Genomic DNA, 57149 nt, shown 5'->3' with positions numbered 1-57149 from the left:
AGGACCTGCCCGGGCACGACGGCGTCGCGCACGCGGGCCAGCAGCTCGGCGCCGCCGCGCACGCCGGTGAGGTCGAGGCCGGTCAGGTGCAGGCCGGTGGCGGTGGCGTGGACGTGGGCGTCGACGAAGGCGGGGGCGACGAAGGCGCCCTGGAGGTCGACGATCTCGGCGTTCTCGTGGAGCGCTCGGGCCGGGGCGTCCTGGCCGACCCAGACCACGGTGCCGCCGGTGACCGCCATGGCCGTGGCGTCCGGGCCGGCGGGGGTGTAGACGCGCCCGCCGAGCAGGAGCGTCGTGTGTTCGTCCGTCACACCCCTGAGTTTGCCCCCGTCCGCCGGGACTGCTGCACCTGGGGGAAGCCACCCCGGCATGCAGGAAGATTTACGTCGTGAGAGCGTTGTGGCAGGATAATTTAACGCGTTCTCGACGACTAGGAGTACAAGTGACTGCGATCCAGGAACCTGTGACGCCTGCCGCCGCCTTCGACCAGCCCTACGAGTACGCCCGCGCCGAGCTGGTGGAACCCGACTGGCGCCGCTTCCCGGGCTGGCACGACGTGACCGACGCCGAGTGGCGCGACGCGCAGTGGCAGCGGGTGCACTGCGTCCGCAACGTCAAGCAGCTGCGCGCCCTGATGGGCGACCTGCTGGAGGAGCGCTTCTACGACGACCTGCTCGCCGACCAGCGCGAGCTGGCGACGATGTCGATGCTGCTGCCCCCGCAGATGCTCAACACGATGGCGCCCACGGCGGGCACCGACCCGGCGAAGGTCACCGAGGCGTTCTACGCCGACCCGATCCGCCGCTACATGCTCCCGGTTCGCAGTGATCGTGACGTCACCTGGCCGAGCCACCCCCACTCGGAGCGCGACTCCCTGCACGAGGCGGAGATGTGGGTGGTGGAGGGCCTGACCCACCGCTACCCGACCAAGGTGCTCGCCGAGATGATCTCGACGTGCCCCCAGTACTGCGGCCACTGCACCCGCATGGACCTGGTCGGCAACTCCACGGAGACGGTCGAGAAGCACAAGCTGACCCTCAAGCCGGTCGACCGCCAGGACGCGATGATCGCGTACCTGAAGAAGACCCCGGGCGTCCGCGACGTCGTGGTGTCGGGCGGCGACGTGGCGAACGTGCCGTGGCCGCAGCTGGAGTCGTTCCTGATGCGCCTGATGGACATCGACACGGTCCGCGACATCCGCCTGGCGACGAAGGCACTGGCGGCGCTGCCGCAGCACTGGCTCCAGCCGAAGGTCGTCGAAGGCCTCGAGCGCGTGGCCGTGACGGCGCAACGCCGCGGGGTCAACCTGGCGATCCACACGCACATCAACCACGCCCAGTCGGTGACGCCGCTGGTGGCGGAGGCGGCCCAGACGGCGTTGAACGTGGGTGTCCGCGACGTGCGCAACCAGGGCGTGCTGATGCGCGGGGTGAACGCGACCCCGGCGGCGCTGCTGGATCTGTGTTTCGCGCTGCAGGGCGAGGCGAACATCCTGCCGTACTACTTCTACATGTGCGACATGATCCCGAACGCCGAACATTGGCGAGTGGCGGTGTGGGAGGCGCAGGAACTGCAGCACGCGATCATGGGGTATTTGCCGGGGTATGCGACGCCGCGGATTGTTTGTGACGTGCCTTATGTCGGGAAGCGGTGGGTGCACCAGCTGGCTGACTATGACCGAGAGCTGGGGATTTCGTACTGGACGAAGAACTATCGGACCGGGATCGAACTGGAGGACCCGGAGGCGTTGCAGCGCCGGTACCCGTACTACGACCCGATCTCGACGTTGCCCGAAGCCGGCCAGAACTGGTGGAACACGCAGCCCCGCCCGTGACCCGGTGGGCACTCAGCGGAACGCCATCGCCGTGCGTTCGCAGGGGTGCGGAAGCAGGGCGAACGACCCGCTGGGTGCCCGGGATGCGGTCCAGCACGCCGGGGACCAGCGTGGTCGGCTGATCAGCGGGTTGCCTGAGGCGCCGGTGGCGGCGTTGCCAGCGGCTGCAGTTGCGCATTGACGATCGGGCCGGGTTGTCCTTGGCTGTCGACCAGCTTGAGGACGAAGTCGGGTACCGAAAGCAGGAGTTGGGCCACGAACGTCAACGCCAGGACAGGAATTACGATCGGTGTGACGACCAGTCCGATCACCAGCACCGCGGCATCCTTCCCCCAGCCGAGCGTCAGGGCCAGCAATGCGGCGAACGTCGCTGCGTACGTCCAAGGCCACGCAGCCAGGTCAGCCGGGTAGACGGCCGTGAACCACGCGTGCGGCAGGACGTGGCAGAGAGCGTACGCGGCCACGACCCCGGCGATGAGGTGCAACGTCATCAAGGCCGCGCGGAACCGGCGGTACCGCCAGTACCGGCCGAAGCAGACGCCTGCCCAGAACACCCTGCTGCGGAACCACGGAACTCTCTTCTGCAGGTCTGTGACGCTTCCGTCGCCCTTGTCACGCATGGCGAGGAGGAACAAGCGGTCGGCGTCACGTCGCTCGGAATAGGTTTCCGCGATTTCGCAAAGGTGATCGTGCAGGAGGGCGGCGCGCAACTGCCTTCCGTAGCTGGGCAGCAAACCCCAGAGAAGCGGGGGAACCGAAGCGAGGTCCGTCGTGTCGTCGTTGTCGGGGTGGTGGCCCGGCACGAGGTACACGTTTCCGCCGGGTGAGACATAGCGGAAAGGTGTCAGCAACTCGAAGGTCGACTTGGTCCACACCCGAAGATCCATCTTCGGTGCCGGCTGATCGAGTTCTGCATCTTCGAAGACCATCTCGGCCTCCTTTGTCGTGGTTACCCTCATAGTCGCCATGGGCGTGACCTGCGTTAACACGGCGGGCAAGTGTCTCGAACGGCTCACGGCACGTCACATATCGATGAATTCGGTAACACGCGACGACGACGCGCCGACCCGGGCTCGTAGTGCGGTGTTCACCAGGATTCCCCACGGAATCGACACTGTGCGGGCAATCGAGGATTCGCGATGACCGAGCTGAACGCCGCCGAAGAAGCCAAGACTCTCCAGAACCGGTTCGAGAGCGCGTTGAAACGTCACCCGGACGGCGTGGTCGCACTGGTCGGCCCCCAAGGGATCGGGAAAACCGCGCTGCTCGGCAAATGTCTCCCGGAGCGTCCCGTTTCGTTGTTGATCCAGCCTCCGGTGCGCTACGAGCGCGACGAATTCCTGCGTCAGCTCTCCGATCAGTTCTCCGACGCGGTGCCGGCGGGTGTGTACGTTCCGCAGCTCCGTCGGCCGAGCGCGTCCGGAGTTCAGCGGCAGGTGAAGGCCGTCGCCACCGCCGGACACCCGATCCGGGTGATGTTCGACCGGCTCGACCGCATCGCGCCGAGCGAACACCTGGAGAAGTTCCTGATCGATGTGCTGGTGATTTCCGAAGTACCCGGCTGTCAGTGCGTCCTGGCCGCGTCCGACGATGTCGACGTCGAAATCCTCCGGTCCCGCGCCGACGAGGTCGTGGAGGTCAGCGGGCTGGACCTCAGGGACTCGATCCAGTTCCTCCGGGCCAAGGGACCGGAACTCGACGAGCGGCTGATGATCTTCCTCTACTGCCTGTCCGATGGTCTTCCCCGCAATCTCCGGCGGCTGAAGCGGGCGGCCACCGACCCCATCCACCTGGGGCGCTCGGTGGATTCGTTGATCGACGAGTTCGTCCGGGTGGAACAGATGGTTTCGGATTCGGACGGGCAGCTGATCCAGGTCTATTGCCGGACCTTGCGGGAAGTCTTCGCCGACGTGGCGGACGAGTCGCTGTTCCGGCGGGCGACCGCCGAGCCGAATTGGCCGGGGTCGTTCGACAAACTGGTGAGTTCACACCGCGAATCCGACGAAAACGGGCTTGCCGGGTTCCGTGACGCGTGGGGGCTTTCCCCGGTCACGGCGCAGCCCGAACCACCACCCGACGCGGTCGACGACACCGAGCGGGACCGTAGCCCGCTGGCGAAAGAGCTGGAAACGGTCCTGCTTCCGCAGCTGATCAAGTTCGAGCTGGAATCGTCCGAGGCGGTGCGCGCGATCACGGTGGCCGGCCTCGACCGGGGTGTTCTCGCATCGGAGATCCAGAATTCTCCCGTCGTGCAGGAAGTCGTGCGCGAGGCGTCGGCCCGGCTCCAAGCCGGCCTCGCGAAACCGGACGGCGGCTCCCGGACCCGGAGGGTGATGGCGACCGCTGTGGCCGCGGCGCTCGGGGCCGTCGTAGTGAACCTGGCGAGTTCGTGGATCATCACGGTCGTCGGTTTGATCGCCGCCTCCATCGTCGGCGCGGTCGAATTGGTGTTCGGTCGTTCAGCTGACGCGAGGCGCGCCTCGTCCCTCGAGCCGGTGCTCCGGGCCCAGTGGGAACGAACCGTTCGGAGCGCGGTCCGCCGGGCCGCCCGCGATGTGTTCAACCGCGCGCTCGAGCCCTTCAAATGGGCCGGCCTCACCATCACCGACGACCGGGGCCTGCGCTCGGCGGTCAACGACGATTTCGTCGTGGACACCTTGTCGGTCCAGCGGTTCGACGAAGCCGGGCACCGCATTCGTACGGGCGCCGTCGGGCTCGCCGGTCCTCGTGGTTCGGGCAAGAGCACGGTGATCAGCCGGCAGCTGCACGACCGGCCCGGTCAGGTCGCGGTGACGGTATCGGCTCCGGTCCGGTACGAACCCCGGGACTTCATCCTGCACCTGCACAGCACCTTGTGCCGCGAGGTGATCCGGAAGTTCACGCGCCGCAGCGGGGACGCGGCGCGCAAGCCCGCGGTGGAACTGCTCGTCGAGGAGGAAGAGCAGCGGCGCAAGCGCAAGCTGGCGGTGCGGCTGGCCTGCTGGGCGGGGTTCGCGCTCGTGACGGCGATCATCTGGCTGGTCGCCCACGTCGGGTGGGCCGGGCCACCGACCATGGCGAAGCGGCTGGCTGTCCTGGCGAACCGAGGGGACATCCCGGCCTGGACGATCGTGGTGCTCGCGTCCGGTGGCACCGTCGGCCTCATCGCGATGGTGCTGGTCCACGCCTGGTTGAAAGCCAAGCCGCCGGGTTCGACGTTCCGCGGCGAACTCGGGGCCCTGCTGGTGCGGACACCGCGGCGCACTCCCCGCGACCTGCTCGTCGCACGCGCCCGGCGGGACCTCGGGCGGATCCGGTTCCTGCAGACCCACACCAGCGGGTGGTCGGGAAAGCTGACTCTGCCGGTGAAAACGGAGCTGGCCAGAAACCGCAGCACCCAGCTCGCGGAGCGTCCGCTGACCTACCCGGAACTGGTCGGCCAGCTCACCGGGTTCATCGGGCAGCTGACCGCGGCACTGGACCCGAAGCTGGAGGCGGACTCGCCGTCGGTCGTGATCGGGATCGACGAGCTCGACAAGATGGAACCGGCCGAAGACGCCCACCGGTTCGTCAACGAGATCAAGGGCGTGTTCGGTGTCGCGGGTTGCCAGTTCCTCGTTTCGGTTTCCGAGGAGGCGTTGACGACGTTCGAACGGCGGGGCCTCGCCTTTCGCGACGCGTTCGACAGCGCGTTCGACGAGATCGTGCGGGTCGGCTACCTGAACCTCGCCGACGCGACGGCGGTCCTGGAGAAGCGGGTGACGGGCATGACCGAGCCGTTCCGTTGCCTGTGCCATTGCCTGTCGGGCGGACTGCCGCGGGAACTGATCAGGGTGGCCCGGAACATGGCCGGCCTGGCCGGACCGGACGTGATGCCCACGCTGGCCGAGGTGACCGAACGGCTGGTGGCGGAAGAGCTGCGGCGCAAGGCGGCGTCCTTGCAGGAAGCGGCGGCCCGGATCGGGGCCGGTGCGGATGTCGCCGAGTTCGTCCGCATGGTGCAGGTCTGCATCGCCAATCCCGCACCGGCGATGCTGCTGCGGAACGCGCCGGCCGTCGGCGGGGACGACACCCCGCTGGCCAGGCTGCGGCTGGAGCTGCGGATCTATCTCCGCTACGCGGCGACGATCCTGCAGGTGTTCGACAACGAACTCGACCGCACCGCGGTGAGCGTGGCCAGTTCCCTCGCCGACGAGCCGGGGGCCTTCGACTCGCTCGCGGCGGTACACCACCAGCTGGCAGCCCACCCCATGGTCGCCGCTCTGACCCTCGAGAGGTTTCGGCAGGCTTGGACGCTCGACCCCGGCAAACCGCCGCCCGACCCGGCGTTCCCGATGTCCGAACGCCTGCTCGCCGACCGCGTGCCCGACGTTCCGGAGCGGTTGAGCCGGTTGTGCCACTGCGTATCCGGAGGAGCGCCGCACAAGCTGCTCAAACTCGCGGACAAGGCCATGGTGCTCGGCGCCGCCGGGCACGCCGACGTGGTCCGGCGCATGGTGCACGACGAGCTGCGGGACAACCTGGCCAACGCCAGGGTCGTCGCCGCTTCGCTCGGGTCAGGACGCGACGTGAAGCAATTGCTCCGGGCGATTGCGGTGGTGCCCGGGGCGGGTCCCGTCGACCTGCTCGTCGCGGCGGAGGCGGCGCTGTCGGCCGAAGGGCGGCTCAGCGCGCTGTGGGACGAGTGCCGGGCGCACCTGATGTTCTCGGCGGCCCTGCTGGAGGTCTTCGAGACCGACCGCGAAGTGGACGACGGACGCCTCCGCGCGCTGGCCGCCGTGCCGACCCTGATCACCACCGACGCGGCGAGGGCCATCGACACCGTGCACCGCGTGCGGCGGGACCGGCCGCCGGCGGGGTGAACACCGTTTTCGTCGCTTTCCGACCGGATCGCGGCGCAGTTCATGAAAGTATTTCGGCGACCCCGGATTTCTGCGCCACTCGGCCGCTCCCGTTACTCGCGCCCCCGGATCGGGACCATTCCGTGACCTTACTCGGGGGTTTGAGGTGAAACGCCGGAACCGGATGCGGCGACTAGTACAACGGGTAATCAACTTGCTACGCGAAACAGCGCAGCCCGTTGGTCCACCCGCACGAGCCGGCTCCTCGCTCCGCGCGCGGGGGCCCGGTCCGTTCCGCCGTACGGGGGTGGAGATGCGCCGGACGTTCGTCGTCGCCGACTTCGTTGGTCCTGCCGGGTACGAAGACCGGCTGAAACGGGTGCTCGCCGATCTGCACGACGGCCTCGGACCGACGCTCGCCGTTGCCGTGCTCGGGTTGCGGGCCGCCCGGGACCTCATCGCCCGGGACCGCGTTGCCGCCGGGGAGCTGCTCGCGCGGCTCGAAGACGAGCTCTACCGGGCCATCACCGATCTGCGGCGCATCGTCGCCGACGCGCGGCCGCCGGCGCTCGACGAAGCCGGGCTCGTCCTGGCCGTGCGCCGGTACGCCGAAGCGCTCACCGATCGGGTGCCCGCCGAACACGGGCCGCTGCGCGTCGATGTCGAAGTGCACGCCGAACTGCCTGCGCTGCCGGCGGAAGTCGAAGTCACCGCTTACCGGATCATCCGCGAGGCCCTCGTGAACGTCGCCCGGCACTCCGGCGCCCGCCAGTGCACCGTCCACCTCTGGCCCCGCGACGGGGACCTGCACGTGGAGATCGTCGACGACGGCGTCGGCACCGACGGTGATGCACTGCCCGCGGTCGGCGGGAGCGGCCTGCGGTCGATGCGGGAACGCGCCGGCGACCTCGGCGGCGGCTGCCGGGTCGAGCCGGTTCCCTCGGGCGGTACGCGGATCGCCGCCTGGCTCCCGCTCGCCAAGGCGTGAGGCGGTGTTCGCCACCCTGCGCGTCCTCGTCGTCGACGACCACCCCGTCTTCCGGGCCGCGCTGAACGCCCTGCTCGACGGCACCGACGGCGTGGAGGTCGCCGGGGAAGCCGCCGACGGCCGCACCGCCGTCGCGCTGGCGCACGAGCTGGAACCCGACGTCGTCCTGATGGACCTCAACCTCCCCGACCTCGACGGCGTCGAGGCCACCCGGCGGATCGTGACCGCCGCCCCGCACACCGGCGTGCTCATGCTGACCATGTTCGAAAACGAGGCCGCCGTGTTCGCCGCCATGCGCGCGGGCGCCCGCGGCTACCTGCTCAAGGGCGCGCGCAACGAGCAGATCATCCGCGCCGTCCGGGTGATCGGCGACGGCGAAGCCATCTTCAGCCCGGCGATCGCCACCCGGGTGCTGTCGTTGCTGGGCACCGCGACCCCGCGCGACGAATCGTTCCCCCGGCTCACCGCGCGCGAAAAGGAGATCATGGTGCTCATCGCCCGCGGCAGGGGCAACGCCTCCATCGCCGAGGAGCTGGTGCTGAGCCAGAAAACCGTGCGCAACCACGTCTCCCACATCTTCCGCAAGCTCCGGGTCACCGACCGCGCCCAGGCCATCGCCAAGGCCAAGGAAGCCGGCATTGCCCGATCGGAGTAAGGAAAGCGGGACATATCGGGACTCCTCCTCCCTGTTCGGCGAGCCCCCGCACCCACGATCCTGATGTGGAGCGAACGTCGTTCGAGGGAGGGCCTCACCGATGATCACCGACCAGGTTCCGGTGCTGCTGCACGCCACCGACACCATCACCCGCGCGGGCGTCACGGCCGCGCTGCGTTCACGTCCCGAGATCCGCTTCGCCGACGAGGACACCGGCGAGCGGGCCGTGGTGCTGGTCATCGTGGAACGCCTGAACGAGGAGGCCCGGCAGCTGCTGCGCAGCCTCCAGTGCGCCAACCACGCCGGCGTCGTCCTGGTCGCCGGGGAGGTGGAGGACTCCGAGCTGCTCGACGTCGTCGGCAACGGCGTCTCGGCGATCATCCGCCGCGCCGACGCCACCCCCGACACCCTCGTCCGGCTCGTCAAGACCGCCGCCGTCGGCGAGGGCGCGCTGCCGCCCGACCTGCTCGGCCGCCTGCTGTCCCGGGTGTCCCGGCTGCAGCGGGACGTACTGCACCCGAACGGGTGGGACCTGGCCGGGATGTCCCAGCGGGAGACCCGGGTGCTGCGGCTGGTCGCCGACGGCTTCGAGACCAAGGAGATCGCCGACCAGCTGAGCTACTCCGAGCGGACGGTCAAGTCGATCCTGCACGACATCACCAACCGCTTCCAGCTGCGCAACCGCGCCCACGCGGTGGCGTTCGCCATGCGCGAAGGGCTGATCTGACAAGGGTTCTACTCGACCCGGCCGGAGAAGGACACCGACGGCGTGCAGCGGCCGCGGTCACCCGGGTTCTGGCAGCTGACCGCCAGCACGATCTTCTCCCCCGGCTGGAACCGCCAGGCCTGCAGCCAGTGGTGGTCGAGGTCGCGGAAGTTGGACAGGCCGACCTCCAGCAGGACGCTCTTGGTGCCGCCGGAATCCCGCAGCAGCCGCAGGGTTCCGGTGTCACCGCGGGGGTTCTGCAGGATCAGGTCGGTGATCACCAGCGTCTTGTCCGGGTCGGGCATGGTGTAGGGGAACTCGGCGAACCGGTTGACGTTCGAGTCGATGTTCGCGTCCGCGGCCACCCGGAAGTCCGTCGGCGTCCCGGTCGCGGCGTTCGGCCGGCTCGGGTTGGTCCCGTCGTTGGCGGTGCCGCCGCCGGTGGTCTCGCCCGGCGGGGTCAGGCCGACGGCCTTCATCGCCTGCTCGGAGTTCTGCTTGGCCTGGTCGGCGTTCTTCTTCGCCTGGTCGGCCCCGGCGCCGGCGTCCTGCGCGGCCTTCACGATCTCCTGGTTCTGCTCCTGCGCGGCCTCGCGCGCGGCGGACTTCACCGCGGGCCGCAGCACGGTGAACCACAGCGTCACCAGGGCCAGCAGGAGCACCAGCAGCGCGGCGAGCGCGGGCAGCAGCCACTTGGGCAGCAGCTGCCGCTGCACCATGGTGCCTTCGGTCTTGAGCGGCTCGCCGCCGTCGGCGGTGACGAACACCTGGAAGCGGTGCCGCACGGGTTGCCCGCGCAGGAACCGTTTCCGGGGCTTGGCGCGCATCCGGACGAACGCGGCCGTGCCCGGCGCCAGGTCGGCCCGCTCGCGTTCGAGCCGGAACTCCAGCTCGTCTTCGGGGTCGAGCGGGCTCAGCTCCACCGCCACCGGCCGGTTGCCGCGGTTGTCGACGGCGACCTCGAAGTCGGCCTTGGAGCTGCCTTCCACCTTGGCCGGGACGACCTCGGCGGTCACCTCGGTGAAGGCGCCGAGCTGGACGGTGCCCTCCTCGACGACCGAGCCGGCGGGGTCTTCGCTCGAGAAGACCCGGACGCCGAACGGGATCGTCCCGGCGGGGACGTCGGAGGACCGGGGTGGGGCGAAGCGCACGGTGACCGTGCCCGTCTCCCCCGGCAGCAGGTTGACCGTCGCCGGTTCCGCGGTGGCCCAGCCACTCGCGTCGCCCACGACGTCGACCGAGAACTGGTCGACGACCTGCCCGGCGTTGCGGATGGTCACCGAGCAGGTGGTCTCCCCGCCCGGTTCCGCGACCAGGCCGGCTTCCGACAGCGTCGCCGTTGCTCCCATGCACCGAGTTTCCGCGCCCGGCCCCGGGCGCGGCACCGGCGGACGGGTGTGCGGCCGTGCGCCGGTGGTTGCCCGTACGGGCAGCGGCTCAGCCGCGGGTGATGAACGGCGGTTGTTCCGTGCGCAGGACGACCAGGATCGGGTTCGACTGCACCGTCTGGAACTTCGGCCCGATCACCGAAGCCACCGACAGCGTGCGCGGGCCGATCAGGTCGTGGTGGAAGAGCAGGAACTGCGCCTGGAACTTCCCGTCCGCGCCGACCGTCACCAGGCCCGGGGTCGCCGAGATGCCGGCCGACCACGCCAGCCGGACCGTCGCGCCCGGTGGGAAGTCCGTGCCCGTCACCCGCGGCACGAAGCCCAGCGGGCCGATCCCCGGGTCCACCGTCACCACCGGCTGCCGGATCACCACGCGCGCGTTCGCCGCGTTGTCGGCGGCGGTGGTGTCCGGCCCGGTGGTGGCGATCGTCGCCGACACCGGGGCGTCGACGGCTGCCCGGGCCGCCAGCGCGATGCGGACCTCGACCGTCTGCCCGGGCGCGAGCGTCCCGAGCGCGCAGCTGGTGCCACCCGGCGCGCAGCCCGGTGACACCGAGGTCGCGGGCAGCCCGGGCGGGAGCTGGGGGTCCAGGCGGACGGCCGGCATCGGCGCGCCGGAACCGTTGTGCACCAGGAAGGTCAGCACGACGTCGTCGCCGCCGACGAACAGCGGCACCGCCGACACCGCCATCCCCAGCGACAGCGACCCCGGCGTGACCGGCGGCGCTGGCTTCTCGGCGACGGTGACGACGGCCGTGGCGGAGTTGTCCCGCGCGTCGGCGTCGCCGCCTGCCGTGGTGACCGTGCCGGTCGCCGCCTGCGTCCCGGAGACCACGCCGGCGGCGCTGAACCGCATCCGGACCTGGGCTCCCGGCGCGAGCGCACCGAACGCGCAGACCAGGTCCGGGGTGCACGTCCCCGCCGAGGTCAAGGGTGCCTGTGGGCGCAACCCGGCGGTCAGCCGGACGAACAGCCCCACGCCGGGCGCGGTCGCGGCCCCGTGGTTGGTGACCACGAACTCGAACGTCGTGAGCCCGCCGAACGCGATCGCGGCCGGGACGGCGGTCGCGGTCACCCCGACGTCGGCGATCCGCTGGAACACCGGCTGCCACGCACCGCCGGGGCCGGCGATCAGGAGCGTGGACGCGCCGCCGGCCGACGGCACGATCCGGATGCTCGACGGGGTTTCACTGGGCGCGCTGTCGAAGGCGACGAGCGTGCCGTCGGGCGACCACGCGGGGTTGTCGACGAAGTCGGCGTCCTGCACCAGGACCCGCGCGGGTCCGCCGTCGGCGGCCGCGGCGCAGATCAGCCGGTCGTCGTTCTGGAACACGATCGCGGCGCCGTCCGGCGAGACGTCGGCCGAGGCCTGCCGTCCGATCCCGCACGGCTGCCCGAACGAGGGTGACAGGTCCCGCTGGGTCCCCGCGACGACGGTGTCCGGTCCCGGGGTGAGCGAGACCTGCCAGAGTTCCTGCCGCCGTTCCCCGCCCGGGTCGACCGCCATCACGGCGGTCTCGGTGGCCGTGCCGTTCGTCCCGGTCGCGGTGCAGGTCACGGTGGTGGCCCCGACCGGGAACAGGCTGCCGGACGACGGGCTGCAGAACGGGGTGATCGGCGTTTCCCGGTCGGCGTCGACGGCGGTGGCGGGGTACTCGATCACCGTCGGCGCGCTGCCGGTGACGGTCCTGTCGTGCACGGTGATCAGCGGCAGCCGGGGATCCTTGACCCGCACGGTGACGTCTTCGGTGTAGCCGGGCCGCACGGTGGGTTCACCGTCGACGCGGAACTCCACGCGGCAGTGCAGGAGAGCCCCGAGCGGGGCGGTCGGGGACACCGTCGCGGTTTCGACGAAGTGCGCATCCGTCCCGCCGGGCACCTGCTGCGTCCCCTCGGGACTGAAGGTCATCGTCAGCCCCGGGTCGCAGAACGGCACCGGCTGCACCTTGACCTTCAGGTCCGTGATGCCCCGGATGATCGCCTGGCTGACCTGGCCGACGTCACTGCTCTCGGTCAGCACGCCGTCGGTGGCCTTCGTGATCGCGCTCGCCTGGCCGCGGCCGTCGAGGGTCCCGTCCGTCTCCACGTCGAAGCTTTCGCCCGATCCGCCGCCGCTGGTGACAGCGGGTACCGCGACCACCCGGACGTTCGCGGCCTTCAGCGCGTCGACGACGGCCGCGGTGGTCGGGAACGTGCCCCGCTCGTCGTCCGTGGGTGACTCGTGGCTGGCGGCGTCGCCGACGAGCACGACGATCCGGTTGCTCGTGTCGCGGAAGGTGACCGCGCCCGTGGCGAGCTTCTGCAGGGCGACGTACCAGTCTTCGGCGGTGTCGTCCCCGCCGGTCGCGGTGATCCGGCCGAAGGCGTCGGCGATCAGCTGGCGTTCGGCGGCGGTCCCGACCGGCGTGAGCGGCTGCTGCACGTGGAACGAGCGCGGCGGGTTCGGCGGCGGGCCTTCGCTCGGGTGATCGTCCACGAGGTCGCCGTACGCGGCGACCGCGAAGTGCGCCGACGGCTGCACCTTCAGCACCTCGTCTATGACGTTGCCGAGGTTCGCCTTGACGTCGCCGATCACCCCGCCCATCGATCCGGTCTGGTCCACCAGCAGCACGATGTCCGGGTTCGGCGGGACCTTGTCCGTCTCCACCGTCTTGGGAACCGAGGCCGAACTGCCCTGGCCGACCGGGATGTCCACCACCGCCGGGTCCACTCTGGACGGTCCGGGCGGTGCGGTCCGCGTCGCCGCGCGGGTCAGGGTGATCTTCGTGCCGTCGGCCGACCACACCGGCTGCGAGTCGTCACCGCGCAGGTACGGCGGCAGCGGGATGTCACCGAGGATCCGGCCGTCGGCGACGCGCGCGATCCGGACGAAGTCCCGGCCGCCGCCGTCGTCGCCGAGTGAGGTGTCGGTGAAGGCGATCATCGTGGCGTCCGGCGACCACGCCGGGTGCCGTTCGCGCTTGAGGGCGTCCAGCCCGCCGGTCACCGGCCGGGGCGCGCTGCCGTCGGAGTTCGCGACCACGATCCGGGACGCCGAGGACTCGCCGGAGGCGCGCTCGGTGTAGGCGAGCAGCGTGCCGTCGGTGGAGAACGCCGGGTCGACCTCGTCGGCGTCCGGGCGCTGGGTGAGGTCCCGGCGGTCGCCGCCGGTCGCGTCCGCGCTCCAGATGTCGGTGCTGCCGCCCGCGCGCAGCTCGGTGAACACCGGCTGGCCGTTCGCCCGGAACGTCGGTTCCGACTCACCGGTGCCGGACAACGCCGAGATGACCGAGACGCGGCCGCCGGCGATCTGCTTGACGTCGCCGAGCGGGTCCGGCGCGTGGGTTGTGAACGCCAGGCGGGCCCCGTCGGGCGACCACGCCGGTTCCGTCGAGTCCCCGGGGTCGGGCACCGCGCGGGTGACCGCGCCGCCGGTGTCGGCCATCAGCACGACGTCGCCGGCGGGGTGGAAACGCGTGGTGGTGAACGCGATCCGCGCCGGTCCCCACGCGGGCTGGGTGTCCGCGGCCGGGTCGGCGGTCAGGCGGGCCGGGGTGCCGGCCGCGGCCGGGACGGTGTAGACGTCCCCGGCCGGGTCGTCGCGGGTGCTGCTGAACGCGAGCCGGGTGCCGTCGGGCGACCAGCTCGGCGAGTCGTCGGCGGCCGGCCCGGACGTCACCTGGCGCAGGCCGCGGCCGTCCACGCCGATCACGAACAGGTCCCGGTTGCCGGTGCGGTCCGAGGCGAACGCGACCGTGCGGCCGTCGGGGGACAGCGCGGGGTGCGTGTCGACGGTCTCGTCGTTGGTCAGCCGGACCGGCAGCCGCGCGCCGTCGGCGAGGTAGTACAGCTCGCCGTCCCGCTCGGCACCGCCGGCGGTGCCGGCGCGGTGGCTCACCCACACGATGCCGCCGGTGCCGGCGGACGCGTCGGCGTCGACGCTCCCGGTCCCGTCCGGCAGCGCCGCCTGCGCGCCTTCCCCGGTGGCCTGGAACAGGCCCGTGGTGGCCTCGCTGACGTAGCCGACGCGGTAGGGCGCCGCCGGTGGGGGCGCCTGGGCCGCGGTCGGCGAAAGCGCTCCGCTGATCGCCCAGCCGCCGAGCACCGCGACGACCGCGATCCCCGCCACCGCTCGGTTCGCGCGCATGGTCGGTCCCTCCCCAAGGTGGCTCAGCCGGCTTCGAACAGCTCGATCTCGGAGATCGCGACGTCCTTGCCGTCGAGCGAGCGGTACAGCCCGGCCACGTGCAGCTCGACGCTGGTGGCGCCGTCGCTGTTCTCGATCGGGACTTCCTGGGCGTCCGGCGTGTCGGCCAGCGCCATGTCGTAGGTCTTGCCGGTGGAGAACACCAGGTGCAGCTTCGACGGCCGGTGCTGAGCCGGGAAGTTCGCCGCGTCACCGGAGTACACGATCGCCTTCCGCAGGTCCGCCGGGTGGTCGAAGGTGAACACCAGCGTCTGTTCCCGGTCGGCCGGCGCTGCCCAGAACGTGTTCTTGGCATTGTCGGTGGCCAGCGGCGCCGCGTGCCCGGCGACCTCCGCGGTCGCGGTCACCTTGACGGGGTGGACCGGGTTCAGCTTGGCCTCGAAGATGCCGGTCACCTGGCTCCACAACCCCACCGCCGCGGTGTTGATCGCGCCGCGGAACGGCTGGTACAGCGCGTAGATCAGCGCCGAGAAGATCAGCGCCACCGCGACGGCCCGGCGGATCACCTTGCCCACGGTCCGGCGCGCGGCCCCGGCGCGGCCGGTCCGGCGGCGGACGCCGTCCTTGCCCGGCCGCTCGCCCGCCTTGTGCTGCTTCGCTTTGCGGCCGAACAGCCGCCGCCACCACGACGTCTCGACGACCTCGGACTCGGCCAGCGACGCGCCGCAGCGGCTGCAGAAGTTGCGGGTGGGCGCGTTGCCCTTGCCGCACCGGCCGCAGATCAGGTCGCCGGGGTTGAGGACCTGCTCCTCCACGGTCTGCTGCACCGGCTGGCGGACCGGGGCGACCGGCTCGGCGGGCTGCACGACCTGCTGCTGCACCACCGGTTGCGCCCGCACCGCGACCGGGCCGTCGTCGTCCCACTTCAGGTAGCGGCCGCACTCACCGCAGAACTCGACGTCGGCGGGACCCTGGTGCCCGCACTCCGCGTAGATGACCATCCGCTACCCCTCCACCACTTCCACCGCGACCCGCACGTGGGCGGGCACCGCCTCCACGACCGCCGCCGTCAGCCGCCGCGTGTCCACCCGGGCCGGGTCGGGCACCCGCACCAGCACCTGCACCCAGGCCGGTCCCGGGTCCGGCAGCGGCGCACCGGGCTGCGGGGAGGCGACGACGCCGCCGCTGTCGGTCACCTCGACCTCGCCGCCGGTCAGCAGCCTGACGTGCTCGGCCAGGCCACGCCGGGTGCCACGCCACCGGTGCAGCTCGACCGACCGCGTCACCAGCTGCCTCAGCTGCGCCGGGCTCCAGCTCTCGTCGACGCGCAGCGCGACCCAGTGCGCCAGCCAGCCGACGAAGTCCTCGGGCGCGACGCCGGGGTCGAGGTAGCCGGCGAAGTTGTCCAATGTGGACAGGACCGGGGCGAGGACCTCGTCCAGCGCGCCGGTGAAGCCCCGCACGAACCGGTCTTCGGCGTACACCGCGGGCAGCTGCTCGCCGATCGGGTGCGCGCTCGGCAGCCCCGGGATCCCCGTCCTCATGCGCCGGCCTCCCGGACCCGGACCTGGTGCCCGAAGGAGAACGCGAGCGCCTGGGGCGGCAGGTCGAGCCGGTCGACCTGGTCGCCGCGTTCGCGCGTGATCGGGTTCGCGGCGAACAGGCGCACGTCCTCGACCAGCTCGACGCCGGGAAGCCGTTGCAGCACCGCGAAGACCTCGCCCGACTGCACCGGACGCCCGAACGGCCAGCCGTCGCCGTCCGGGCCGCCGCTGAGCGGGTTGAAGTAGTCGTAGAGGGCCTGCGTGGCCCGGGCGCCGAGCGTGCCCGCGGTCGTCCGGCGCCTCGCCCGCAGCCGCGCGACGACCGTGACGCCCTGGTAGAACGGCGGCTCCACGGACACCAGCGCGCCCACGCAGCGCCGTTCGTCGAGGTGGCGTTCGATCCGGGCGCGCATGCCGGCGTCCAGCATCAAGGTGGCGAAGGCGAGCTCGCCGGTGTCCGGCACCGCCGGCACGACCAGGACGCGGATCGCGCCGGTCTCGCGGCCGTCGGGGCCGTGTGCGGGGATGCACCGCACCCGCGCGGCTTCCGGCGCCGCTTCACGCGCGAGCTGCTCGTAGTCTTCGGCCGTCACCGCGCGGTCGCGGGTGCGCAGCAGCAGCGGACCGCGGACCTGCGCGTCCTGCACCGACTCGCCGTCCACGCCGCCGATCGCCGGACGGCGGTTGACCACGCTGCTGACGAACGGGATCGGGTCCCGCTGCACCTCCAGGACCTCGCGGGCGACGTTGCCGCGCCGCCCGCCGCCGGAGCGGTATTCGGGCACGCGGATCGCCGCGGACTTGGCCGGGAAGGCGCCATAGTAGCGGAGGCCGCCCTCGGGCTGGCGCACCGCGGGACCGAACACGACCTCGCCGCCGACCCGGTCGAGCACGACGTGCCGGTCGTCCGGCCCGGAACCGGCGAACGAGCGGACCTCGGTCCACTGCTGCCAGCCGTCCGGGCCCGAGACCTCCACGACCAGCTCGCCGTCGCCGGCGACCACCGGTGGCCGGCCCAGGGGGAACCGCTGGCCCGGCGTGCCGTCGGAGGTGCCGACGATCTCGTTGCGGATGACCTCGGCGTGCACCGCGCCCGCCGTGCCGCCGATGGTCGAGGCCTCGACCGCGTGCAGCCGCGGCGAGCGCTGGTAGAACGGCTGGTTCTCCTTGGCCTCGACCAGCCGGCACCGCAGCCAGCCCGCGCGCCGGCGGGCCAGCACCGACATCGTGTGCCCGTGCGGGACGTGCACGACGATGTCCCCGGCGCGGTTGAACGCGCCGGTGCTGTCCCGGTCGACCTCGCACACCACCCAGCCCGCGCCGTCCCACGCCTCCCACAGCCACGGCGGGTCCTGCGGGTCGACGCCCTGGCCTTCGACCTCGCAGTTCATCCGCAGCAGCACCGCGCAGCCGGGCACGGCGTCCGACAGCCCGAAGCAGACCGCGTCGCCGGGCGCGGGGGTCTCGGCGAAGGCGGCGGGACCCCCGCCGACGAGCAGCTCGTCGGTGCGGTCGACCGGCGGCAGGCCGGTGTCGGACGTGCTGGTCGCCAGGTGCGCGAGCGAGCACGGCACGATGGTCAGCGTCCGCTCGACGGTGAAGACCACGGGGTCCTCGACCTCGGTGCGGACGCTCGCGACCTGCTTGCCCGCCGCGACGACCACCGGGACGTCCCGGGCGGCCGAGAGCCAGAACGTCACGTCGGCGCGCGCCGCGGCCGGCGGGAACAGCCGGACCCCGATCAGGTCGAGGAACCGCAGGTAGTGCCGGTCGGGCACCCGGTTGAGCCGGTAGAGCAGCTGGTCGACCATCTGCGCGAACGTCTCGATCAGCGTGACGCCGGGGTCGGAGACGTTGTGGTCGGTCCACTCCGGACAGTTGCGCTGGACCAGGTACTTGGCTTCGTCGACCAGGTCCTGGAACCGGCGGTCGTCGAGGTTGGGCAGCGGGAGCGACATCACGCACCGTCCTCTGTGGACTCGTGCGGCGGGATGACGTAGAAGGGGAAGACGAGGTTGCGCGGGTCGTTCGTGCCGCGCAGGTGGTAGCGGATGTCGATCAGCAGGGTGCCGCGGTCGGCCTGGTCGAAGCTGACGACGACGTCGTCGAGGGTGATCCGCGGCTCCCAGCGCTCCAGCGCGATCCGCACCTCGTAGGCGATCTGCCCGGCGGTGGCCGCGTCGGCGGGGGCGAACACGAGGTCGTGGACCGCGCAGCCGAACTCCGGGCGCATCGGGCGTTCCCCCGGCGAGGTCGCCAGGATCAGCCGGATGCTCTCGACGACCTCGCGTTCGCCGCCGACCAGCGCGACCGAGCCGGTCGCGTCGGTGTGCAGCGGGAACGCCAGTCCCCGGCCGAGGAAGTCCTTCATCGGCACCGTCACGTCAGCCTCCGATCAGGACGGTCGGGCAGCCCATGACGATCGGCGCGCCGCAGGTGGCCAGGTCGCCCATCCGGGCCGCCGGCATGCCGCCGATCAGCACCGTCGGGCAGCCCGGCGGCGCGATCGGCGTCGGCGGGTGCACCGCGGGCGGCGGGAACGAGCACGTGTGCAGCGTGCCGACGTTCGCGGCGGGCATGCCGCCGATGAGCACGGTCGGCACCCCCGGCCCGGCGATGACGCCCGGGTGCCCGGTCGGGTCGCCGACCCTCGCGGCTGGTGGCATGTGCACTCCCCCGTCAGTTGATCTTGACCACGCTGCCGCGCACGGTGACGACACCGCTCGCGGTCAGCTCCGTCTGGCCCTGGCCGGCGACCGAGACGGTGGCGCCCTCGAGCTTCGCGCCCGCCGTGCCGTTCAGCTTCAGCTGCGCTCCCGCCTCGACGCTGGCGTCGGTCTGGGACTTCACGGTCACCTTCTGGCCCTTGAGCTCCAGCGGCCCGGTGCCGGCGTCGATGCTCACGCCGTTCTGCGCCTTGACCGTGACGCTCTTGCCGCTGGTGACCTCGATGACCTGGTTCTTCTGGTCGATCTTGACCACGAACTTCGCGTCACCGGAGGACAGCGTGATCCCGTCGTCCTCGGCGAACTCCAGCTTGTGGCCCTTGCGCGAGACGAACCCGCGGACGGCGACCTGGCCGCTGGTGCCGTCGACGGCCTCTTTGGACAGCTTCGGCGTGCTGTCCTTGCCGTTGTGCAGGCCGCCCAGCACGTAGGGCGCCTCGAAGTCGCCGTGTTCGAAGCCGACCAGGACCTCGTCGCCGACCTCGGGCAGCACGAACGCGCCGCGGTCCTTGCCGGCGCCGGGCTGCAGCGTGCGGGCCCAGGTGCTGGTGAAGTCCTTGTCCAGCCAGGGGAACGTGAGCTTGACGCGGCCGAGCTTCGCCGGGTCCTTGAGGTCGGTCACCTGCGCGGGGACGACCCCCGGCCACGACGAGCTCTTCGCCCCGCCCGCGACCAGGCCGTAGAGCGAGCGTTCCTGGCGCCCGGACACGGTGAACTCGGTGGTGTAGCCGACCTCGGCGTTGAACAGGTGCCGCGTGCTGGTCAGCGTGTACTTGCCCGAGAACGGCTGGCCGACGCCGGTGAGCGTGACGGCGGTGCCCGCGCGCAGCTTCGGGTTGCCCTTCGCGACGCCGTCGAGTTCGGTGCAGGCGCTGCCGAACCGGTCGGCCAGCGCCTTCGCGGTCGCCGTCGCCTCGCCCTGGGCCCGCCGCGGTGAGGCGGCGTCGAGGAAGGGCGGGCTCGCGAACTTCCCCGCCAGCGCGACCGGGTCCACGCCCGGCACCTCCGTGCCCGCGTTCTTCGGAACCGCGGTGGCGGTGATCGGCTGCTTGCTGTCGTAGTCCCACCCGGTGACCCGCACCTCCGGGACCTGCTCGGCCGCGGTGACGCTGGCGCGCAGGCTGACCAGGGTTCCGTGGGCTTCGAGCACGAGTGGGTCGGCGGTGGCCCTGGTCGTGGTCGAGGGCGCGCCGGAGGGTTTCTCGGGGAGCTCGAAGTTCAGCTTCCCGTCCCGGACGGCGATCTGCGCGCCCACCGCGTCGGCCAGCCGGGTCACGAACTCCCAGTCGCTGACGTTGTCCTGGCTCAGCTGGGTGTTCGGCCGGCCGCCGAAGCCGGTGACGTTGTCGACCTTCCCGACCGGGATGTTCGCGCGCTGGGCGACCTTGCGCACGACGTCGGCGATCGTCATGTTCGGGTAGGCGGCGACGCGGCGGCCGCGGAAGAGCCGGTGCGCGTGGTCGTACCCGCGGACCTCGGTGAACGTGCCGTGCGGGTCCAGGTCGATCGCGACCGCGGTGACCTCGCCCGAGAGCAGGTCCTGCGGGGCTTCCGGGTCGGACGTCTGGACCTTCAGCTTGATCTTCGCCCCGACCTTGAACTTCCCCTTCTCCAGCACGACGGTCCCGGGGTCGCGGAAGCGCAGCACGAACGTGTCGGGCAGGTTCCGGCTGTCGTCGACGTAGGCGTAGCTGAGCATCACCCGGACGTCGTCGGGCAGCGCGGTGCCCTCGACCTCGACCAAGAGGGTGTTCGTGAAGGTCTCGTTAGCCATCGAGCTCCTCCAGCGCGGGCACCAGCAGCGGGGTGCCGGGCCGCAGCCGCATCGGGTCGTCGATGCCGTTGGCGTCGGCGATCTCGCGCCACTTCCCGGCGTCGCCGTAAGCGCGGAACGCCACCGACTGCAGCGAGTCCCCGGCGACGAGCACGTGCGTGTCCCGGGCCGCGAGCGCGCCGGACGTCGGGTTCTGGCCGCCCAGCTCGCCGGAAATCTCCTCCAGGTTGACCGTGCAGACCGCGCGCACCGGCGTCCCCGACGGCGTGAACAGCGTGTACTTGGCGGTGACGCTGGCGACGTAGGCGGGGAAGCCGGTCATGCCGCCCCACTTGAAGATCACCCACGGCGGCGACGGCTTCTTGTGCTGGCGGCTGTCCTCGGTGGCCACGCAGCAGGTGAACAGCTGCTCGACCTTCTTGACGACGGCGTCGTTCATCTTGTCGGTGGCGTCGAGGAACATCTCCAGCGCGAGCTTGGCCGGATCGGACCCCTTGAACTGCGGCGGCGCGCTCTTCTTGGCGTTGGGTTGCGCGTCCCGGCCCCATTTGGCGTTCTTGCTCAGCGAGAGTTCCTTGGGGTTGAACTGGAACTCGATGTCGAACATCCAGTCGCCGGGCGGCTGCCCGGTACCCCCCGACTGCGGTGGCTTGTGGACTTTGAGCACCGCGCGCTGCAGGTTGTTGGGCGCGCCTGAGGTGTAGGCCGCCGTGGACTGGGAGCCGGCCGAGGTGAAGGTGACGGGTGAGGACATCGGCGTCAGCCCTTCTTCGCCGGGCTGAGGAAGCCGTGGTGGGCCAGTTCGAGGGTTTCGGTGGCGACCTTGGGCGAGTCGGGCGAGAGCTGCGGCCCGCTCCACCGCACCGGGACGACGCCTTCGAGGGCCCAGCTGGCGATGACCTTGCCTTCGAGCGTGCGGGCCTCGATGGTGGCGGTCTTGCGCTCGATCCCGCTGGCCAGGCTGGCGAACCACTTGGTGATCTGCGCGCTGGCCTCGGTGACCGGCCGCGAGAGCTTGATGTTGGAGTACTTGATCCGGGTCGGCAGCTGCCAGACCATGCCGTTGTTGCCGCCCTCTTCCCGCTGTTCCATCACGAACTCGCAGCCCAGGCCGTCGCAGCTGGAGAACGCGCCGAGGTTGCCGAGGTTCTTGTCGTCGAGCTTGACGACGTAGCACACGGCAACGGCCTCTTCGGTGTCCGGCATCGGCATCTCCTTCAGTGCGGGCGATCGGTGAGCGCGCCCCGGCGCTCACGGTCGAGACGGAGTTCGGTCTTGAGGCGGCGCAGGAGCGGGTCGAAGAGCTTCTTGACGAGCTCTTCGGTTTCCGGCTGGGCGGGGGCCGGGGCCGCTGCTGTTGTTGGTTGCGGCGCCGGGGCGGGTTCGGGCGGCGGTGCCGGGTCGGGATCGCGTTGGACGGGTGGGTTGTTCGTGGCCTGCGCGGTGGGTTCGTCGTGGGTTCTCGCGAGGGGGAGGTCGGCGCTGTGTGGCGATGTCTCGGTCGACCGGGCCACGGGGAGGGGCAGGCCGGGTGGCTGCGGGAACGTCGGTGCATCGAGGGTTCGCGCGAGTACGAGGGGTGGCTCGGCGCTTGGGGCCACCGGGAGGTCTTGTGCCGCTCGGCTGAGTGGGAGGGCTGCGGTCGGGTTGCCTGGAGGCGCCTGGTCCTGTACGGCTCGGCTGACCGGGAACGATGGGGGTTCGCTCGTCGGGTGGCTCGGCGACTGGAAGCCTTCCGTGGGGACGGCTGGGGTTTCACTCGTCCGGCCGGCCAGGAGCCGGAAGTCTTCCACTGCTCGGCTGACCGGGAGGGTGGTGATTTCGCTCGTCGGGTGGCCGGGGAGCGGGAGGTTCTGCATCGCTCGGCTGACCGGGAAGGCCGGGGTCGGGTTGGCCGGAAGCGGCAAGCCTTGCACCGCTCGGCTGACCGGGGACGCCGCGGTCCCGCTTGCCGGGAGATCTTGGATCGCTCGGCTGACGGGAAGTGCGCCGGTCTGGCCTGCCGGGTCAGCCGGGAGCAGGGGACCTTGGATCGCCCGATTGACCGAAAGCGGCGCGGTCTGGCCTGTCGGGTTGGCCAGAGCCGGGAAGTCTTGCGTTGCGTGGCTGACCGAACGCGGCGCGGTCCCGCTCGCCGGGTTGACTGAAAGCGGGAGGTCTTCTACCGCTCGGCTGACTGAGAGGGTTGGGGTCTGGCTCGTCGGATCAGCCGGAAGCGGGGGGCCTTGGGTCGCTCGGCTGACCGGGAGGACTGGGGTCTGGCTCGTCGGGCCAGCTGGAAGCGGGGGGCCTTGGGTCGCTCGGCTGACCGGGAGGACTGGGGTCTGGCTCGTCGGGCCAGCTGGAAGCGGGGGGCCTTGGGTCGCCCGGCTGACCGGGAGGACTGGGCTCTGGCTCGTCGGACCAGCTGGAAGCGAGAGATCTTGGCTCGCTCGGCTGATCGGGACTGCTGGAGCCTGGCTGGTCGGGACAGCTGAAAGCGGGAGGTTTTGCAGTGCTCGGCTGACCGGAAGCGCCGCGGTCCCGCTTGCCGGGCCGGCCGGGAGCGGGAGATCTTGCGCCGCTCGGCTGACGGGAAGGGCTGCCGTCCCGCTCGTCGGGTGGCCCGAATGTGGAAGGTCTTGGATCGCGGTCCCGCTTGTCGGGTGGCCCGCCAGTGGAACATCTTCGATCGCCCGGCTGACCGGAAGTGCTGCGGCCTCGCTCATCGGGTGCGCCGGAAGCAGGGGGCCTTGGCCCGCCCGGTTGACCGGGAGGGCTGCGCTGTCTCTGGTCGGGTGGCCCGGAAGCGGGACGTCTTGGCTCGCTTGAGTGACCGGGAGGGCTGAGGCCTGGCTCGTCGGGCCGGCCGGAAGCGGGAGGTCCTGCGTCGCTCGACCGATCGGAACCGCTGTCGGGTGGCCCGGCAATGAGAGGTCCTCCACTGCTCGGTTGACTGGAAGTCCTGTCGCCTCGCCCGCGTGGCTGACCGGTAGCGGGTTCACCGCTTCGATTGCCCGTGCCACCGGCAGCGACGATTCCTGCGCCACTCGGCTGACCGACACCGCCGGGGCTTCCGTGGTGCCCGCAACCGGGAGCAGCGGTTCCTGCACTGCTCGCGCCACCGGGAGGGCCGCTGTCTCACTCGGCTTGGCCGGACCGGCCGCATCCTCCACCTGTCGCGCCACCGGAAACGGCGCGTCCGGCAATGGCCGTACTGCCGCCTCGGCCGGGAGGGGCGAATCCGGAACAGGTGAACTCGGCACCGGCTGCGCGACCGGGGCAGCCGCGGTCCCGGTCGGCGAAGACGTCTCCTCCACCGCTCGCAGCACCGAAACGGACGGTGGCTCAACGGCTCGCGCCACCGGGAGCGGTGATTCCGGTGGCGGGGAAACGCTCGTCGAGCCGCCCGGGCTCCCGGGCGGCTCGACCGGGTCGAGCGGGCGGAACGTGTTGACCGGCGACGGCCGCGCCGGCGGCACGTCCGGTACCCGCGAAATCGTCAACTCGTGCGGCGGCACCGGGAGCTCCGCGCCCTGCGCGATCGGCGCGCCGAGACCGAGCCGTCGTGGCGCTGCCTGCTCGACCCGCTGAACCACCGGCAGCTCCGGTGATGGAGCGGGTGCCGGTGCCGCCGGAACGTCCACAGGGGACTGTTCCGTGATCGCCTGGACCGTCCGCACCGGCGGGACGACCGTCTGGGCCGACGTCAGCGGCCGCACGACCTCGGCCGCCGGTACCGCCGGGAGCACCACCGAAGGCATCGGTGGCTCCGGCACGGGTTCCGGGGCGAAAACCGGTTCGGACGCCGTCTCCGGAACGACCTCACGCTGCACCGAGGTCTCCCACAGCCGCGACAGCCCACTTCGCTTGCGAGCCGGCGCCCGCTGCACCACCGGCATGGCGGGCACCGGCGTCTCGAGCGGCCGAGGCTGGACGAGGTCGCCGATGACGCCGGCGGGCTCCTCCGCTCCGACCCGGTGGCCGAGCGGCTCGAGGTACGCCGGGCTCTGCCAGGACGTCAGCGTTCCGCTGAACCGCTGGACCGGGTTGACCAGCGGGTGCTCGGCGAGGACGCGCTGGATCGGCGGCACCCCACGCCACTCCGCGCGGGTCACCGGCAACGCGGCGGGAGGGGCCGGCGGACGCGTCTCCTTCCTGTTCCACCACATCACAGCGTCACCGTCCCTGGCTCATCCGGGTGTTGATCCGGGCGATCTCGGCGACGTAGGTCAACCGGTCGGGGTGTTCGAGGTCGAGGATGTCGTCGAGCGACCAGTGCAGGTGGTAGGCGACGTACGCGACTTCCTCGTGCAGCCGGCCGGCCGCGTACGTCACGATTCCCCCAGGCGGCCACCGGCGACGTCGACCACGAAGCCGTGGCCGCACTCGGGACACGCCACGCCCGCCCGGGTGTGGCCCTCGCTGTTGATCCGGCGGTACATGTCCTGCAGGAACGCCAGGTCCGAGGCGAACAGGTTCTCGATGACCCCGGCGTGCACGTCGGTGACGTCGCCGATCCGGGTGACGACCCGGGCCAGCAGCACCACCGTGAGGAACGCCGAGTTCTCGCGCACCCGGTCGTCGCGCAGCGGCACCAGCTCGTCCCGCGCGGTGGCCAGGCGCATCACCCCGGAGTGGTGGACCTTGCCCTCGTCGTCGACGTACCCGCGCGGGAGCTCGAACGCGAACTCCGTCCGCAGCTTCGGCCGTTCCGCCCGCGGCTCCTCCACGAGGGCTTCGTCGGCCGAGGCCGACCCCGACGCCGCCGTCGGCGCCGACGCCATCACCCTGCGCATCGGCTCACTCGACTTCCATCTGCTCGTAGGTGACGACGAGCTTCTCGGTGAGCACGCTCGTGTCGCCGGCCTTCAGCGAGCCGATCTCCAGGCTCTTCGGCCAGGCGTTGGTGAGCTTGTAGCGCTTGAGCGCCTTGCCCTCGTAGTCGTAGACGATGATGGCGCCGCCCTTGCGGGCCGTCGTCATCTTGCCGAAGTGGGCGTCCTTGACCCACTTCTCGAAGCTGTTGTCGTCGGTCAGGCCGCGGGTCAGGGTGACCTCGCCGGCCTTGGGGCGGCCGGGCAGCTTCTTGATGACGTACTTGCCGTCGACGGTGTTCTGCTTCAGCTCGATGACGTCCTGCTCCATCTTGAGGCCGGAGACCTCGGAGATCTGCTTGATCTGGACACCGTCGATCTCGAGGCCGAACGAATGGCCGACGGCCTTGTCAAGGTCGGGAAGTGGCATGGTGGAGTCCCTTCACTACTCGTTGACCAGGCTGGTGCCGCCGGACATCTGGGCCAGCCGGAAGATCACGAACTCCGCCGGTTTCACCGGGGCGATGCCCACTTCGCAGATCACCTGGCCGAGGTCGATCCCCTCGGCCGGGTTGGTCTCGCGGTCGCACTTGACGAAGAAGGCCTCGTCCGGGGTGAGCCCGAACAGCGCGCCCTTGCGCCACTCCATGACCAGGAACGCGCTGATCGTGCGCCGGATCCGCGCCCACAGCGCGTCGTCGTTCGGCTCGAACACGACCCACTGGGTGCCGCCGAGGATCGACTCCTCGAGGTAGTTGAACAGCCGCCGGACGTTGAGGTAGCGCCACGCCGGGTCGCTCGAAAGCGTCCGCGCGCCCCACACCCGGATGCCCTTGCCCGAGAACGAGCGCACGCAGTTGACGCCGATCGGGTTGAGCAGTTCCTGCTCGGCCTTGGTCAGGTGCGACTCCAGGGCGAGCGCGCCGCGGACGACCTCGTTGGCCGGTGCCTTGTGGACGCCGCGGGTGGCGTCGGTGCGGGCCCACACCCCGGCCATGTGGCCGCTCGGCGGGATGTACGTGTTGGTCCCGGTGGCGGGGTCGAGCACCTGGACCCAGGGGTAGTACAGCGCGGCGTACTTCGAGTCGTAGCCGGCGACGTCCATCCGCCAGGAGCGGATCTCCTGCGGGTTGAGCGACGGCGGCGGGTCGATGATCGCCATCCGGTCGCCCATCAGCTCGCAGTGGGCGATCATCGCCAGCTGCACGGCCTTGACGGTGTCGAGGTCCAGCAGCTCGCGCTGGTAGGCGGCCATCAGGTCCGGCGCGGCGACCATGGTGATCTCGTCGATCGCTTCGAGGCCGCCGAACCCGGTGCGGTCGGCGACGTCGCCGACGTAGTCGCCGGCCCCGACCCGCCGCGGCACCGGCGGCTCCTGCGGTTCCCTCGGCGGCGCGGTGAGCGTCGCGGTGCCCTTCTCGGGCTTGGCGACCGCGCCACCGGACGCCGCCTCTTCGACGGTGATGAAGCTGGACTTCTCCCGCACCGCGGTGACGACGTTCTCCTTGGTGCGCTTGGTCGTCACGTTGTGGGTTTCGACGACCTTGCCGTCCTGCTTGACGAGCACGGTGAACCGGTCGTCGGCGGGGTTGTCGCCGGCCGGGTCGGCCACCTCGACGGTGATCTCGCCGGCCTGCTTGCCTTCCGGCAGTTCCTTGGCGACGAAGCGGTAGCCGCCGAGGACGGCCTGGCGCGCGGTGAGCTGCTTCGGCGTGGAGCCGTTGTCCTGGGCGCGCGAGCCGCCGACGCGGACGATGTAGCAGTTGGTGCCGCCGTTGAGGAAGTAGCCGTAGACGGACTGGGCCAGGTAGCAGCCTTCGACGAAGTCGCCGAAGGTCTGGGTGAACTGGCCCCAGTTGGAGACCAGCGTCGGGGTGTTGAAGGGACCGTCCGCCGCGAAGCCGACGAAGGCGGCGACGGCTGTGCCCACGCCCTCGATCGGCCGTGCGCCCGCCTCGATCTCCTCGACGTACACCCCCGGCGTGAGATAGGTGGGCATGCGTGCCTCCCTTGTCGACGCACAAGTCTTGACTCCAGCGATCGTGCTGCCCGCGCAGCCGCCGCGGTACGACCGCACGGATAGGCCCGCGGGAACCGATCTCTGCCCTTAAAGGCAGCTGCCCGTTCGGGCACCCGGGGCCGCCCGTCCGGCCGTTGGCAACCCGCCGTCACGAGCCGAGAGTGGGTCCATGCCGACGCGGCGGGACAAGGCGCCACGGGAACCGTCCGCGCAGCCCGCGCGGACGGCCGGACCCGCGCGCCGGGCGACGCCGCCGGCATTGCTGCGGCTGCAGGCGTCCGCGGGCAACGCCGCGGTGGCGGGGCTGGTGGCGCTGCAGCGGCAGGGCTGTCCCGCTCCCCCGGTCGCACCCGCCGGGATCACACCCGAGTCCGACCCGAAGTTCCAGTCGCTGAAGAAGGACGTCGGTGCGCAGGCCGGGGCGGCGAAGGCGCACCCGCCAGCCGGCGCGGAGGTCAAGCAGGCGCAGGACGCCGCCGTCGCGCCCGCCGACGACAAGGACGCGCAGGCCAAGGCCGCCCAGGCGGACAAGATGGCGGCGGCGAAACCCGCGGGGTTCGACAAAGCGGCGTTCATCGCCGCGGTGAACGCCGCGATCGCCAAGCAGGCGCCGAAGAACCTCGACGAGGCCGACAAGTTCGCCTCCTCCGGCAAGGCCGACCAGGTCAAGACCGAGGTGCTGGGCAAGGTCACCAGCGGTAAGGACGCCTCGGCCAAGGACGTCACCGACCGGACGAAGGAGGCCCCGGACCCCGGCCGCGCGGTGGAGAAGCCGGTCACCCCGCTGCCGTCTGCCGCGGCGCCGCCCGCGCTGGCACCGCCGGACCCTCGCAAGGCCACCCCGGACAAGGCCCCGCCCGAGCAGACCGACCTGCGCGCCGACCAGTGCGAGACGCACGGGGCGATGGCCGCCGCGGGCGTCACCGACCAGCAGCTGGCGCAGTCCAACGAGCCGGAGTTCACCGGCGCGCTGGCGGCGAAGCAGGAAGGCGAGCTGCACACGGCGTCGGCGCCGGCGGCGGTCCGCTCGTCGGAGGCCGGGCAGCTGGCGGCGGTCACCGGCGCGGCGCAGGCGTCCGGGCAGGCGGCGCTGGCGGGCATGACGGGCGCGCGATCGTCGTCGGCCCAGCGCGGGCAGGCGGCCAAGTCGGCGACGAAGGCGAAGGACGAGCAGGACCGGGCGCGGATCACCGGCGAGATCAAAGCGATCTTCGACGAGACGAAGACGAAGGTCGAGGGCGTGCTGGGCGCGCTGGACGACCAGGTGGCCAAGAAGTTCGAGGCGGGCGAGGCACAGGCCAAGGCCGCGTTCACCGCCGACCACCAGGCCCGCATGAAGCGCTACAAGGACGAGCGCTACGACGGCATCAGCGGCGCGGCGCGCTGGGCGTACGACCTGTTCGCCGACCTGCCCGCCGAGGCCAACAACCTGTTCCTCGAGGCCAAGAAGGTCTACGAGGTAAAGATGCAGGGCGTCATCGGCGAGATCGCGGACTTCGTCGGCCAGAAGCTGAGCGAGGCGAAGCAGCTGATCGCCGACGGCCGCTCGCGCGTCAAGCAGAAGGTCGAGTCGCAGTCGCCGGCGTTGCGCAAGATCGCGGGCGAGGCGGCGAAGGAGTTCGGCGGGCAGTTCGACGACCTGGAGAAGTCGGTCGACGAGAAGCAGCAGGCACTGGTCGAGGACCTGGCGCAGAAGTACTCGGAGGCCCGGACCGCGGTCGACGAGGAGATCAAGGCGCTGCAGGCGGAGAACAAGGGCCTGTGGAGCAAGGCGAAGGAGGCCGTCGGCGGCGCGATCGAGACGATCCTTTCGCTGAAGAACCTCCTGCTCGGGGTGCTGTCCCGGGCGGCGAACGCGGTCGAGCTGATCATCAAGAAGCCGATCGAGTTCCTGGGCAACCTGGTCAACGCGGTCAAAACCGGGGTGGTGAACTTCGGGACGAACATCGTCCAGCACCTCAAGGAAGGCCTGAAGGGGTGGCTGCTGGGCAACCTGGCGAGCGCGGGCATCGAGATCCCGGAGTCGCTGGACGCGAAGGGCATCCTGAAGATGGTGCTGTCGCTCCTGGGCCTGACGTGGGCGAGCGTCCGCGCGCGGATCCTGCGGTTCATCCCGGAGCCGGTGCTGGCCAAGCTGGAGCAGACGTTCGAAGTGGTCAAGATCCTGATCACCGAGGGCGTGCCGGGGCTGTGGCGGTGGGTGGTCGAGAAGCTCGGCGACCTCAAGGAGATGGTGCTCGGCCAGATCAAGGAATTCGTGGTCGAGAAGATCGTCAAGGCGGGCATCACGTGGATCATCTCGCTGCTCAACCCGGCGGCGGCGTTCATCAAGGCCTGCAAGGCGATCTACGACATCGTGATGTTCTTCGTGGAGAAGGCATCGCAGATCAAGGAGTTCGTGGATTCGGTTCTGGACTCGGTGGAGTCGATAGCCAAGGGCGGCGCGGGGGCCGTGGCCGGGTTGATCGAGCGGACTTTGGCCAAGGCGTTGCCGATGGTTCTGGGGTTCTTGGCGAGTTTGCTGGGGCTGGGTGGGATTTCGGAGAAGATCAAGTCGGTTCTGGAGAAGGTCCAGGCTCCGGTGGGCAAGGTGATCGACTCCGTCGTGGGGACGGTCGTCAAGGCGGGGAAGAAGGTCTGGTCGAAGCTCAAGCGCGGAGGTGCGTCTGTCGCTGAAGGCGTGAAGGGTCTCAAGGACGCGTTCTTGAAGAAACTGAGGGCGAAGACACCCATCAGCATGAAGGGCAACGCCCACACGATCTACCTCGACAACAGGAGCGGCCGCCCGGCGCTCATGATGGCAAGCCGCCCGGACCCGCTGATCGACAAGATCGACCGGGCGCTCGGACATGAGGCTGTGAAAAGCAGGCCCGCGGTCGCTGGGCAGCTCACCACCATGCGGGGCCTGGTCGTGGCCCACGAGAGCAAACTCAAGGACGCTCTCGCCATCAGCGCCAAGGAAGAGATCCAGAAGGCGGAACTCGAGATCTGGGATCAGCGCGTGCTCATCGCCTCCACCCTGCAGGCGGTCGGCCAGGAGATCGACCTCGACCTCCTCAAGGAGTCGACCTACGTCCTGGGCGGCGAAGTCCGCTCCGAGTTCCGGAAGGGCGGGAAGTTCAGGCCGACGTTCTACGGCGGTTTCAACAGCGCTGCCGATGCGAAGCGGGCGAGCGAACTCAGCCGTTTGATGAGCCTCAAGTTCAAGAACGCCGGGCGGTGGCAGAGCGATCCGGTCTACCGGCTGAGCTCCTCCTACATCTGCCCGGGGAAGGACTACAACTCACCACACCTGGTGGCGGGCATCGGGAAGACAGCCATCAACCTCGATCACAAAGACCCGAGTGTCATCAAGCACTGGAACAGCACCGGCCGGATGTCCGACCAGGACGCCCGCAATGCGTTCTTCAACAAGCTCGACAACCTGTACGGCATGTGCGGAACTTGCAACAAGTCCAATGGTGCGGCCGAAAGCGGCAGCGGGATCTGGATCGTCGAACCGGGGTTCAAAGGGCCGGACGGAACCTAGTGCACCGGGGTGACGCCGGCCTCGAGTACTACGCCTCTTCTTCGGCCTCTTCCTCACGCTGCACGAAGGTCTGCGCCATCTGCTCCTCGGCGCCCTCTTCGGCCTCGGGGGCTTCTTCGCGCTGGACGGTCATCCGCTGCACCGGCTCATCGTGCCCCGAGCCGTCCTCACAACGCTGAACAGCCGGCGCGGACATCAGCCGATCGGCGTTCGCCACCGCCTCGCGCTCGAAGCGGTCCGACGGATCCGACACCTTCACCCCGCCCCCGGCGTCCGTCCCTTCCACCGGCCCACTCCGCTGCTGCACCACGTGCGTCAACTCGTGCGCCAGCATGTGCTGGCCGCCGGCTGACGACGGGTCGTACTTGTCGCGCTGGAACACGATGTTCGAGCCCACCGTGTACGCCTGCGCGTTCACCGACTTGGCCGACTCGTGGGCCGCCCCGTCCGTGTGGACCCGGACGTCCGAGAAGTCCTGGCCGAACCGGGACTCCATGTCCTCCCGCGTCGAGGTGTCCAAGGGCGAACCGCCGCCCGATGAGACGACGTCGTGGACCGGGGAGCGTTCCTCCTCCACCAGCGTCGAAGCGCTCGCGTTGCCCACCGCGCGTTGCAGGTCCAGCAGGCCCGCCGGGCCCAGGACGTCCGGGCGGCCGGCGGCTGCCGCGCGGCCGAGGATGTCCGGTTCCGGGGAAATGCGGTCTCCCCGAGGCCGGGCGCTCGGTTCGACGTCGTTCTCGTGGCTGTGCCCGCGCATGTCCGCTCCCTCCGCCGCCCGTCCAGCTTGCCGTGACGACGACCGCGGCACCAGATTGGCGTGCGCGGCCGCTTGGGCAGGGAAAGCTGCCCGAACGGGCAGTTCAGCCGTCCGTCACCAGCGCCAGGTACGGCCCGAACTCCCGGTCGAGGCACAGCCGGCCCAGCTTGCGGTACTCCCGCGCCACCGCGCCGACCAGGTCGCTCATCGCCACCGGGCGGCCCGCCTCGGCCGCCAGGTAGGCGCCCGTCACCGCCGCCGACCGGATGTGGCCGCCCGCCAGCTCGAACGCCCCCGCCAGGAACTCCAGGTCCAGGTCCGACGCGCGCGGCAGCCGGGTGCCCAGGCAGCGGTCCCACAACCGGTGGCGCAGCTCGACGTCCGGCAGCGGGAAGTCCACGATCACGTCGAGCCGCCGGGTGAACGCCTCGTCGAGGTTGGCCCGCAGGTTCGTCGCCAGCACCGCGATGCCGTCGAACGTCTCCATCCGCTGCAGCAGGTAGGCGCTTTCGATGTTGGCGTACCGGTCGTGCGCGTCGCGGACCTCGGACCGCTTGCCGAAGATCGCGTCGGCCTCGTCGAACAGCAGCACCGCGTTGACCCCGGACGCCTCGGTGAAGATCCGCTCGAGGTTCTTCTCCGTCTCCCCGACGTACTTGTCCACCACCGTCGCCAGGTTCACCGTGTACAGGTCCAGCCCGAGCGACGCGGCCACGACCTCCGCGGACATCGTCTTGCCGGTGCCGGAGTCACCCGCGAACAGTCCCGTGACACCCCGGCCGCGGCCGCCGCCCGGCCGCATCCGCCACTCGTCGAGCACCTGGTCGCGGTAGCGGGCCCGCGCGGCCAGCTCGTCCAGCAACGACAGGACACCCGCCGGCAGCACCAGGTCGGACCAGCCGACCGCCGGTTCGATGCGCCGCGCGAGCCGCTGCAGGCCGGCGGCGTTCTGGCTGCGCGCACCCGAGCGCAAGTGGGACGTCCGGACCAGGCCGCCGTCGGCCAGCGCGGTCACCGACGCCGCCTTCGCGGCGCGGGCGATCTGCCCCGGCCCGAGCACGAAGTGCGCGGTCGCCTCCCCCGGGTCGACGTCCGGGGCGAGCCTGCCTTCGAGACGGCTGCGCCAAAGCTCCGCGCGCCGGGCGGCGGGCAGGGGCGACGCGTCGAGCTGCAACGGCGCCGTCGCGCTCCACCGCGGGTCCCACGCCCCGGTGCCGTGCACCACCAGCGGGATCGCCGGGTGGGCCAGGTCTTCCAGCCGCGGGTCCTCCACCGGGCCGAGCACGATCCCGGCGCCGCGCAGCAACGCCTCCCGCCGCAGCGACGCGGTCAGCTCGAGCTCCGCCTGCCAGCGTGCCGCGTCCACCACCAGCGCCGGGAACCCGGCCGCGGCCAGCGCGCCGACGCCGAGCTCTTCGGCGCCGCCCCCGGGCAGCTCCTTGAGGTAGACCAGCTCGACGCGGTCGCGGATCGCGCGGGCGAGCCGGTCGCGGCCCGGCACTTCGACGAGTTCGGTGCCCAGGCGCGCGCAGCCGGCGAGCTCGGGGGCGAGGCGGTCGTCGCCGAGCAGGTGGTTGACCACCCGGTCGGGGACGCGCAGCGTGCGCGAGAGGAACGGCCGGTCGTCGTCGCCCACGGTGAGCAGGCCGCAGGTGACCAACGGCGAGTCCGCGTCGAGCCGGGCGCGGCCGGTGGCCGAGGCCTCGGGGATCCCGCACAGGCGCAGCGCCAGCCCGGCGGTCGCGCGGCGGCGGGTGACGTCGTCGTTGAGGTAGCCGTAGAACTGCTCGAACCGGCTGTCCAGGTCGGGGGCCAGCGCGACCAGCAGCAGTTCGACGTCGACGCCGGTGAGGCCCGCCCGGTCGGCGAGCGGGCGCAGCCTGCCGTCGGGGAGGGAGTCGGCGAACGGCGTGAACGGCTCGCGGTGGCTTTCCAGCAGCGCGTCGATCGCCTCGTGCGAGAGGTAGAGGCCGCGGAACGGGTCGTCGGGGTTCGGGTCGGCCGCGCGCCTGCTGTCGACCGCGTCGCGGATGCGCTGTTCGAGCCGGGCCACGCGCTCGAACAGGTACCCCTGGCTCACCGGGACTTCCGGTGGGCCCGCGCCATGGCGACGCGGCGCTGGCCGTCGACCGCGCCGTCGGACACGTGGTGCCCGACGCGGTCGCCGCCGGTGTCGAGCTTGAGGCCTTCCTTCGCCGGCGGCCCGGCGGGGTAGACGCGTCCACTGTGGATCGGCGCCGAGACGACGACGTCCAGCGAAGGCTTGAGCTCGCCGCCGAGCGCGGTCCAGACGTCGGCGAAGGCGCGGTCCTCCGGTGGCGGCAGCGCGACGGTCATCGGCACCGGCAGCCCCATCTCGGCCAGCGAGCCCGACAGCACCTCGGCGGGCACGGCCTCGTGGCGCAGCAGGCCGAGCAGCAGGTCCGACAGCACGCGGTGCTCGTCTTCGGGGCGCTGGGTCCACGCGGTGACGAGGTAGGACAGCTTGACGTGCTTGGGCGGCAGGTGCCGCGCGGCGATCTGCCCGCGCTGGTCGTACTCGCTGAGCAGCCCCCGCGAGCGGCGGCGCATGTCCTCGCGCACGTCGTAGAGGTAGATGTTGACGGTGGGGGCGTTGCGCCGGGCCGCCCAGTCCTTCGTGGGGGCCTCGAAGGCGATGTCGACCTCGCTGCCGCGCAGCGCCTCGTCCTTCACCAGCCGCCGCAGCGCCTCGTCGACCTCGTGGATCACCGGCGGACCTCCTCGGGCTGGCGGTCTTCCCACGATGCGCGCCGCGCGGCCGGGCGGACACCCGCGCAGCGGCAGACCTTCGGGTACGCCGGGCTGCCCGTACGGGCAGGGCTCACCGGACCGGCAGGTGGGCGGCGACGTCGGCGAGCGCGTCGAGGGTGTCGCCGCCGAGGTGCCCGGTGGCGGTGTCGGCTTCGGCGACGACCATGGCTCGGCCGTCGGGCCGGGACCGGTAGTGCAGCCCCGTCATCCGCACGCCGGCGACGCCGAGAACGGCCGCGATCTCCAGGGGCCGCACATCACCGCTGCCGTGGACCGCCTCGACCTCCTCGAACGCGGCGGCCTGCTTCGCCGAGCGGAAGCCGACCCGCACCACCGAGATGACGGCGGCGTTGCCGTGACCGTCGCCGACCGCCAGCAGCATCCGGTCCAGCGAGGTGCACGGCGTCTTGACCAGGAAGTCGCGGACCCGGTCCGTCGCGGCCGCGAGGCAGTCGCCCTCGGGTCTGGCCACGCGTTTGAGTTCTTTGAGCTTCAGCCGGCTCCAGGCCTCGTCCGCCTTGCCGCGCTTGGCCGACTCGCGTGCTTCCGCGCGGCGGGTCTTCAGGGACCGCCCCGGGAGGGAGTCGACGACGTCGCCGGCGGTGTTGCCGGCCAATGCCTCCGACGCCGCGCCGCCTCCGCCCGCCGCGCCGCCGAGCACTCCGGCCCCGCCGCCGGCGACCGCCAGGCCGATCGCCCCGGCGACTACGACGCCCGTCCCCTTGTCACGGATGTAGATCCGCTTGCCGTCCTTGGTGATCCACCGCCCCATGGGGTCATCATCGAGGCGATCTCCGCGGTCAGGGCCCGGTGGCCGGGAACTGACCGGCGTTTGTCACGTTCGGAGCAGCTCCAGCACGGCCGCCGACTTCGGTTCGTCCAGGAAGCGCAGGCCCATGAAGTTGTCCCCGGGGTTGAAGCCGGGCAGCGCCCAGATCTCTTCGTACGGCATCCCGACCCGCCGGTACCGCCGGAGGCTGTAGACGTTGCTGAACAAGCACTTCCCCGGATCCGGGTTCCACAGGCGCCGCGCGAAGGCGGGGTTGCGGAAGCCGTGGCCGACCTCCGCCGTGGCCTGGATGTGCTTGCGGCCGGTGAACAGCACGACGTCGCCCGTGGTCACCGTGTCCATGCGGCGGTCGTACTTGTCCTTGGCACCCCAGAACCGCGCCTGGCCGCTCGGGTGCAGGGAATTCAGGCGGGCGAGGTCCGCGGGGTCGAGCAGCGAAGCGTAGTCGCGGAAGGCCACGGTCTTCTCGAGCGACTCGGCCCCGTAGCGGCGCGAGTCGGCGGTGCCGTAGGCGGGCTGGATGAAAACCTGGACCACGTCGGCACGGTACCCGCCGCCACGGCAGAATGCCGGGCGTGGGGATCACCGAACAGCTCGCCGTCCTTCTCGCCGGGCTCAGCAACCAGAACGAAGTGTTCGCCGTCTCCGGCGAACGGACCGCCACCGCGCTGGCCGAGCACGTCCACGCGCTCGGCGCCACCGGTGAGAAGCGCTGGGAAACCGAGATCGATCCCAGGAACGAGGCGATCTCCGTCGCGGACGTCACCTCGGCGCTGCAGCCCATCCCACGCGAACTGGCCGAGCGTCGGATGGCCGAGCTGGCCTCGGGAAGCATGGTCTACACCTACGAGATCATGGACGGCGACCGCGCGCGGGAGCTCGCCGGACAGCTGGTGGCCCTGCTCGGCGAGGACGCGGAGTGGTGGTCGAACCAGGATCCAGGCGGGGAAACCAGCTGGTCGCCGGTGACCCGCTGCACGTTCGACGGAGTGGTCGCCGCCACCACGTCCACCCACTTCGCCGCGCTGCTCCAGCTGGGCGAAGACTGACTCAGCCGCCGTGGGTGGTGTCGCTCTGGTAGTCGGTGTACGTGTACGGGTTGTCGAGGATCTTCGCCTCCGGGATGTCCGGGTTCATGCCCTGCCGCCACGCCTCCTCCCCCAGCTGCCCGCGCAGGTACTCGACCGTCGCCTCGACGTCCCGCCGGAGCGCCGGGAGGTCCACGCCGACCAGGCGGCCGTCGCGCTTCACGACCCGGCCGTTCACCAGCACCGTGTGGACGTCGCCGCGCTGGGCCTGGAACGCCACGTGGCCGTAGGGGTTCAGCAGGGGGAACGACACCGGTGAGTGGTCGTTCTTCAGCAGCACCACGTCGGCCTTCTTGCCCACCTCGAGAGAGCCGATGTCCGTGCGTCCCAGTGCGGCCGCGCCGCCGCGGGTGGCCCATTCGACCACCTGCTCCGCGCGCAGCGCCGCGTGCGTGACCGTTTCGCCCTTCGCGTGCGCTTCGAGGTGCTCGCGGGAGCGGTCCGCGCCCAGCGTCGTGCGCATCGCCGTGAACAGGTCGCCGCTCCACCAGACCGACGTGTCCATCGACAGCGACACCGGGATCCCGTACTGCCGCAGCGCCCAGGTGGACGGGTAGCCCTGGCCCGCGCTCTGTTCGCTTTCGGTCGACACCGACGCCGACCCGCCGGTCGCCGCGATCCGGTGGTAGGAGTCGGCCGACAGCGACGCGCTGTGGACGTAGATCGTCTCCGGGGTCATGAACCCGTGGTCGTGCATGAGGCGGATGCCGTCGTCGCCGGTCGCGCCCCAGACCCCGGCGTGCGTGGTCACCGGCACGCCCAGCTCGCGCGCCACCTCGAACGCGGGCTTCTCCGGGAACGCGGGGTCGCCGGTGACGTCGAAGGCGAGCTGGAAGCCCAGGTCGCCGCCGGTGCGGCGGGAGACGAAGTCGCGGAACTCCGGGGTGGCCGTCCAGGTCGCCGGCGCGTCCTGGATGTTGCCGTAGGCCAGCACGAACCGGCCGGGGACGGCTTCGAGCGCGTCGGCGGCCGCGTCGGCGTGCTGGGTGGTCTGCAGGCCGTGCGACCAGTCGACGGTGGTCGTGACGCCGGCTTCGAGCGCCTCCCACGCACCGAGCAGGTTGCCCGCGTGGATGTCCTCGGGGCGGAACACCTTGCCCCATTCGAGGTAGTACCAGACGAAGTACTGGGTCAGCGTCCAGTCCGCGCCGTAGCCGCGCATGGCCGTCTGCCACAGGTGGCGGTGGGTGTCGATCATCCCCGGCATCACGATCCCGCCGGTCGCGTCGATCTCCTCCGTGCCCGCGGGGACTTCCAGGGCGGGGCCGATCGCGGCGACCACGTCGTCGGTGACCAGGACGTCCGCGCCGGGCAGGACGCGGTGGGCGTCGTCGAGGGTCAGCACGGTGCCGCCCCGCAGGACGATCGATCCGGACATGGCTGCCTCCGGTTGCGTACACTCGTCCGCTCTACGGACACTGAAGGGGTGACGTCACCTTTGCCCAGTGCCGGGCCGGTGTCAATCCCCGCCGCTACGCTGCGGGCAGGACTGGGAGAGGGAGGTCGTGCATGCCACGCGAGGGAACGGGTCCCGACTTCATCGAAGCGCTGGCGCGCGGGCTCGAGGTGATCACGGCGTTCGGGCCGCGGCGGCCGGAGATGACGCTGGCCGAGGTGGCTAACGCCGCCGGCCTGGCCCGCCCGACCGCGCGCCGGATCCTGCTCACCCTGGAGGAGCTCGGGTACGTCCGCGCGGGCGGGCGCGGCTACGCGCTCACCCCGCGGGTACTGGACCTCGGCGTCGCCTACGTGCGGTCGATGGGCCTGTGGGACGTCGCCCGCCCGCACCTGGAGCGCCTGGTCGAGCGCACGAACGAGTCGTGCTCGATCGCCCAGCTCGACGGCTCCGACATCGTCTACGTCGCCCGGGTCGCGGTGCCGAAGATCGTCGCGCTGGCCGTCCAGATCGGCACCCGCTTCCCCGCCCTGCCGACGTCGCTGGGCAAGGTCCAGCTCGCCGCGCTGGCCCCGGACGAGCTGGAGGAGGTGCTGGCCCAGCCGACCCGCTCCGGGCTCGTCCCGCGCTGGCAACCCGAGCGGGCCGAGCGCGACGCCGAGCTGCGCGAGGTCCGCGCCCGCGGCTGGGCCCTCACCGACGAGCAGCTCGCCCTCGGTATCCGGTCGGTGGCCGCGCCGCTGCGCGACGGCGCCGGGCGGGTGATCGCCGGGGTCAACGTCAACTGCCACGCCGCCGAGACGCCGGTGGAGCGCCTGCTGGAGCACCACCTGCCGCTGCTGCTGCAGACCGCCGGGGAGATCAGCGCCGACTTCGCGCGCCTCGACGACGTCCCGCACGTCACCGTGCCGGCGGTGTCTTGACCGCGGCCGCCCGCGGCGGCAAACTGCGGACAGACGTCCGTTGGACGGACAGGAAGTGAGGAACCGGGTGAACACCAGCGCTGCCGGCCCGCTGACCGGGCTGCTGGTCGCGGACTTCTCCCGGGTGCTCGCCGGCCCCTACGCCACGATGCTGCTGGCGGACATGGGTGCTGAGGTCGTCAAGGTCGAGGGTCCGCAGGGCGACGAGACGCGCACGTGGATGCCGCCGGTGCGCGGCGACGTCTCGACCTACTACCTCGGCGTCAACCGCGGGAAGCGCTCGATCGCCCTCGACCTGCGCACCGACGCCGACGCCGCCGTCGCCCGGGAGCTGGCGGCGCGGGCGGACGTGGTGATCGAGAACTTCAAGCCCGGCGGCCTGGCCAAGTACGGCCTGGACTACGACACCATCAGGACGACCAACCCCGGCAGCGTCTACGCCTCCATCAGCGGGTTCGGGTCCGGCGAGGGCAGGCACGTGCCCGGCTACGACCTGATGGTGCAGGCGATCTCGGGCCTGATGAGCCTGACCGGCGACCCGGACGGCCCGCCGTACCGGGCCGGGATCTCGGTGTTCGACGTGATGGCGGGCAACCACGCGGTGATCGGCATCCTCGCCGCGCTGCGCCACCGCGACGCCACCGGCGAAGGCCAGCACGTCGAGGTGAACCTGCTGTCCTCGGCGCTGACCGGGCTGGTCAACCACAGCTCCGCCTACGCCGCCGGCGGGGTCGTGCCCTACCGGATGGGCAACGCCCACCCGAGCGTCTTCCCCTACGAGCCCCTGCCGACCGCCGACGCCGACCTGATCGTCGCCGCGGCCAACGACGGCCAGTTCCGCCGGCTGTGCGAAGTCCTCGACCTGCCCGACGTGCCCGACGACCCGCGGTTCGCCCGCAACGCCGACCGCACGAAGAACCGGGAGGAGCTGCGGCCGATCCTGGTCGAGCGGCTGGCGAAGAAAAGCGCCGTGGAGTGGTTCGACGCGCTGACGAAGGTCGGTGTCCCGTGTGGACCGATCAACACCATCGACGGCGGCTTCGCGATGGCCGAGCGCTTCGGCCTCGACCCCATCGTCGAAGTCGGTGAGGGCGAGCGCGCGGTGCCGACGACCCGGCACCCGATCCGGTTCTCCGCGACCCCCGCCGCCTACCGGCTGCCGCCGCCGGAGCTCGACGAACACGGCGCCGAGCTGCGCGCCTGGCTGACGGAGACCCCGCATGACTGACCGCGTCTACGAAACCGCGCTCGGATCGTCCACAAAGGACAAGATCACGCTGCTCGGCCAGGACCTCGCCGAGGACGTCATGGGCAAGGTCGGGTTCGGCGAGCTGGCGTTCTGGCTGGCAACGCAACGACGTCCGTCCACAGGGGAGACCCGCGTCTTCGAAGCGGTGCTGGCGGCGCTGGCCGACCACGGCTTCACCCCGACCGCCATCGTCACGCGTCTCACTTACCTGTCCGCACCGGACTCGGTGCAGGGTGCGCTGGCCGCCGGGCTGCTCGGCGGCGGGTCGCGTTTCCTCGGTGTCACCGAGGACTGCGGCCGGTTCCTGCACGACGTCCTCGCCGGCGCCGAAACCCCCGCCGACGAAGCCGGCTGGGACGCCCTGGCCCTCAAAACCGTCGAAAAATCGCGCGCGGACAAGAAGTTCGTCCCCGGCCTCGGGCACCACGTCCACAAGGACGGCGACCCACGCACCCGCCGGCTGTTCGAAATCGCCGACGAGGAAGGGCTGCGCGGCCCGCACCTGCAGCTGTTCGCCGCCATCGGCCGCGTGCACCCGCGGGTGCTCGGGAAGACGTTGCCGCTCAACGGCGCCGGCGTCTGCGGCGCGGCATTGGCCGACCTCGGGCTGCCGCTGGAGCTGCTGCGCGGGTTCGCGCTGCTGGCCCGGACCGCCGGGCTCGTCGGGCAGCTGGCCGAGGAGCTGCGCCACCCGGTCGCCAACGACGTCTTCCTGTCGGTCGACCTGAACAACCGGCCGGTCCCGCCGGACCCGCAACGCTGAGAGGAACGCCGATGCAGCTCGTCACCGAGGACAACATCACCGAGCTCGCCGCGCAGCGGTGGTCGAGCGCGCACGACCCGCGCACGGCGCAGGTCATGGCCGCCCTCGTCCGGCACCTGCACGCCTTCGCCCGCGAAGTCCGGCTGACCGAACCGGAGTGGATGGCCGCGATGCGGTGGCTGACCGAGACCGGGCAGATCAGCGACGAGAAGCGCGAAGAGTTCATCCTCGCCTCCGACGTGCTCGGCCTGAGCATGCTGGTGGTGCAGATGAACCACGCCTTCGACGCCAAGGCCACGCCGGCGACCGTGCTCGGGCCGTTCCACATCGACGGCTCGCCGGAAAAGGACTTCGGCGGCGACATGTCCGACGGCCTGCCCGGCACGCCGCTCTACATCACCGGCACCGTCCGCGGTCTCGACGGCTCCCCCGTCGGCGGGGCGATCCTCGACGTCTGGCAGGCCGACGAAGAAGGCGCCTACGAGTCGCAGATCCCCGGCATCGACGAAGCCCGGCTGCGCGCGAAGTACGCGACCCGCCCGGACGGGTCCTACTGCCTGCGCACGATCGCGCCGAAGGGCTATTCGATCCCGATGGACGGCCCGGTCGGGGCGCTCATCGGCGGCACCGACATCAGCCACTTCCGGCCCGCGCACGTGCACTTCCTGATCAACGCCGCCGGCTACGAGCCGCTGATCACGCACCTGTTCCAGGAGGGCGCGCAGTACCTCGACAGCGACGTCGTGTTCGGCACCAAGCAGGAGCTGGTCGTGGCGTTCGAACCGCGTGAGCCGGGCCCGACCCCGGACGGCGGCGAGTCGGGCGAACCGTGGCTGCTGGCCCGGTACGACTTCGTCCTGCAGCCCGTCTGACGCCGTGCGCGCGGCGGAGATCCGGGCGGCGGGCGCTCCCCCGGTGGTGACCGACCGGCCGGCGCCCGAGCCCGGGCCGGGCGAGGTCGCGGTGAGCGTGACCGCGGCGCCGGTCAGCCCGCTCGACCTGCTGTGCGCGTCCGGCACGTCCTACTTCGGGCTGCCGGAGCTGCCGTACGTGCCGGGGGTGCAGGGCGTCGGCGTGCTCACCCGGCCGACGCCGACCGAGCCGGCCGGGACCCCGGTCTGGTTCGCCACGACCGCCGGGATGCGGCCCGGGGACGGCAGCATGGCCGAGCACGCCGTCGTCGCGCCCGCCGATCTGGTGGTCCTGCCGCCGGGGGCGGACCACGGGCTGGTCGCGGCGCTCGGGCTGTCGGCCGTGGCGGCGTGGATGTGCTTGACGTGGAAGGGAAACCTGCTCCCCGGGGAGACCGTGCTGGTGCTCGGCGCCGGCGGGGTGGTGGGCCAGTCGGCGGTGCAGCTGGCGCGGGTGGCCGGCGCCGGCCACGTCGTCGCGTGCGCGCGGTCGGACGCCGCGCTGGAGCGGGCCCGGCGGCTCGGCGCGGACAGCGTTGTGCGGCTGCCGGCCGAGCGGCTGGGCGACGTCCCGGTCGACCTGGTCATCGATCCGGTGGGCGGGCTCCCGGCCGCGGCGGCGCTGCGCACCCTGCGCCCAGGCGGGCGGCTGGTGAACCTCGGCAGCGCGGCCGGCGACGAGTTCCCGGTGTCCTCGGCGGTGCTGCGCAGCCGGTCGCTGCACATCCACGGCTACACGAACAACGAGCTCGACGCCGACCGGCGCCGCGAAGCGCTGCTGACGGTGGTGGGGCACGCGATCGCCGGCGAGCTGACGGTCGACCACGAGCGCGTCCCGCTCGCCGACGCCGGCGACGCGTGGACCCGCCCGGGCCGGATCGTGCTGGTGCCCTAGCGGCCGTAGCCCTCGGCGGCCAGCACCTTCCCCATCATCTCGTAGGCCGCGGGGTCCTCCGGGGCGACCGTGGCCAGGCCGTCGACGTAGCGGTTGTACATGCAGAACGCCGCCGCGATGAGCACGGTGTCGTGCAGCTCGAGGTCGGTCGCCCCTTCCGCGCGGGCCGCCGCGACGAGCTCGTCGGTGACGGCCCGGCCCGTTTCGCGGACCGCGAGGGCGATCCGCAGCAACGCCTTGATCTTGCCGGACACGGGTGCGTCGTCCACCCCGGCGCAGGCCGCGTCGACCACCGCGCGGCCGCCGTCGAGGGTTTCGGCCGCCGCCGCGGCGTGGCTGCCGTGGCAGAAGCGGCACTCGTTGCCGTTCGAGACCACGGCCGCGATCAGCTCGCGCTCGCCGACCGTCAGTGTGCTGGGCCCGCGCAGCAGCGTCTGCGCGAGGTGGTTCAGCGGCACCGCGGTCTCCGGGCGGTAGGCCATCAGCGACCGGATTCCCGGCAACTGCGGGTCGAGCGGGATGTGCGGCATCGGCTGCTCCTCGCGAGGCGGATGATCTCCTCGCGAGTCTTTCGGGTGACGGCGGCCCGGCCAACCTCCGCGTTGCGCAACCGGGCCGCCGCCGAAAGGCTCAACCGTGGGTTCAGCTGAGGGTGAAGTCGTCGGCGTAGAGGGGACTTTGGCCGTACCAGCCGTGGACGTACACCGTCACCGCGCCGGACGCGCCGGTCGTGAACGGCACCGACAGCTGCGTCCAGCCGCTGCTCGAGGTCCACGTCGACGCGGTCGCCCCGCTGCGGACGCCGACGTAGGCGTAGCTGCCCTGCACCCACGCCTTGAGCGTGTAGGCGTGGTTCGGGGCGAGGGTGACGTTCTGCGCCGCCTCACCGGTGGCCGAGGCCGTCGGCACCACCTGGAGCGCGTGGGTGCCGGAGTGGGCCGGGGTGGCGACGATCGCGTCGCCGGTGGCGCTCCACGGGCTCAGCGCGCCGGACTCGAACCCGCCGTTGACGACCCCGCCCGCGGGTGGGGTGCCCTTGACGGTGAGGGTGAAGGTGGCGCTGTGGCTCGCCGACGGCGAGGTGCCGGTGACCGTCAGCGGGTAGCTGCCGGGGACCGCGGCCGAGGTGGTGCTCACCGACAGCGTCGCGCTGCCGCCCGCGGTCACCGAGCCCGGGCTGACCGACGCCGTCACGCCGGCGGGTGCGCCGGTGACCGACAGCGTCACCTGCTGGGCCGAGCCGGACGTGACGGCGGTGCCGACCGTCGCGGTCGCCGAGCCGCCCGGGTCCACCGACGCCGATGGGGGGTTCGCGGTGAGGGAGAAGTCGTTGCCCGGCACGGTGGTGCCGCCGGTGAACGGCTCGAAGGCGTGGCTGAAGAACCACGTGTCCTGGGCGATGCCGGAGCAGTTGTCCGCGGCCGCGCCGCCGGGGCAGCTGCCGTTGTCGCGCTGCAGCGCCCAGAACGACAGCTCGTTGATGCCCTTGGAGACCGCCCAGTTGTAGACGGTGGCCGCGTCGGCGGTGGTGAACGTCTCGGCCGGGCCGAAGTCGTCGACGCCGATCATCTCGGTGATCCCGACCATGCCCCACAGCTGCGCCTGGGTCTTGCCCGGGTACAGCGATCCCAGCTGGGAGACGAGCCCGGCGGCCGCGGTCTGGGTGTCGGTGGCCATCTGGTGGGCGGCGTTGTCGTAGTAGTCGAACGTCATCAGGTTCACGACGTCGACGCGGGTGCCGTTGGCGACGGCGTTGCGCAGCACGGCCAGGCCGCTGTCGGCGAGGCCGCGGGTGGTGGTGGGCAGGGTGTAGGAGATCTGCAGCGACCGCCCGGACGCCGCGGCCCAGTCCTGGACCTTCTTGATGGCCTTGTTGCGGCGGTCGATCCCGGCGGAGTTGGTGAGCGAGTTGTCCTCGATGTCCATGTCGAGGCGCGGGACGTCGTAGGTGGTGATCACCGACTCGTAAGCCGCGGCGATCGAGTCCACATTGGTGCAACTGTCGGCTATTTCGGTGCCGGTGTTGTCGGCGGTGTAGCCGCCGAAGGACGGGATGACGTCGCCGCCGCGCGAGCGGATCGTGGCGATGTCGGCGCCGAAGACGCCGTTCGAGATGGGCATCCCGGTGTCGCCGTTCCAGTACACGGTGCAGGAGCCCTTGGTGGCGGCCTGGATGAACGCCATCGTGAGGTGCTTGGCGCCGGACTGCTGCGCCAGCGCGGCGGGGCTTTCGCCCGTCCACGCCTCGAAGTAGGGCGCGAAGACGTGCGCGGGCAGCGGCGTGGCGGCCTGGGCGGTCCCGGCGGCGGCGACCAGCGAGCCGGCCGACATCGCCGTCAAGGCAAGGAAAACGGACATTCGGGAGAAAGGTCTGCGTCGACGCATCTGCGCTCCAGTGCCGGCGGGAAGCCGTGCCGCGGCGTAACACGGCGAGAACGTCTTCAGGATTGGATCAGACCAATCGGTGCGTCAAGGTCTAGACCATTAAACCGGCCGGATGGCCGCAGCCGTTGCTCGCCACGCATTTCGTGGCCGATGACCGCCAGTGAGCAACGATCGGATACAAAAACGTGCCAACTCCTGCGATCTGCCGGTAGCGTGCGCGTCCATGCGGGTGAAATGGGGGAAGATTGGACAGCGCAGAGTGACCAAGCCGTGGCGTGCGGCCCCCAAAGCCGCCCTCTCCAGCCCGCTCACCCTGGTCGTGGCCGCGGTGACCGCGCTGCTCGCCTGCTTCCTCGGCACCGCCGCGGTCCTGCAGGCCTCCGCCGCCGGCGGTGCGGCCGTCGCCTACCAGACCGGGATCACCTGCCCCGACAGCTACGGCCCCGTCTTCGGCAAGGGCAACATCCCCGTCCAGGACATCCCGGCCCTCACGAGCGCGGTCCAGCGCCACGCACCCGCCCACGGCTTCGGCACGCCGGTCGTCGGCGAATACACGAACGTCCTGCCCGGCACGCAGTTCAACGGCGACCCCAACTACAAGGTCCGCCTCGCCTACCGCGACCAGGCCGGCCTCGACAACCTCACGCTCCAGCAGGGCACCCGCGCGCCCGGGCTGTGGCTGGGCAACGTCGTCGCCGACGCCGAGCACATCGGCGTCGGCGCCAAGCCCAGCATCCAGGGCATCGCGCTGCCGCCGGTCACCGGCATCTACCGCGACCTGCTCGACCCGCCGCCGCGGTGGTGGTGCTCGCAGCAGTCCGGCGCCGTCGTCGACCGCCTCGCCAACGACCCCATCGACTCCATCGTCTTCGCCACCGACCGCAAGACCTTCGACACCGCGGTCGCGGCCATCGGCCTGCCGAAGGTGCAGTACTTCCACATCTCCTTCTACGAACCGCCCCCGGCCACCCTCAGCGCGGCCGAAGACCTCCTGCAGCGCTCCCGCGACCTCGTCGCCGACGTCCGCGCCGACCTCACCGCCCAAGGCCTCGGCACCCTCGTCGCCGCCGACGTCCCCACCTTCGAACGCTCGGTCCAGATCGCCCGCCAGGCCCAGGACAACGTGTTCGTCTCGATCCTGCCGCTCGCCCTGATCAGCGTCCTGGTCGGCTGCGCCGGCCTCGGCACCGTCGCCCTGCAGTGGTACCAGCGCCGGCACGCGCAGCTGCGGCTGCTCTCCGCGCGCGGCAGCGGACCCGGCGCCCTCGGCGGCCTCGCCGTCGCCGAACTCGGCCTCCCCATCGTGCTCGGCGGAGCGCTCGGCGCGGTCGCCGCCCGCCTGCTGCTCGGCGTCTACGGCCCACCCGGCGCCCCCGACCCCGAGGCCGAACTGCGCGCGGGGCTCGTCGCGACCGGCGTGCTCGTGGTGTCCCTCGTGCTGCTCGCCCTGGTTGTCGCCGTGCGGACGCACCGGGAGTTCGAACTGGGCCGCGTCCGCCGCGGCGGCAACCGGATGCGGCTGCTGGGCTACTTCCCGTGGGAGCTCGCCACGGCCGGCATGGCGTGGCTCGGCTGGACCCGCCTGACCCACTACGGCACGGCGTCCCGGCTCGGAAATCCATTACCGCAGGTCGACCCGCTCGCCCTGACCTACCCGGTGTTCGTCGTCCTGACCGTCGGGCTGCTCACCGCCCGGCTGGCGTGGCTGGCCCTGCACGCCTCCCACCGCGCGCGCATCTGGTCGCGCCCGGCCCTGCAGCTGGCCATCCGCCGCCTCGCCGGCGCCCGCGCGCCCGTGACCGGCGTGCTCGTCATCGGCACCCTCGCCATCGGCACGCTGGCCACCGGCATCGGCATCGCCAACGGCCAGGAGCAGGCCCTCGACACCAAGTCGGCGATCTTCGTCGGCAGCACCGCCCGCCTCGACACCGACAGCCCGATCGGCATGGGCACCGTCGCCATGCCGGCCTCGCTCGCCGGCACCAGCACCGTGGTCGGGGAACTGACCGGCACCGGCAGCGTCGTGCTCGTCGTCGACCCCGAGACGTTCACCCGCGGCGCCGCCACCGGCGACATCCCCACCGACGACCTCGCCGGGCTCCTGCGCCGGATCTCCCAGCCCGACCCGCGCGGCACGCCGGTCCTGCGCATCGGCCACACCGCCAAGCAGACCGCCCAGCTGCCGAACGGCCTGCGCGACGCCGTCACCGTCGCCGACCTGCCCGTCTTCCCGATGATCGGCACCTCCCCCGGCTACGTCGTCTCCCGCACCGCCCTCGACCACGGCCAGCTCGACCGCATCCCCAAGTGGAGCGTCCTGACCACCACGCCGATGGCCGACGCCACCGCCGCCCTGCGCGCCGCCGGCGTCTTCATCCCCAACCGGATCAGCCGCGAAACCGCACTCGACGGCCTCCCCTTCTTCGTCGTGTCCTGGACGTTCTCCTTCGTCGCGCTCCTCGGCGCCGTCCTCGGGGTCGTGGCCATCCTCGCCCTGCTCGTCGCCGTCGAAGTCCGGCGACGGCAGAACGCCCTCGCCGGCGCCCTCGTCCTGCGGATGGGCATGCGCCCGCGCACCCTGCTCGCCAGCCACCTCATGGAACTCGGCGCACTCAGCGGCCTCGCGATCGTCGTCGGCGTGGTCTGCGGCGTCTCGGTCGCGGGCCTGTCCGTACCCCGGTTCGACCCGGCGACGTTCCTCGCGCCCCGCTCGGAACTGCCCGACCCGCTGCCCTTCGTCCTCACCGTGCTGTTCGTCGGCGTCCTGGTCGTGGGCCTCGCCGGCTGGATCGCGGTGCGCTCGGTGCGCACCGCCCGGACCGCGGAGCTGATCCGTGCCTGACAAACCGATCTTCACCCTGCGCGGCATCGGCGTCGACTACCCCACCCCGGCCGGCACCGTCACCGGCGTCGACGACATCAGCTTCGACGTCCCCGCCCGCGGCATGACCGTCTTCGCCGGTCCGTCGGGCTCCGGCAAGTCCACGCTGTTGCGCGTGCTCGGCCTGTTCGAACAACCCGCCCGCGGCACCCTCACCTTCCAAGGCGCCGACGTCCACCGGCTCAAGCACCGCGAACGCCGCGCCCTGCGCCGCCACCACCTCGGCCTGGTGTTCCAGAACCCTTCCGACAACCTGCTCGGCTACCTGTCGGTGGCCGACAACCTGCACGCCGCGGCCGAAGCCGCCGGCACCGAATGCAGCTCCGACGACATCCTCGGCCGGCTCGGCCTGCACGGCACCGGCGACTGGAAGATCTCCGCCCTCTCGGGCGGCCAGCAGCAACGGCTGGCGTTCGGGTGCGTGCTCGCCGCGCGCTCGACGGTCATCCTCGCCGACGAACCCACCTCCCAGCTCGACGAAGCCTCGGCCGACCTGGTGCTCGACACCCTGCAGTACCTGGTGGACCAGGACTTCGCCGTCCTGGTCGCCTCCCACGACGACCGCCTCATCGACCTCGGCGCCCGCGTCGCCCGGCTCCACAAGGGCACCCTCGAGCGCGTCGAAGAACGGGAGCCCCTGCCGTGACCCTCGTGGAGGCCGTCGGCCTGCGCCGCAGCTTCGCCCACCCCAGCGGCGACATCGAAGTCCTGCGCGGCCTCGAACTGCGCGTCGGCGCCGGCGAGCTCGTCACCGTGTCCGGCCGCTCCGGCTCCGGCAAGAGCGCCCTGCTCGCCCTCCTGTGCGGGTTCGACTCCCCCGACTCCGGCTGCGTCCTGCTCGACGGCGTCCCCATCAGCGGCGCCCCGCCCTGGCACACCTGCGCCGTCCTGCCGCAGGCCCTCGGGCTGGCCAACGAGCTCACCATCGCCGAAAACGTCGCCCTGCCCCTGCGCCTGCGCTCCGACGTCCCCCGCCCATCACCCAAGGCGATCCACGCCCGCGTCACCGAACTGCTCGACGAACTCGGCATCGGCGACCTCGGCGACCGCTACCCCCTGGAAGTCTCCTTCGGGCAGCAGCAACGCGTCGCCCTGGCCCGCGCCGTCGCCGGCCGACCCCGCGTCCTGCTCACCGACGAACCGACCGCCCACCTCGACGCGGGATCCACTCCGCGGGTGCTGCGGCTGCTGCGCCGCTGCGCCGAAGAAGGAGCGGCAGTGATCGTCGCGACCCACGACGACGAGGTCCACCGCATCGCCGACCGCCGCGTCCGCCTCCTCGACGGCGTCCTCACCGCCCTGCTCGACTGACCCCGCTCCAACCGATCAGGAATCGAGAAGCGCTGGTCACCGGCCCGGCAATAGCGTTGTCGCCGTACCACAGACCACGACTTCAGGAGCACCACGATGAGCACCCAGGGGATCAAGACCGTCCTGCACCCCGTCACCGACCTGGCCGCCGCCAAGGCCGTCTACACCGCCCTGCTCGGCATCGAGCCCCAGGCCGACTCGCCTTACTACGTCGGGTACGACGCCGGCGGCCAGCACATCGGCCTGGTCCCGAACAGCGGCACGACCGCCCCGGTCGCCTACTGGGAGGTCGCCGACATCCACGACAAGCTCGCCGAGGTGACCGCGGCCGGCGCGAAGGTGAACGAAGAGCCGAAAAACGTCGGCAACGGCCGCCTCGTGGCCACCTTCACCGACACCGACGGCAACGTCCTCGGCCTCCTGCAGGACTAACTGTGATGTCCAGGGACGTCGTCCCGAGTTGAGGTGACCGGTGACGGCCTGTCGTGCAGACAGGTGAAGGCCTCCGGATGTGAAGTGGAGCTGTCGAGAAACCACATCACCCACCGGAGGCCTTCGTGTCCCACCCTCACCCCACGAACCCGACTCAGGCCGGCTCGCCTGATCGTCGAGCAGGGCTGGACCCCCACCGCAGCGGCGAGATGTTCATGGTCGCCGCCGGAACCCGCCCGCAGATGGACCGACCGCTACCGCACCGAAGGCCCAGCGGGATGGCTGACCTCAGCTGCCGTTCACGCCACAGCCCGACCAAGACCTCGCCCCCGCTGGTGCGGCAGATCGTGCGGCCGCGGTGGCGCAAGCGGCTGGGCCCGGTCCAGATCGGCGGCCGGCTCGGCCTGCCCGCCTCGCCGTGCACGCGGTGCTGACCCGCTGCCGGATCAACCGCCTGTCCCGCATCGACCGGGTCACCGGTGAACCGCTGCGCCGCTACGAACACGACCACCCTGGCTCGCTGATCCACGTCGATGTCACCAAATTCGGCAACATCCCCGACGGCGTCGGGCACCGGTTCGTCGGCCGCACCCAGGGCGACTGCAACCGGGCCGCGACACCAGGCAAGCCCCGCAACGCCTACCGCAACCGGACCTCGGCCGAGGGCTGGACCTACGCCCGCTTCTACCTGACGGAAACCCTGCGGCGAGCCGCGGTACCAGGGTGGTTGCACTTCTACAATCACCACCGACCCCACAGCTCAACCGGCGGCAAGCCGCCGGTCACCCGGCTAACCAACCTCCCCGGACATCACAACCGACCCAGCGCGGTGGCCCGGCTGACCTCTTCCCAGGCGGCCAGGTCCGCCGCGAGCGCCCGGTGCTGGGCGCGGATCGCCTCCACGGCGTCCGCGCCCAACGCCAGGTGCAGCGGCGCGTCCTCGGCGCCGACCGCGCGCACGATCGCCGCGGCCGCCTTCGCCGGGTCACCGGGCTGCGTGCCGTCCATGCTCTCCACCGCCTCCCGCGTACCCGACGTCGACACCGCATACGCGTCGATCGTCCGCGAGCGGTGCATCCGCCCACCCCCGAACTCCGTGCGAAACGCACCCGGCTCGACGATCAGCACCCGCACCCCGAACGGCTTCACCTCTTCCGCGAGCGCCTCCGAAATACCTTCCAGCGCGTACTTCGCCGCACTGTAGGCACCGAACCCGGGCATCGACAGCTGCCCGCCCATCGAACTGATCTGCACCACCGTCCCGCTGCCCTGCGCCCGCAGCAGCGGCAGCACCGCCTTCGTCACCGCGACCGCGCCGAAGAACATCACCTCCAGCAACGCCCGCAGCTCGTCCATCGTCAGCTCCTCCACGGCGCCGACCGAACCGTTGCCCGCGTTGTTCACCACGACGTCGATCCGGCCGAACTCCGCCAGCGCCGTCTTCACCGCCGCGTCGATCTGCCCGGCGTCGGTCACGTTCAGCGCCGCCGTCCGCACCCGGTCCCCACCCTGCTCCCGCAGCCCGTCCAGGGTCTCCGGTCGCCGCGCCGTCGCCAGCACCCGGTCACCCGCCGCCAGCGCGGCCAGCGCGATCTCCCGGCCGAACCCGGCCGAGCAGCCGGTGATCAGCCACACGCGGCCGTCGGTGTTCGTCATCTTCCGTTCCTCCCAGTGGGTTTCCTGCCACCCATCCTGCGGAAGATCACCACCGCGCCGCCAACACCGATCCCCTGCCACGGCTACAGTCGGAGCCTGTGACCCCCGAGCTCCGGCAGCTGCGCTACTTCGTCGCCGTCGCCGACGAAACCAGCTTCACCCGCGCCGCCGCCGGCCTCCACATCGCCCAGCAATCCCTCTCCCAGCAGATCACCGTCCTCGAACGCGGCCTCGGCACCCGCCTCTTCGACCGCGACGCCCGCGGCACCCGCCTCACCGCCGTCGGAAAGCTCTTCCTCCCCGAAGCACGCGCCGTCCTCGCCCGCGCCGACGAAGCCGTCACCACCCTCGGCCGCGCCCTGCGCGGCGAAATCGGCAGCGCCCGGCTCGCGTTCCTCACCACCACCGCCAACTACCTGCTGCCCCCGATCCTGCGCGCCGTGCGCGAGCGCTACCCCGACCTCACCGTGACCACCGCCGAAGCACCGATCGCCGACCTCGTCGACGGCCTGCGCGACGGCCGGTTCGACCTCGCCTTCACCCGCCCACCGCTGGTCGAAGGCCTCGCCTCGCGCACCCTGCTCACCGAAGAGGTCTGCGCCGTCCTCCCGGCCGACCACCCGCTCGCCGAACGCCCGTCCCTGGAACTGGCCGATCTCGCCGCCGAACCGTGGGTGCTCACCCCGCGCGGCAGCTGGGAACCCTGGCACCGCAGCTACGACGCCGACTTCGCCGCCGCCGGCTACACCCCGCGGGTCGTCCAGCGCGCCACCACCGTGCAAGGCCTGCTCGGCCTCGTCGCCGCCGGCGTCGGCGTCACCCGGCTGACCCGCTCGTCGCACAGCCTGCGGCGCACCGGCGTCGCGTTCGTCCCCCTCGAGAACGACATCGCCCGGACCGAACTCGTGTGGCTGCCCGGCAACGACAACCCCGCGATCCCGGTGATCACCGACGTCGCCACCGAACTGGCCGCGACCACCGATCTGACCGAAGCGGGCTGAATCGTCCCGTTGTCACCCAAAGTTGATCGGCAAGCCCATTTCGTTGACCGACAAGATCACCTTTTCTCGTTGCCGCCCAACCAGCACCGCCAATAGCGTGTTCGACATCGACAACCGATTGTCTTCGACCGGCGAAAAACGGTTTCGGCAAAGGAGTCCCCGGATGACCTCGCCCCCAGTCCACCCCCCGTCACTGGCCGACGGCGGATCCGCACTGTTCCACTGGGTCGACGAAATGCGCGAGAACACCCCGGTCATCGCGGACGAAAACGACACCTGGCACGTATTCCGCCACGCCGACGTCCAGCGCATTTTCACCGACCACCAAACCTTCTCCTCCGACCCCGGACTGCTCCTTCCCGACACCGCCGAAGCCGTCCGCGGCAACATGGCCGCCGTCGACCCACCGGTGCACCACCGCCTCCGGAAACTGGTCAGCAAAGCGTTCACCCCCAAAGTCGTCGCCGATCTCGAACCACGGATCACGACCGCCACCGGCACCCTCATCACCGAAATGGCCGAACGCGACGACCCCGACCTCATCCGCGACCTCGCCTATGCACTCCCCGTAGCCGTCATCGGCGACCTCATCGGCATCCCACCCGAAGACCGCACCCTCTACCGCGGCTGGGCCGACGCCCTCCTCACCGGCGGCGCACCCCGCGAAGACGGCACCTCCCTGACCGAAGTCATGGAGGACTACCTCGCCGACCTGCTCTCCCAGCGCCGCCGCCACCCCGAAGACGACCTCTTCAGCGGCCTCGCCCACGCCGAAGTCGACGGCGAACGCCTCGCCGACCACGAAGTCCTCAACTTCGCCTCACTCCTGCTCGCCGCCGGCCACATCACCACCACCATGATGCTCGGCAACACCGTCCTGGCCCTCCACGACTTCCCCGACGCCGCCGCCGCGGTCCGCCGCGACCACCGCCTCATCCCCAGCCTGCTCGAGGAAGTCACCCGCCACCGCCCGCCCATCATGCGGCTGCTGCGCATCACCACCACCGACACCGACCTCGGCGGCGTCACCATCCCCGCCAAGTCGATGGTCACCCCCTGGGTCCTCGGCGCCAACCGCGACCCCCGCCACCACACCGACCCGACGCGCTTCGATCCCCGGCCTCGCAAAGAACCCAACCTCGCCTTCGGCGGCGGCGTCCACTTCTGCCTCGGCGCCCCGCTCGCCCGCCTCGAAGGCCGCATCGTCTTCGAACAGCTCCTCGACCGCTTCACCGACATCCGCATCCGCGACGGCGTCCAGGTCGGCTACCCGTCCCCGATGATCTTCGGCGTCCGCGAGCTCCCGGTCGAGCTCGTCCCCCGCCGGCCCGTCGCCCGCTCGGCGTGATCGGCAACGCATCCCCAGGCCGGGCACCCCATCCGTAGAATCGACGGCGATGCGACGTCTCAAGTGGTACTGGGGGGCCTTGGTCCTCGTCTGCGTGGCCCTGCTGGCCGGCTTCTTCGTCTTCTTCGGCTCCGAAAGCCAACCCGGGCGCCCCCAGCCCCGACAGGGCCCACCCGGCACCGGCCCCCTGACCGTCGTCGCCATGGGCGACAGCACCGTCTCCGGCGAAGGCGCCGGCCAGTACACCCCCACCACCAACGGCCAGGGCGGCAACTGGTGCCACCGCTCATCCAACGCCTTCGTCGACAAGATCGCCGTCCCCGGCATCACCGCCCACGTCAACCTCGGCTGCTCCGGCGCCCCCGCCGAACAGGTCGCCCTCGGCGACGTCAAGCAGTGGACCGAACCCTCACAGGCGCAACAGCTCGCCGCACTCGTCAAGGACCACCGCGTCGCCGCCGTCGTGATCGCCGTCGGCGCCAACGACGAACCCAAGTTCTCCAACCAGGTCACCGAATGCTTCAAAGCGTGGTTCAACCCCGGCGGCCCCGCCTGCAGCGACGCCCTCAAGCAGACCTGGCAGTCCAAAGTGGACGCGATGGTGCCGAAGGTCGCCACCGCCGTCTCCGACGTCAAGAAAGTGCTGGCCGCCGCCGGGTACGTGCCCGCGGACTACCAGCTGATCCTGCAGTCCTACGCCGCCCCGATCGGCCCGGACCTGCCGGAAGACCTGCGCAGCCTCAACGGCTGCCCGTTCCGCGTCGAAGACCTGCGCTGGATCTCCCAGACCGGCATCGGCGTCCTCTCGGCCGGCCTCAAAGCGGCCGCCCAGCAGACCGGCGCCCGGTTCCTCGACCTCGCCAAGGCCGGCGCCAAGCACGAGGCGTGCAGCGGCGGCGCGAACCCGGCGACCGAGTGGTTCACGCGCCTGACGCTCCAGCTCGCGGACCTCGGCCAGGCGGACCGGGCGGGCCACGCGCTGCAGGAGTCGTTCCACCCCAACGCGGCCGGCCACACGGCGATCGCCAACTGCGTCACGGAGTTCATCGCCGCACGCGAAGGCAACGCCTCGTGCCTGGCGGGCGCCGACGGCAAGCTCCACCCGGCCCCGGAGGTCGTGGCCCGCTGAGGCCCGCCCTTGTCTCTTGCTTCTTTTGAAGTGCTGGGCCTACGTGGTTTTCCGTGATCGCCGGTTGGTATAGGGCGTTATACACTCAAAGATCGAGGGCGGCTCGCAGGGCGATGTCGATGCGCTCCTGGACGTCCTGGTCGATCTCGGCGAGGCGCTCGTCGAACCACGGCCGGTAGAGCCGGGTCAGGTTGAGCGTCGACACCCAGTAGCGGGCGTCGATCGCCACCCCGAGGATGTCCATCGGGTCGCGTTCGAGGAGTTCCGTGCCGAGCAGCCAGGGGCGCTCGGACTCGTTCACCCCGTCCGAGGACAGCAGCACGACGGTGCGCTGCCGGGCCGGTTCGGTCGGGGGGTGGTACGTCCAGACTTCACCCCTGCGCACGCAGATCCTTCTCCGCCGCGCTCAGCTCGGCCTCGTCCGATTCCGCGACGGCCGGTTCCGGCCTCTGCGGGGTGTAACCCGTGCGAACCGCCTCGCGCCGGGCTGCTTTCGACAGCCAGGACGAGACCGAGATTCCGTGGGCTTTCGCGGCGCGTTCGGCGAATTCCAGTGCGCCGCTGTCCAGCGAAAGAGTGACCTTACGTGTTGCCATACCTTTTACCGTACCAGCGCCCCGGCCGCCAGGCGGGGCGCCGGCGTCAGAACGTCGGCGAACGTCCCTCGAACGGCGTAGAGAGCACCACCGTCGTCCGGGTCGACACCTTCGCGGCCTCGCGGATCCGGCGCAGCAGGTCCTCCAGCGCGAGCGGCGACTGGACGCGCACCAGCAGGATGTAGGACTCGTCGCCCGCCACCGAGTAGCAGGACTCGATCTCCTTGATGTGCTGGATCCGCTGCGGGTAGTCGTCCGGCGCGGCCGGGTCGTTCGGCGTCAGCGAGATCAGCGCCGTCAGCGGCAGGCCGATCTGCTCGCCGTCGAGCCGCGCGGTGTAGCCGAGGATGACCCCGCGCTGCTCGAGGCGGCGCACCCGCTGGTGCACCGCCGACACCGACAGCCCGACGCGCTCGGCGAGGTCGGTGAAGCTGCGCCGCCCGTCGGCCGCGAGCTCCTGGACGATCGACTGATCGAGGGGCTCCAGGCCGCCGGGCGTCATGCGTCCAGCACGACGAGCTCGTGCGGCTGGTTGTTGACGGACTCGACGCCGTCTTCGGTGACGATGACGATGTCCTCGATCCGGGCACCCCACCGGCCCGGCTGGTAGATGCCCGGCTCGACGCTGAAGGCCATGCCCGGCTCCAGCGGCAGCGCGTTGCCGGCGATGATGTAGGGCTCCTCGTGCACGTCCAGGCCGATGCCGTGGCCGGTGCGGTGGATGAAGTACTCGCCGAACCCGGCCTCGGCGATGACGTCGCGCGCGGCGGCGTCGACGGCCTCGGCGGTGACGCCCGGCTTGACCGCGGCGACGGCGGCGGCCTGCGCGCGCTGCAGCACGGCGTAGGTCTCGGCCACGTCGGCGTCGCGCGGGGTGCCGACGGCGTAGGTGCGGGTGGAGTCGGAGTTGTAGCCGGCCGGCAGCGGGCCGCCGATGTCGACGACCACGACGTCACCCTTTTCGATGACGCGGTCGGAGACGTCGTGGTGCGGGCTGGCGCCGTTCGGGCCGGACCCGACGATCACGAAGTCGGCCTGGGCGTGGCCCTCCTCGACGATGGCCGCGGCGATGTCGGCGCCGACCTCGGCCTCGGTGCGGCCGGGACGCAGCCACTCGTGGACGCGGGCGTGCACCCGGTCGATGGCCGCACCGGCGTCCCGCAGCGACGCGATCTCGGCGGCGTCCTTGCGCATCCGCAGCTCCCGCACGACGGGCCCGGCCAGGGTCTGCTCGGCGGACCCGAGCGCGGACCGCAGGGCGAGGACGTGCAGGGCCGGGGTGAAGTCGCTGACCGCGACCCGGCCGGGCTTGCCGAGCCGGTCCGCGACGAGCTTGTAGGGGTCGTCGCCGTCCACCCAGGTGAGCAGCTCGACACCGAGGTCGTCGGTGGGGACGTCGGCGTAGCCGGGCGCCTCCAGCTTCGGCACGACGAGCGCCGGGGTGCCGTCGGCCGGCACGACGAGGGTGGTGAGCCGCTCGAACGACCCGCCGGCCTGGCCGAGCAGGTACCGCAGGTCGGACCCGGGCGCGACGAGCAGGGCATCGGTGTCCGCGGCAGCCGCGGCAGCGCGGGCGCGGTCCAGGCGGGCCTTCAGGGCGGCGGCGTCGGGAGCAGGCGTGTGGAGGGAACGGCGCGACATGGGGCCGAGCCTAGTGGGGCGGCCGGGGTGCCCGGTCGGCGTGGGGCCACGACATGCCGGGCCGGGTGACGCACCTCCCCCGCCGGCGCCGCGGCAGCGACGGCGGGCCGGCCGCTCCCCTCCCCCACCGCCGCGTCGCGAATGTCGCATCGGGGTCTTCGGATGTCCCCAATGCGACATTCGCGACGCTCGACCGGCCATCCGTCCCGGGGTGCGTGGCGCGACCGCGAACTCCGTCCGGCGTGGCAGGCTGTGCGGGTGACCGGACCACTTGCCCTGCTCGACTCCGCGAGCCTCTACTTCCGCTCCTTCTTCGCCC

Annotated in this window: 49 protein-coding genes and 1 pseudogene (2 of these 50 cut by a window edge); 21 read left to right on the top strand and 29 right to left on the bottom strand. The window is 71.5% G+C overall.

The features are described 5' to 3' along the window. Positions 1-311 carry the 5' end (the start) of an amidohydrolase gene (locus ACIQWX_RS21620; RefSeq protein WP_400873646.1) on the bottom strand. It extends 1285 nt beyond the left edge of the window, so 311 of the gene's 1596 nt are visible here — the first part of the coding sequence; the start codon lies at positions 309-311; its stop codon lies off the left edge, out of view. Between the two features lie 131 nt (positions 312-442). On the opposite strand from ACIQWX_RS21620, the gene ACIQWX_RS21615 reads away from it, so the two are divergent. After that, the gene (locus ACIQWX_RS21615) at positions 443-1834 is read left to right on the top strand and encodes a KamA family radical SAM protein (RefSeq protein WP_400873643.1); all 1392 of its coding nucleotides are present in this window, start codon (positions 443-445) and stop codon (positions 1832-1834) included. Between the two features lie 122 nt (positions 1835-1956). Here the strand turns inward: ACIQWX_RS21615 and ACIQWX_RS21610 are convergent, their stop codons facing one another. Then, the gene (locus ACIQWX_RS21610; protein ID WP_400873640.1) at positions 1957-2763 is read right to left on the bottom strand and encodes a DUF1353 domain-containing protein; all 807 of its coding nucleotides are present in this window, start codon (positions 2761-2763) and stop codon (positions 1957-1959) included. 210 nt (positions 2764-2973) lie between these two features. On the opposite strand from ACIQWX_RS21610, the gene ACIQWX_RS21605 reads away from it, so the two are divergent. The 4 genes from ACIQWX_RS21605 (at position 2974) to ACIQWX_RS21590 (ending at position 9024) form a co-directional block, all read left to right on the top strand. Beyond that, positions 2974-6675, top strand: a complete 3702-nt coding sequence (locus tag ACIQWX_RS21605) for a hypothetical protein (protein WP_400873637.1) — start codon at positions 2974-2976, stop codon at positions 6673-6675. Between the two features lie 292 nt (positions 6676-6967). Then, positions 6968-7642 carry a sensor histidine kinase gene (locus ACIQWX_RS21600; RefSeq protein WP_400873634.1) on the top strand — a complete coding sequence of 225 codons (675 nt, stop codon included), beginning with the start codon at positions 6968-6970 and terminating at the stop codon, positions 7640-7642. A gap of 4 nt (positions 7643-7646) precedes the next feature. Beyond that, the gene (locus ACIQWX_RS21595; RefSeq protein WP_400873631.1) at positions 7647-8297 is read left to right on the top strand and encodes a response regulator; all 651 of its coding nucleotides are present in this window, start codon (positions 7647-7649) and stop codon (positions 8295-8297) included. Between the two features lie 100 nt (positions 8298-8397). After that, complete coding sequence (locus ACIQWX_RS21590) at positions 8398-9024, top strand: response regulator transcription factor (protein WP_400873628.1); 627 nt, start codon at positions 8398-8400, stop codon at positions 9022-9024. A gap of 8 nt (positions 9025-9032) precedes the next feature. On the opposite strand, the gene ACIQWX_RS21585 is transcribed toward ACIQWX_RS21590, so the two are convergent. The 14 genes from ACIQWX_RS21585 to ACIQWX_RS21520 form a co-directional block, all read right to left on the bottom strand. Next, positions 9033-10352: a hypothetical protein gene (locus ACIQWX_RS21585; protein ID WP_400873625.1), complete on the bottom strand. Its 1320-nt coding sequence runs from the start codon at positions 10350-10352 to the stop codon at positions 9033-9035. Between the two features lie 88 nt (positions 10353-10440). Next, entirely contained in the window at positions 10441-14517 is a 4077-nt protein-coding gene (locus ACIQWX_RS21580; protein ID WP_400873622.1) for a translocation protein TolB, read from the bottom strand. A gap of 23 nt (positions 14518-14540) precedes the next feature. After that, a complete protein-coding gene (locus ACIQWX_RS21575; protein ID WP_400873619.1) occupies positions 14541-15518 on the bottom strand; it encodes a zinc ribbon domain-containing protein in 978 nt (325 codons plus the stop codon). 3 nt (positions 15519-15521) lie between these two features. After that, a complete protein-coding gene (locus ACIQWX_RS21570) occupies positions 15522-16061 on the bottom strand; it encodes a phage tail protein (protein ID WP_400873616.1) in 540 nt (179 codons plus the stop codon). Further along, positions 16058-18019, bottom strand: coding sequence for a putative baseplate assembly protein (locus ACIQWX_RS21565; protein ID WP_400875851.1), 1962 nt, complete (start codon positions 18017-18019; stop codon positions 16058-16060). Before ACIQWX_RS21565 ends, ACIQWX_RS21570 begins: the two co-directional genes overlap by 4 nt. Beyond that, the gene (locus ACIQWX_RS21560) at positions 18019-18432 is read right to left on the bottom strand and encodes a GPW/gp25 family protein (protein WP_400875848.1); all 414 of its coding nucleotides are present in this window, start codon (positions 18430-18432) and stop codon (positions 18019-18021) included. Before ACIQWX_RS21560 ends, ACIQWX_RS21565 begins: the two co-directional genes overlap by 1 nt. A gap of 13 nt (positions 18433-18445) precedes the next feature. Beyond that, on the bottom strand, positions 18446-18727 hold the full coding sequence (locus tag ACIQWX_RS21555) for a PAAR domain-containing protein (RefSeq protein WP_360181615.1): 282 nt from the start codon (positions 18725-18727) through the stop codon (positions 18446-18448). A gap of 13 nt (positions 18728-18740) precedes the next feature. Beyond that, positions 18741-20561 carry a VgrG-related protein gene (locus tag ACIQWX_RS21550; RefSeq protein ID WP_400873613.1) on the bottom strand — a complete coding sequence of 607 codons (1821 nt, stop codon included), beginning with the start codon at positions 20559-20561 and terminating at the stop codon, positions 18741-18743. After that, on the bottom strand, positions 20554-21315 hold the full coding sequence (locus ACIQWX_RS21545) for a LysM peptidoglycan-binding domain-containing protein (RefSeq protein ID WP_400873610.1): 762 nt from the start codon (positions 21313-21315) through the stop codon (positions 20554-20556). The genes ACIQWX_RS21550 and ACIQWX_RS21545 overlap by 8 nt, the downstream gene beginning before the upstream one ends. A gap of 5 nt (positions 21316-21320) precedes the next feature. Beyond that, entirely contained in the window at positions 21321-21767 is a 447-nt protein-coding gene (locus ACIQWX_RS21540; protein WP_086680386.1) for a phage tail protein, read from the bottom strand. Between the two features lie 2952 nt (positions 21768-24719). Then, the gene (locus ACIQWX_RS21535) at positions 24720-24878 is read right to left on the bottom strand and encodes a DUF6760 family protein (RefSeq protein ID WP_086682608.1); all 159 of its coding nucleotides are present in this window, start codon (positions 24876-24878) and stop codon (positions 24720-24722) included. Then, on the bottom strand, positions 24875-25339 hold the full coding sequence (locus ACIQWX_RS21530; RefSeq protein WP_400873603.1) for a hypothetical protein: 465 nt from the start codon (positions 25337-25339) through the stop codon (positions 24875-24877). The genes ACIQWX_RS21535 and ACIQWX_RS21530 overlap by 4 nt, the downstream gene beginning before the upstream one ends. Positions 25340-25343: 4 nt before the next feature. Then, positions 25344-25787, bottom strand: coding sequence for a phage tail protein (locus ACIQWX_RS21525; RefSeq protein ID WP_400873600.1), 444 nt, complete (start codon positions 25785-25787; stop codon positions 25344-25346). Positions 25788-25802: 15 nt separating this feature from the next. Beyond that, on the bottom strand, positions 25803-27356 hold the full coding sequence (locus tag ACIQWX_RS21520) for a phage tail sheath family protein (RefSeq protein ID WP_400873597.1): 1554 nt from the start codon (positions 27354-27356) through the stop codon (positions 25803-25805). A gap of 190 nt (positions 27357-27546) precedes the next feature. Here ACIQWX_RS21520 and ACIQWX_RS21515 point away from each other — a divergent pair, with 190 nt between their 5' ends. Next, the gene (locus tag ACIQWX_RS21515) at positions 27547-30906 is read left to right on the top strand and encodes a hypothetical protein (RefSeq protein ID WP_400873594.1); all 3360 of its coding nucleotides are present in this window, start codon (positions 27547-27549) and stop codon (positions 30904-30906) included. A gap of 28 nt (positions 30907-30934) precedes the next feature. On the opposite strand, the gene ACIQWX_RS21510 is transcribed toward ACIQWX_RS21515, so the two are convergent. From ACIQWX_RS21510 to ACIQWX_RS21490, 5 genes are all read right to left on the bottom strand, one after another. Beyond that, positions 30935-31663 carry a DUF4157 domain-containing protein gene (locus ACIQWX_RS21510; RefSeq protein WP_400873591.1) on the bottom strand — a complete coding sequence of 243 codons (729 nt, stop codon included), beginning with the start codon at positions 31661-31663 and terminating at the stop codon, positions 30935-30937. A 103-nt stretch (positions 31664-31766) separates the two neighbouring features. Beyond that, complete coding sequence (locus tag ACIQWX_RS21505; RefSeq protein WP_400873589.1) at positions 31767-33743, bottom strand: ATP-binding protein; 1977 nt, start codon at positions 33741-33743, stop codon at positions 31767-31769. Then, positions 33740-34393 (bottom strand): DUF4255 domain-containing protein, encoded by a 654-nt coding sequence (locus ACIQWX_RS21500; RefSeq protein ID WP_400873586.1) that lies wholly within the window; start codon positions 34391-34393, stop codon positions 33740-33742. The genes ACIQWX_RS21505 and ACIQWX_RS21500 overlap by 4 nt, the downstream gene beginning before the upstream one ends. Before the next feature lie 112 nt (positions 34394-34505). Beyond that, entirely contained in the window at positions 34506-35207 is a 702-nt protein-coding gene (locus tag ACIQWX_RS21495) for a hypothetical protein (protein WP_400873583.1), read from the bottom strand. Positions 35208-35270: 63 nt separating this feature from the next. Further along, entirely contained in the window at positions 35271-35762 is a 492-nt protein-coding gene (locus ACIQWX_RS21490) for a hypothetical protein (protein ID WP_400873580.1), read from the bottom strand. Between the two features lie 38 nt (positions 35763-35800). On the opposite strand from ACIQWX_RS21490, the gene ACIQWX_RS21485 reads away from it, so the two are divergent. After that, entirely contained in the window at positions 35801-36274 is a 474-nt protein-coding gene (locus ACIQWX_RS21485) for a hypothetical protein (RefSeq protein WP_400873576.1), read from the top strand. A 1-nt stretch (position 36275) separates the two neighbouring features. On the opposite strand, the gene ACIQWX_RS21480 is transcribed toward ACIQWX_RS21485, so the two are convergent. Next, positions 36276-37691: an amidohydrolase family protein gene (locus tag ACIQWX_RS21480; protein WP_400873572.1), complete on the bottom strand. Its 1416-nt coding sequence runs from the start codon at positions 37689-37691 to the stop codon at positions 36276-36278. A gap of 131 nt (positions 37692-37822) precedes the next feature. Here ACIQWX_RS21480 and ACIQWX_RS21475 point away from each other — a divergent pair, with 131 nt between their 5' ends. The 5 genes from ACIQWX_RS21475 to ACIQWX_RS21455 all read left to right on the top strand — a co-directional run bounded on the left by ACIQWX_RS21475 (position 37823) and on the right by ACIQWX_RS21455 (position 42450). Then, positions 37823-38632, top strand: a complete 810-nt coding sequence (locus ACIQWX_RS21475) for an IclR family transcriptional regulator C-terminal domain-containing protein (RefSeq protein ID WP_400873569.1) — start codon at positions 37823-37825, stop codon at positions 38630-38632. Positions 38633-38699: 67 nt separating this feature from the next. Further along, the gene (locus ACIQWX_RS21470) at positions 38700-39860 is read left to right on the top strand and encodes a CaiB/BaiF CoA transferase family protein (RefSeq protein WP_400873566.1); all 1161 of its coding nucleotides are present in this window, start codon (positions 38700-38702) and stop codon (positions 39858-39860) included. After that, entirely contained in the window at positions 39853-40644 is a 792-nt protein-coding gene (locus tag ACIQWX_RS21465; protein ID WP_400873563.1) for a citryl-CoA lyase, read from the top strand. The genes ACIQWX_RS21470 and ACIQWX_RS21465 overlap by 8 nt, the downstream gene beginning before the upstream one ends. 11 nt (positions 40645-40655) lie before the next feature. Then, a complete protein-coding gene (locus tag ACIQWX_RS21460) occupies positions 40656-41516 on the top strand; it encodes a dioxygenase (RefSeq protein ID WP_400873560.1) in 861 nt (286 codons plus the stop codon). 4 nt (positions 41517-41520) lie between these two features. Then, a complete protein-coding gene (locus tag ACIQWX_RS21455) occupies positions 41521-42450 on the top strand; it encodes a zinc-binding alcohol dehydrogenase family protein (protein WP_400873557.1) in 930 nt (309 codons plus the stop codon). Here ACIQWX_RS21455 and ACIQWX_RS21450 read toward each other — a convergent pair. Beyond that, positions 42447-42980, bottom strand: a complete 534-nt coding sequence (locus tag ACIQWX_RS21450) for a carboxymuconolactone decarboxylase family protein (RefSeq protein ID WP_400873553.1) — start codon at positions 42978-42980, stop codon at positions 42447-42449. The genes ACIQWX_RS21455 and ACIQWX_RS21450 overlap by 4 nt on opposite strands. Before the next feature lie 112 nt (positions 42981-43092). Further along, positions 43093-44808, bottom strand: a complete 1716-nt coding sequence (locus ACIQWX_RS21445; RefSeq protein ID WP_400873550.1) for a glycosyl hydrolase family 18 protein — start codon at positions 44806-44808, stop codon at positions 43093-43095. A 286-nt stretch (positions 44809-45094) separates the two neighbouring features. Between ACIQWX_RS21445 and ACIQWX_RS21440 the strand changes: the two genes are divergently transcribed. The 5 genes and pseudogenes from ACIQWX_RS21440 to ACIQWX_RS21420 all read left to right on the top strand — a co-directional run. After that, on the top strand, positions 45095-47677 hold the full coding sequence (locus tag ACIQWX_RS21440; RefSeq protein WP_400873547.1) for an FtsX-like permease family protein: 2583 nt from the start codon (positions 45095-45097) through the stop codon (positions 47675-47677). Then, the gene (locus ACIQWX_RS21435) at positions 47670-48362 is read left to right on the top strand and encodes an ABC transporter ATP-binding protein (RefSeq protein ID WP_400873544.1); all 693 of its coding nucleotides are present in this window, start codon (positions 47670-47672) and stop codon (positions 48360-48362) included. Before ACIQWX_RS21440 ends, ACIQWX_RS21435 begins: the two co-directional genes overlap by 8 nt. Then, entirely contained in the window at positions 48359-49027 is a 669-nt protein-coding gene (locus tag ACIQWX_RS21430; protein ID WP_400873539.1) for an ABC transporter ATP-binding protein, read from the top strand. Before ACIQWX_RS21435 ends, ACIQWX_RS21430 begins: the two co-directional genes overlap by 4 nt. A 96-nt stretch (positions 49028-49123) precedes the next feature. After that, entirely contained in the window at positions 49124-49459 is a 336-nt protein-coding gene (locus ACIQWX_RS21425) for a VOC family protein (protein ID WP_400873536.1), read from the top strand. A 105-nt stretch (positions 49460-49564) separates the two neighbouring features. Further along, positions 49565-50273 (top strand): annotated as a pseudogene (locus tag ACIQWX_RS21420) (IS481 family transposase); the annotation flags it as partial. On the opposite strand, the gene ACIQWX_RS21415 reads toward ACIQWX_RS21420, so the two are convergent. Next, on the bottom strand, positions 50270-51115 hold the full coding sequence (locus ACIQWX_RS21415; protein ID WP_400873533.1) for an oxidoreductase: 846 nt from the start codon (positions 51113-51115) through the stop codon (positions 50270-50272). The pseudogene ACIQWX_RS21420 and the gene ACIQWX_RS21415 sit on opposite strands and share 4 nt — an antisense overlap. Before the next feature lie 98 nt (positions 51116-51213). On the opposite strand from ACIQWX_RS21415, the gene ACIQWX_RS21410 reads away from it, so the two are divergent. The 3 genes from ACIQWX_RS21410 to ACIQWX_RS21400 all read left to right on the top strand — a co-directional run bounded on the left by ACIQWX_RS21410 (position 51214) and on the right by ACIQWX_RS21400 (position 54593). Beyond that, positions 51214-52116 (top strand): LysR family transcriptional regulator, encoded by a 903-nt coding sequence (locus ACIQWX_RS21410; RefSeq protein WP_400873530.1) that lies wholly within the window; start codon positions 51214-51216, stop codon positions 52114-52116. 163 nt (positions 52117-52279) lie between these two features. Next, the gene (locus ACIQWX_RS21405; RefSeq protein ID WP_400873527.1) at positions 52280-53464 is read left to right on the top strand and encodes a cytochrome P450; all 1185 of its coding nucleotides are present in this window, start codon (positions 52280-52282) and stop codon (positions 53462-53464) included. Positions 53465-53513: 49 nt separating this feature from the next. Then, the gene (locus tag ACIQWX_RS21400) at positions 53514-54593 is read left to right on the top strand and encodes a GDSL-type esterase/lipase family protein (RefSeq protein ID WP_400873524.1); all 1080 of its coding nucleotides are present in this window, start codon (positions 53514-53516) and stop codon (positions 54591-54593) included. A gap of 85 nt (positions 54594-54678) precedes the next feature. On the opposite strand, the gene ACIQWX_RS21395 is transcribed toward ACIQWX_RS21400, so the two are convergent. The 4 genes from ACIQWX_RS21395 to ACIQWX_RS21380 are packed head-to-tail and all read right to left on the bottom strand — an operon-like array spanning position 54679 to position 56830. Further along, positions 54679-54978, bottom strand: a complete 300-nt coding sequence (locus ACIQWX_RS21395) for a hypothetical protein (protein ID WP_086682453.1) — start codon at positions 54976-54978, stop codon at positions 54679-54681. Next, complete coding sequence (locus tag ACIQWX_RS21390) at positions 54965-55189, bottom strand: hypothetical protein (protein ID WP_400873520.1); 225 nt, start codon at positions 55187-55189, stop codon at positions 54965-54967. The genes ACIQWX_RS21395 and ACIQWX_RS21390 overlap by 14 nt, the downstream gene beginning before the upstream one ends. Positions 55190-55235: 46 nt before the next feature. Next, the gene (locus tag ACIQWX_RS21385; protein WP_003092399.1) at positions 55236-55691 is read right to left on the bottom strand and encodes an Lrp/AsnC family transcriptional regulator; all 456 of its coding nucleotides are present in this window, start codon (positions 55689-55691) and stop codon (positions 55236-55238) included. Then, the gene (locus ACIQWX_RS21380; protein WP_400873514.1) at positions 55688-56830 is read right to left on the bottom strand and encodes a M24 family metallopeptidase; all 1143 of its coding nucleotides are present in this window, start codon (positions 56828-56830) and stop codon (positions 55688-55690) included. The genes ACIQWX_RS21385 and ACIQWX_RS21380 overlap by 4 nt, the downstream gene beginning before the upstream one ends. A gap of 258 nt (positions 56831-57088) precedes the next feature. Here ACIQWX_RS21380 and ACIQWX_RS21375 point away from each other — a divergent pair, with 258 nt between their 5' ends. Then, positions 57089-57149: the start of a 5'-3' exonuclease H3TH domain-containing protein gene (locus ACIQWX_RS21375; protein WP_400873510.1), read on the top strand. It continues 887 nt past the right edge of the window; 61 of the gene's 948 nt are visible here — the first part of the coding sequence; the start codon lies at positions 57089-57091; its stop codon lies beyond the right edge, outside the window.

The organism is Amycolatopsis sp. NPDC098790 (genome assembly GCF_044759945.1).
Lineage (GTDB): Bacteria > Actinomycetota > Actinomycetes > Mycobacteriales > Pseudonocardiaceae > Amycolatopsis.
This window is presented reverse-complemented; position numbering and strand designations above follow the sequence as displayed.

Excerpts from the sequence above, each read along its gene's own strand:
- ACIQWX_RS21510 (WP_400873591.1), bottom strand. The coding sequence starts at position 31,663 with ATGCGCGGGCACAGCCACGAGAACGACGTCGAACCGAGCGCCCGGCCT.
- ACIQWX_RS21605 (WP_400873637.1), top strand. The coding sequence starts at position 2,974 with ATGACCGAGCTGAACGCCGCCGAAGAAGCCAAGACTCTCCAGAACCGG.
- ACIQWX_RS21480 (WP_400873572.1), bottom strand. The coding sequence starts at position 37,691 with ATGTCCGGATCGATCGTCCTGCGGGGCGGCACCGTGCTGACCCTCGAC.
- ACIQWX_RS21445 (WP_400873550.1), bottom strand. The coding sequence starts at position 44,808 with ATGTCCGTTTTCCTTGCCTTGACGGCGATGTCGGCCGGCTCGCTGGTC.
- ACIQWX_RS21590 (WP_400873628.1), top strand. The coding sequence starts at position 8,398 with ATGATCACCGACCAGGTTCCGGTGCTGCTGCACGCCACCGACACCATC.
- ACIQWX_RS21585 (WP_400873625.1), bottom strand. The coding sequence starts at position 10,352 with ATGGGAGCAACGGCGACGCTGTCGGAAGCCGGCCTGGTCGCGGAACCG.
- ACIQWX_RS21610 (WP_400873640.1), bottom strand. The coding sequence starts at position 2,763 with ATGGTCTTCGAAGATGCAGAACTCGATCAGCCGGCACCGAAGATGGAT.
- ACIQWX_RS21380 (WP_400873514.1), bottom strand. The coding sequence starts at position 56,830 with ATGTCGCGCCGTTCCCTCCACACGCCTGCTCCCGACGCCGCCGCCCTG.
- ACIQWX_RS21405 (WP_400873527.1), top strand. The coding sequence starts at position 52,280 with ATGACCTCGCCCCCAGTCCACCCCCCGTCACTGGCCGACGGCGGATCC.
- ACIQWX_RS21600 (WP_400873634.1), top strand. The coding sequence starts at position 6,968 with ATGCGCCGGACGTTCGTCGTCGCCGACTTCGTTGGTCCTGCCGGGTAC.
- ACIQWX_RS21540 (WP_086680386.1), bottom strand. The coding sequence starts at position 21,767 with ATGCCGGACACCGAAGAGGCCGTTGCCGTGTGCTACGTCGTCAAGCTC.
- ACIQWX_RS21570 (WP_400873616.1), bottom strand. The coding sequence starts at position 16,061 with ATGAGGACGGGGATCCCGGGGCTGCCGAGCGCGCACCCGATCGGCGAG.
- ACIQWX_RS21525 (WP_400873600.1), bottom strand. The coding sequence starts at position 25,787 with ATGCCACTTCCCGACCTTGACAAGGCCGTCGGCCATTCGTTCGGCCTC.
- ACIQWX_RS21390 (WP_400873520.1), bottom strand. The coding sequence starts at position 55,189 with ATGGCAACACGTAAGGTCACTCTTTCGCTGGACAGCGGCGCACTGGAA.
- ACIQWX_RS21495 (WP_400873583.1), bottom strand. The coding sequence starts at position 35,207 with ATGGGGCGGTGGATCACCAAGGACGGCAAGCGGATCTACATCCGTGAC.
- ACIQWX_RS21400 (WP_400873524.1), top strand. The coding sequence starts at position 53,514 with ATGCGACGTCTCAAGTGGTACTGGGGGGCCTTGGTCCTCGTCTGCGTG.
- ACIQWX_RS21465 (WP_400873563.1), top strand. The coding sequence starts at position 39,853 with ATGACTGACCGCGTCTACGAAACCGCGCTCGGATCGTCCACAAAGGAC.
- ACIQWX_RS21565 (WP_400875851.1), bottom strand. The coding sequence starts at position 18,019 with ATGTCGCTCCCGCTGCCCAACCTCGACGACCGCCGGTTCCAGGACCTG.
- ACIQWX_RS21520 (WP_400873597.1), bottom strand. The coding sequence starts at position 27,356 with ATGCCCACCTATCTCACGCCGGGGGTGTACGTCGAGGAGATCGAGGCG.
- ACIQWX_RS21415 (WP_400873533.1), bottom strand. The coding sequence starts at position 51,115 with ATGACGAACACCGACGGCCGCGTGTGGCTGATCACCGGCTGCTCGGCC.
- ACIQWX_RS21545 (WP_400873610.1), bottom strand. The coding sequence starts at position 21,315 with ATGTCCTCACCCGTCACCTTCACCTCGGCCGGCTCCCAGTCCACGGCG.
- ACIQWX_RS21385 (WP_003092399.1), bottom strand. The coding sequence starts at position 55,691 with ATGACGCCCGGCGGCCTGGAGCCCCTCGATCAGTCGATCGTCCAGGAG.
- ACIQWX_RS21515 (WP_400873594.1), top strand. The coding sequence starts at position 27,547 with ATGCCGACGCGGCGGGACAAGGCGCCACGGGAACCGTCCGCGCAGCCC.
- ACIQWX_RS21475 (WP_400873569.1), top strand. The coding sequence starts at position 37,823 with ATGCCACGCGAGGGAACGGGTCCCGACTTCATCGAAGCGCTGGCGCGC.
- ACIQWX_RS21575 (WP_400873619.1), bottom strand. The coding sequence starts at position 15,518 with ATGGTCATCTACGCGGAGTGCGGGCACCAGGGTCCCGCCGACGTCGAG.
- ACIQWX_RS21425 (WP_400873536.1), top strand. The coding sequence starts at position 49,124 with ATGAGCACCCAGGGGATCAAGACCGTCCTGCACCCCGTCACCGACCTG.
- ACIQWX_RS21530 (WP_400873603.1), bottom strand. The coding sequence starts at position 25,339 with ATGCGCAGGGTGATGGCGTCGGCGCCGACGGCGGCGTCGGGGTCGGCC.
- ACIQWX_RS21450 (WP_400873553.1), bottom strand. The coding sequence starts at position 42,980 with ATGCCGCACATCCCGCTCGACCCGCAGTTGCCGGGAATCCGGTCGCTG.
- ACIQWX_RS21550 (WP_400873613.1), bottom strand. The coding sequence starts at position 20,561 with ATGGCTAACGAGACCTTCACGAACACCCTCTTGGTCGAGGTCGAGGGC.
- ACIQWX_RS21460 (WP_400873560.1), top strand. The coding sequence starts at position 40,656 with ATGCAGCTCGTCACCGAGGACAACATCACCGAGCTCGCCGCGCAGCGG.
- ACIQWX_RS21560 (WP_400875848.1), bottom strand. The coding sequence starts at position 18,432 with ATGAAGGACTTCCTCGGCCGGGGACTGGCGTTCCCGCTGCACACCGAC.
- ACIQWX_RS21580 (WP_400873622.1), bottom strand. The coding sequence starts at position 14,517 with ATGCGCGCGAACCGAGCGGTGGCGGGGATCGCGGTCGTCGCGGTGCTC.
- ACIQWX_RS21555 (WP_360181615.1), bottom strand. The coding sequence starts at position 18,727 with ATGCCACCAGCCGCGAGGGTCGGCGACCCGACCGGGCACCCGGGCGTC.